Origin of the sequence: Bacillus sp. BP-3, from assembly GCF_028401955.1 — a bacterium.
Lineage (GTDB): Bacteria > Bacillota > Bacilli > Bacillales > Bacillaceae_G > Bacillus_A.
Window position 1 is genome coordinate 1 of sequence record NZ_JAQOTJ010000014.1, and the last position, 57,671, is coordinate 57,671.

Sequence of the window (57,671 nt, forward strand, 5' to 3'; positions counted from 1 at the left end):
ATATGCTTTGCCGTCTGCATCGTACGCTTGGAGATTATCAAACGTGTACCTCCAATTGGTTGCTTCTGTTACGTCCTGTGTTTGAATCACTGTACCATTTTGTAGTAAATCTACTTTAATTGTATTCGGACGAGCTGCCGCGTTGTCGTCTTTCCATGTTTTTGTTCCTTCTACTTTTATTTGACCCACTTTTGTATTTGTAATGTTATAACCATTGACTTCTGATTTATATCCTACTACTTCTTGTTCTTTTACTTCGTACTTATATGCTTTGCCGTCTGCATCGTACGCCTGTAAATTATCAAACGTGTACTTCCAATTGGTTGCTTCTGTTACGTCCTTCGTGTCAACTACTTGACCGTTTTGTAGTAAGTCGACTTTGATTTTGCTTGGACGTTCTTTCGCATTATCGTCTTTCCACGTCTTCGTTCCTTCTACTTTTGTTTGACCAACTTTTGTATTCGTAATGTCATAACCATTCACTTCTGATTTATATCCATCTACTGCTTGTTCTTTTACTTCGTACTTATATGCTTTGCCGTCTGCATCGTACGCCTGTAAATTATCAAACGTGTACTTCCAATTGGTTGCTTCTGTTACGTCCTTCGTGTCAACTACTTGACCGTTTTGTAGTAAGTCGACTTTGATTGTACTTGGACGTTCTGATGCGTTGTTATCGTTCCAAGTCTTTGTTCCTGTAACAGATGTAGTCTTCACTTTATTTGAAATTGATAGTTTAATTCCATCTTTAGTATCTGCTTTCACTTCAAACTCTATTTTTTTCTGAGAATCGAAATCAATATATTTTGGAGCCGAAACCTCTTGCACATAATATTTACCTGGTGGTAAATCCTTAATTTCGATTATGCCTTTTTCATCTGTTTTATATCCATCTCCAAGTTGTTCACCTGACTCTTTATACAATTTAAATGAGACATTCGGTATTACTTTTTCTTCATCTCCTTCAAGATGCTTAACAATCCTTAACGTTCCTTTAGGAGGTAAATCACCTTGAGCACCACCGCCAGATGTTATATTATTGACTTCGGCACTACCCGACTCAGAAACCGGTTGTTTGTATAGAACTTGATAATTAATCTTATAATCATTCTTAAAAAACTCTTGGCTCTTTCCGCTTTCCGTTATAGCAGTTGTATAATAAATCTCAAATAAGGTAGCATGTGCTTTATCCCTATAAATCCCAACTTTAAATGAGGTAGGACTAGTAACCTCAATCCTTCCATAACCTTTAGCTTCAAATTCTTGCAGTGATAAGGCTGTACGGCCGATGCTACTATTCTCAATAGTTATCCTGAAACTATCTTTATTAAGTGTTTGACCTTCTTGTAAACTATCAGACACAAGAATATCACTACCTAAATATTCTTTGTTTAGGTTTATATTCAAGAACCAACGCACTTCATCAGTGTTATTTGTTTGAATATCACCAGTTTTGTAGAAAAACGGATCAGAGCCTGTACCACTACTGGTTGGACCAGCAATCGTTACAGTTTGCTTATTTAAAGTTGTACCTAAATTTGTTTCAACATCTTTCTTTTGGTCCGTCCCTACATTAGTAGCTTGAACCGTAAAATTAAAATACCCTTTAATATTGTGAAATTTCTCCACCATATCATTAAATGTACATACCACATTACTTGCACTTACTTGACAAGTACCAAAATTATTACCTTGTCCATCATTTAATGAAATCGTTGCGTTATACCCTTGTAATTCCGGAGGCAGTGTTAATGTTAGTGTGTCTCCAGCCTTCATCTTATTTCCAGATTTATCACTAAAAGTTACATTTAGTTTAGTCTGTTCTCCATATTTTAGATTTGTTTTATCAATCGTAAAACTATCTACAAATCCTGTTGTACTTAACTCTTGTGCATTAGCTATTATAGGCAGTAAACTCTGACCTATAGTAAACATAAAAATCATTATAATTGAAAAAATCGAAGTTGCTCTTTTTAAATGCATGTGTTCCCTCCTGTAAATTCTAAATATAGATACAGTCCGATACAAACAAACTATAACAATGGTTCTATTATTCAATGTCATTGGGATGCTTTACTTAATTCTCAATAAATATTATCCCTCTTTTTCAGTCCTTCTATCGCTTAGATAAAGTAACACTTCCATCCACGGGGGTCTGATCCACCTAGTTTTCTCGATGTATGTAGGCCTCAAATATTCTGTTCTATATTGTTTAACAAGAATAGATAAGGATACCGATGAATATATGGGAATGATTTCATATCACAAATACAAAGGTAGTAGATAAACAACCATGATAAAACACGTGACAGTTAGTCGTCTTATTATGCTGTTAGGAGTGCGAAGCTACTTCAACCGACTCTGATACGGATCTCCTAAAAAAGCAAGAAGTAATGTTTATAATTGAATGCAGCATAACCGCTAAAGGACGTTATAGCTGTAAAACGTGCTGGAATATTTGTATTCTAAAGGATAATTTTGAGGATACGCTTTTTGTTACCGTGAATCAGGATAGAATTAATCCTTCATTACAAATCACCCTACACACCAAAACAAACAAGGAAAAACTAACGAGGATTTTCCTACTTTTACGTTATTACTATGACACATTATTGACAAATATCTTTAGAATAAAAAACCCTTTAGGTTTCATTCTTTTCTTCACCTATCCATGAAGTTTCTTGAATGATTCCCTAAAGGGGCCATCTATAATACTCCAAAGCTTTTTATTGTTTCATTCGTTGACGAGCGAATAACATTCCCCCTAAAACGAACAATATCATACCTCCAACAATTGAAATCATCTCCGCTGGTGTTCCTCCCGTTTTAGGAAGTAATACTGTCGTTTTATCGTTTTCTTTATTGGATGGAACTTTTATATCGCTATTTGTGTTCGGATCTTTCGGATCTATGTTTGGACCCTTGGATGGATCTTTGGGATCTTCATCTGTCCATTCCGGAATCTTTGTATTTGTAATGTCATAACCTTTTACTTCTGTTTTGTAGCCATCTACTGGCTGCTCTTTTACTTCATACTTATATGCTTTGCCGTCTACATCATATACTGCTAAATCTTTGAATTCATACTTCCAGCCTTTTTCAGCTGTTACTTCTTGTGTTGCGATTACTGTGCCGTTTTGTAGTAAGTCTACTTTGATCATTTTCGGACGATCTTTTGCATTATCGTCTTTCCATGTCTTCGTTCCTTCTACTTTTGTTTCGCCTACTTTTGTATTCGTAATGTCATAACCTCTTACTTCTGTTTTGTAGCCATCTACTGGCTGCTCTTTCACTATATACTTGTACGCTACTCCATTTGCATCGTAGGCTTGTAGTTTTTCAAATGTGTACTTCCAATCTGTTGCCGCTGTTACTTCTTTTGTATCTACTACTTTATTGTTTTGTAGTAAGTCTACTTTGATCATTTTCGGACGATCTTTCGCATTATCGTCTTTCCATGTCTTCATTCCTTCTACTTTTGTTTCGCCTACTTTTGTATTCGTGATGTCATAACCATTCACTTTTGATTCATATCCTGCCACCGGTTGTTCTTTCACTTCATACTTATAGGCTTTTCCATTTGCATCATAAGCTGCTAAATCTGCAAATGTATACTTCCAATCATTTGCTGCTGTCACATATTGCGTAAGTAGGAACGTATCATTTTGGTATAAGTCTACCTTAACTGAGCTTGGACGATCTGTCGCGTTACCGTCATTCCACGTTTTCGTTCCTTCTACGTTTACTTCTCCTACTTTTGTATTCGTGATGTTAAAACCATCTACTTTGGATTCATATCCTGGTACTGGTTTTTCTTTCACTTCATACTTATATGCTACTCCATTCACATCATAAGCTTGCAGATTATCAAACTTGTACATCCAATTTGTTGCTTCACTTACTTCTTTCGTGTCAATCACTTGACCGTTTTGTAGCAAGTCGACTTTGATGGCTTTATGCTCTTCCTCTGTGCCACCTTTCCACGTCTTCGTTCCTGCAACGGATGTCTTTCCTACTTTTGTATTCGTAATGTCATAACCATTCACTTTTGATTCATATCCTGCCACCGGTTGTTCTTTCACTTCATACTTATATTCTTTACCGTCTGTATCGTAGGCTGTTAAATTTTCAAATTCATATTTCCAACCCGTTGCTTCACTTACCTCTTTCGTGTCAACCACTTTTTCATTTTGATATAAGTCGACTTTGATTGTTTTCGGGCGATTTTGATTGTCGTCTTTCCACGTCTTCATCCCTGTAATGGATGTAGTTTTCACTCTATTCGAAATCGGTAATTTAATGCCATTTACAGCATCTGATTTTACTTCAAACTCTACTTTTGCCTGCGGATCAAAATCAATATAATTTGGAGCTGAAACTTCTTGCACATAATATTTTCCTGGTGTTAAATCCTTGATTTCGATAATACCTTTTTCATCTGTTGTATATTGACCTCCAACTTTTTCGCCTGAATCTTTATACAAATTAAATGAAACATTCGGTATTACCTTTTCTTCACTTCCTTCAAGGTGCTTAACAATTTTTAGTGTTCCTTTTGAAGGTACATCTCCGCTAGCTCCACCACCAGCTGACATATTTTCGACTGGATAAGTACCCGAGTCAGAAACTGGCTGTTTGTCTGCTACTTGGTAATCAATTTGATAATCATTCTTAAAGAAATCTTGTTTCTTTCCAGCTTCTGTTATAGTAGATGTATAACCAATCGAAAATGAGTTACCATTCGCTTTATCTTTCGGAATTACAACCTTAAATGAGGTATCACCAGTAAACGTAATCGTCCCATAATTAGCTTGAAAATCTTGGAATGATATACTTTTCCGATCAATTCCATCATCAACGATTATATAGAAACTATCTTTATTAAGCGTTTGGCCTTCTTGTAAATTATCAGTCACAGTAATATCAGTCTTTAATTTTTCTCTGTTTAAGTTTATATTCAAAAACCAACGCACTTCATTATCATTACCTGAGTTCATATCACCAGTTTTATAAAAAAACGGTCTCTCTCCAGGATCTGTACCACCACTAGTTGGACCGGTAATTGTTATAGCTTGCTTAGCTACAGTTGTACCAAAATTTGTTTCAATCTCTTTCTTTTGGTCCGTTCCTACATTATCAGCTTGCACTCTAAAGTTTAAATACCCTTTAATATTTTGATATTCACTCACTTTATCATTAAATGTACATACCACAGTACCATTAGTGACTGTACAAGTACCATAATCATTTAAATTAAAAGTTGTATTTAATCCTGTTAATTCTGGAGGCAGCGTTAATGTTAGTGTGTCTCCGGACTTCAGCCTAAATCCATTTTTTTCACTGAAGTTTATAGTTACTTTCGTCTGTTCCCCGCTCTGTAGATTTTGCTTAATCGTAAAACTATCCACAAATCCTACTGTATTTAACTCTTGTGCATTTACTATTATGGGCATTAAACTCTGACCTATAGTAAACATAAAAATCATTATAATTGAAAAAATTGAAGTGATTCTTTTTAAATACACGCTTTATGTTACCCCCCTCTTAATTGCAATATAGGTAATTTTCGGGGTGAAGAGGCTATAACAAAAATTCTATTACTCAATGTCATTGAGCTATTTTATTTACATATGTTGAATAGCCATTATAATCTTCGTCTCTTTCCTCACCCCTTCTATTAATTCGAAACTCAAAATGTTACTTCTATATAAACTCATCTAATTTTTCCTAATATATCTAAACAGTTAAATTATTGATTTGTACTATTTAACAAGAACAAATTTTAAAAGGATCTATGGCAACCATTCGCCTTGTTATGTAAGAGTATTATGTGGTAGAGATTGCAAAACTTCTTCATATCCATCGCAAAATGCTAAGTACGTAAAAACTCTAATGTGGGCAATATGGACGAGCCATTTCGCAATAAATATGCATCTAGCCACCTTACTTAATGATTCTCCAAATGAAGAACAAGAAGTACGGCGTATGACACAAGTCGAAAAAAACAGCTTTGAAGCGTGCTAGTATACTCGTATTCTAAAGAATGTCATTGAAGATAAGTTTTCTGTGACCATGAATCGAAGTGAAATCAGTCATATGCTAAATTTAGAGATACAAAACTGACCTACACGCCGAAACAAACTGGTAAGAAAAACAAGAAGTATTTTAACCTCAGCGCTATATGATTAAAAACGCTCCGGACGAAGTTTTTATTATTCATCTATACGGATAAATAATCATATTCTCCAAATCTGAATACAGTACAAACTTGAGGTAGTAAAAAAGCGTAATTGCCAACCAAATTTATATGCATTATGCAGAAATACATCAGTCAGTATTTTCATTTTTGGAGTATATAAATGTGTATTACAAAAAAGGTCTTCGCCTACTGGTTTTTATGTCGAAGAATGAAAGTAAAATTATATACAATAATTTTTCTAAAGAGGAATTAAATCTAAGAATCGAGATATTGACATATCTTAATGATTAATGGTAATATCGAAATTGAAAGATTTATATCCTTTCATTACCCTTATCAAATTATGAAAAATTAAATTGTACCGCACGTACTATATAAATTCATTTTGATTTATCAACATATAATTCGTTATTATGCAGAATAAAACATGAGTTGCATTCGCGCTTTCTACCTTTATTCTCACCCTTACATGTAGCAAGAAAAAGTATTGACCACCATTTATGCATGATTAACTACCCTCGCTTACCTAAACAGAAAGAGGGTTCTTATGTCATTTTTAAAATTTTATATTTGAGACACATAATTCCCTAGTTAATTGATTAGGTTAAACGTGTTCAAAGTTACTTGCTAATCGTTTAGACACTTGGTTAGATGAAGTATTATTTTAAATATGTGAAACATAATTTATAACAATCAGGTCATTCCTCCCCCTAAACAGAAATTATTTCTCAAGCCTATTATTCTAAAGTAATTACAAAAAAGCAATATTTTCTATTTTTTACGTCAATAATATTACACATTTTTGACACATATATATTTAGAACAAAAAACCGAAAACGATTTCTTAGGGATAATTTTCCAACATCAAACTGTATATGCGATATTTCTTCATGACCTTCCAAATTTCTTATTTTTAATATCTGATCAGTCTATAGACTGATCAGATATTTTTATATCACTTCTAAATAAAATAGATATATTCTTCATTACATCTTTTCTGGTGCAGATACTCCAACTAATGCTAATGCATTTTGAAGTGTAATGCGTACTGCACGCATTAAATCGTAACGAGCTTTGCTTAATTCTAAGTTATCCTGGTTTAATACTTTTTCTGCATTGTAGAAGCTATGAAGTGCTGCTGCTAAATCAAATGCATAGCTTGTAATACGGTGTGGTAGGCGCTTTTGTGCTGCTTCTGCAACTGCTGCTGGGAATTCACCCAATTTCTTTAATAAGTCTACTTCTTTCTCTGAAGCAACTAATTTGTAGTTCACATCGCCGCCTGCAGCTAATCCAAGTTCTTCACCTTGGCGAAGAATACTGCATACGCGTGCATGTGCGTATTGAGCATAGTATACAGGGTTTTCATTTGATTTTGATACCGCTAAGTCCATATCAAAGTCTAAATGAGAGTCACCGCTGCGCATTGCAAAGAAGTAACGCATTGCATCCACGCCCACTTCTTCCATAAGCTCACGAAGTGTAACAGCTTTACCTGTACGTTTACTCATTTTTACTTTTTCACCGTTTTGGTACAGTTGTACCATTTGAATGATTTCTACTTCTAATGTATCTTTATCGTATCCAAGCGCTTGAATTGCTGCTTTCATACGAGGAATGTAACCGTGGTGGTCAGCGCCCCAAATGTTAATTAATTTATCAAAACCGCGCTCTAATTTATCACGGTGATATGCAATATCTGGCGTTAAGTATGTGTAAGACCCATCGTTTTTAATTAATACGCGGTTTTTATCATCACCGTAAGTTGTAGAACGGAACCATGTTGCGCCCTCTTCTTCAAACACTTCACCGCGCTCTTTTAATACTGCAAGAGCTTCATCAATTTTACCGTTTTTATATAATGATGTTTCAGAATACCAAACATCAAAATTTACACGGAAGCTTCCTAAGTCCTTTTGAAGCTTTTCTAGTTCATATTTTAAACCGTACTGACGATAGAACTCATAGCTTTCTTCTGCGTCTGCTTGCACGTAACGATCGCCGAATTCTTCTGCAAGACGCTTACCAATTCCGATAATATCAGCACCATGGTACCCGTCTTCTGGCATTTCTTTTTCTAAACCTAACGCTTGCATGTAACGAGCTTCAACAGAAAGCGCTAAGTTATGAATTTGATTACCTGCATCGTTAATATAATATTCACGAGATACATCGTAACCTGCTTTTGCTAATACGTTACATAGCGTATCACCAACTGCCGCGCCGCGTGCATGACCTAAGTGAAGGTCACCTGTTGGATTTGCAGAAACGAACTCAACTTGTACTTTTTCACTTTTACCTGTGTTTGTTTCACCATAAGCTTCGCCGGCTGTAATAATTGCAGGGATTAAATCTGTTAAATAACTGTTATCCATGTAGAAGTTAATGAAACCAGGACCAGCAATTTCGATTTTTTCAATAGAAGCTTTTGCTTTATCAAAGTTTGCAATTAATTCTTCTGCAATCATACGAGGTGCTTTTTTCGCTACACGTGCAAGTTGCATCGCCGTGTTTGTAGAGAAATCACCGTGTGTTTTATCTTTTGGCGTTTCTAATATAACGTTTGTAATTTGTTCTTCTGTCGCTAATTCTGCTTTTACTACAGCCTCCTTAATTTCCTCTTTAATGAGTTCTTTTACTTGTTCTAAAGAGTTCATTATTGTGCCTCCTTAAGATTAATGGTAATTGTATATCGGCCTGCTTCTTGTTCACTTAGAAGCAATGCATACGTTAGAAAGAGTTGTCCCTTTTTCTTTTCTTCCGACCATTTAAAAAGGACGTTATCTGTTTTCGTTTGCAATGCAAACGTTCCAAGCTCACTTGTATACGTTCCTGTTGTCCACTCACCTTTTTTATGAGTTTGGCGCATCGAAACAGCACCGGAACGCATAATGAGAACTTGATCATCTTGGATTTTAATAATTGTCTTCACTTCGCCTTGTTCGTTCGGCTCTTGAAACGTTACATATGTACTTTGACCTTTTACATAGTATAGACCATTTATATCAAAAGCAATAGTTTCCTTTCGCACTCCCTCACGAATTTCTGTTACAAAGTGAACTTGTACTGGTAAGCCTGCAAGTTGTTGCTTCTCCACGTCTTGCACACCTTTCAAAATGTTATAGATATAGCATTTGTCTAGCTCCAGTGTCTAGAATATTCGGCATTCTTCTTCACCTATTCCAGACAAGCTACTGAAGTTTTCCTAAAAATAAAACACTCTTTCTATCATATCAAAAAACAGTGGTGTCTGTCTGCTGAAAGCTGTATTTCCAAAAACAATTTATACAATTTGCTTTCTAAATTGGCAGAAAAAAGAAAATCCCCACTCATAATCACGATATTACGATTATCCATGTGAAAAATAGAAAACCAAGTTCTTTGCAAACTCAGTTTTCCACTATTTCTTCAATTTTTCTAGCACATTTGTTGGCACTTCATTCTCCCGCAATTCAGCCCATCCTTGACCTTGGCTTCCTTTTGCATAGATTTTCAAATATTCTCCATGGCGCAATTCACGATTTATCATTTTTTTCACAACTTGCTTATTTCCTTCTCTATCATAAGCAGTAAAAGCATACAAATACGAATCTCCTTTTTTTTCACCTTGATTTGAGACAGCATAACATGCCTTTACTTCCTTGTTTGAAAAAAAGTTATCTACAAAGGCTTGCAAACCTTCTGTTTTTGATTGTAAATAAAAGGCTCCTGCCCCGCATAAAATAGCAACTACCACTACAACTTTCAATATTGTACGCATAAAGCTTTTCACCTCTTACGTAATAATTCCTTATTATTATCTTCAGTATAAAATTTATATAAGATAGTCACTATCGATTTTCCTTACACTTTCCTTACATCATTGTAAGAAAAGGTACTGAATATATGTTCCGATGAAAAAGCGACATAAAAAAGGCTATTTCGAATTCATTCGAAATAGCCTTCGCTTTTATTTTATCTAGCTACGCCTCCTAGGCCCTCGCGTCTAAGAACCTTCCCCGCCAAAAAGTAAAAAGCACTTTTTGCGAGAAAGAACCTTAGCCACCAGGCCTAAACAGTCGGCTTCGCTTTTATTTCTGCACCCATCCAAGTAACATTTCGCGCACAAATTTACTTGCTGCGATTGGTGTTTGATCACTGTGATCATATATAGGAGCTACTTCTACTAAGTCTGCTCCAACTACGTTTATATTTGAATTTGCAATTGCAACAATGGAATCTAATAGTTCTTTTGATGTAATACCACCAGCTTCTAACGTTCCTGTACCAGGAGCATGAGCTGGGTCTAATACGTCAATGTCAATTGTGACATAGACTGGGCGTCCTGCAAGTGTTGGCAATACTTTCTTTAATGGTTCTAATACATCAAATTTGTATAAGTTCATACCAACTTCTTTTACCCACTCGAATTCTTCTTTCATACCAGAACGAATCCCGAAAGAATATACGTTTTCTGGGCCAATTAAATCGCACACTTTACGAATTGGTGTAGAGTGAGATAAAGGCTCACCTTCATAAGATTCACGTAAATCTGTATGAGCATCCATATGGATGATCGCTAAATCTGGATATTTTTTGGCCATTGCCTTAAAAATTGGCCAAGACACTAAGTGCTCACCACCAAGACCTAGCGGAAACTTACCCGCATCTAATAGTTTTGTTACATATTCTTCGATCATGTCTAAGCTACGCTGTGCATTACCGAAAGGAAGCGGAATATCACCCGCATCAAAATATTTAACTTCCTCTAGTTCACGATCTAAATATGGACTATATTCTTCTAATCCAATTGATACTTCACGAATACGTGCTGGGCCAAAACGAGAGCCAGGACGATAACTTACTGTCCAATCCATTGGCATCCCGTAAATAACTACTTCAGCATCTTCAAAACTTGGATGACTTTTAATAAATACTTTACCTGAATAAGCTTCATCAAAACGCATATTCTTTTCCTCCTATCTGGAACTTAAGGTATCCCAACCTTTCATTTTGTCTCAAATTTGGAGCTATTGGCTCCTCTTTATCGATTTACCACGTCCTTCCCTGCGCGAAGGACGAAACTCCTTCTGCGGGAAAGACCCTTAGCCAGCAGGCCTAAACAGTCGGCTCCGCTTTTCTTACTGTCTAGCTCCAGCGGCTAGAATGCTTGGTGGCTTCGCGCCTTCCTCCGAGGCAAAAAAACGCCTCTCTGTCAGGAGCTCCATCCCCCTTCCATTCTGAGCAAGCCGCTTCCGCTTTTCTTACTTAATCAAATCCCCAACGAATTTCGGTAATGCAAATGCTGCTTTATGAAGTTCTTTTGTGTAATACTTCGTCTCGATTTCGTGGAAACGCTCTTCACTTACTTCTAACGGATCATACTTCTTAGATCCGATTGTGAATGTCCAAAGTCCACTTGGGTATGTTGGAATGTTAGCTGTGTATAGACGCGTAATCGGGAAGATTTCTTTTACGTCTTTAAACACGTTTGAGATTAATTCCGGTGTAAACCAAGGGTTGTCCGTTTGCGCTACGAAAATACCGTCTTCTTTTAACGCTTTAGAGATTCCAGCATAGAATCCTTTTGTAAATAAGTTTACAGCTGGACCTACTGGCTCTGTAGAATCAACCATAATTACATCATACTCATTTTCACTTTCAGCGATATGCATAAAGCCATCGCCTACTTTTACATCTACGCGTGGGTTTTCTAATTCACCAGCAATTTCTGGTAAGTACTTTTTAGAGTATTCGATTACTTTTCCATCAATCTCAACAAGTGTCGCTTTTTTCACGCTTGGGTGTTTTAATACTTCACGAATAACACCGCCATCACCGCCACCAACAACTAAAACGTTTTCAGGGTTTGGATGTGTAAATAATGGTACGTGCGCTACCATTTCGTGATATACGAACTCATCCTTTTGCGTTGTCATAACCATGCCATCTAAAATAAGCATGTTACCGAATTCTTCTGTTTCAACCATATCAAGCTTTTGAAATTCTGTTTGCTCCGTATGTAAAGTGCGGTTAATACGCGCTGTAATTCCAAAATGCTTTGTTTGTTTTTCCGTGAACCATAGTTCCATTGTGCGATCACGCCTTTCATTGCAATTTATAATGTGGATACACCATTAATGTCCCCTAACAAAAATAAAACAAAACATATAAAATGTATAGTTAAAAATATAAAAATACCGTAAATATATTTGAAACAAATTGTTTTTGTTCGTATATTTAGTCAATTATGTATAAAACAGTCAGAAAACCCTTTCCTAGGAAAGGGTTTTGCTATCATTTTTTACATTTTCACGAACTGGTATACAAATCATTACACAGCCAACTAGCGCCACAATTCCTCCTACTAAAAACGGACTTTGTGGTGAAATCACGTGACCAAGAATTCCAGATAGAATTGGTGCAATCGCTCCGCCTAACCAACGAACAAAGTTATATACACCAGACGTGATAGATCTTTCATAAGGTGAAATATCCATTACATAACTTGTAAATAATGCATTATTAAGACCAGACGCTAATCCTGATAAAACGATAAGTACAATTTGTAACCACATTACATGTACGAAGAATAATAAAATTAAAAAGCCAGCAAATACGAGTAAACTATAACGCAATAACATTTTCGGCTCATATTTCTCTTCTAATCGATGCGCAAGTTTAGCAGAACCATACGCTAACGCAAGACCCCATCCGCAAAAGACGAATCCAAGCTGAATAGCAGATAAATGTAAAATAAGCGGTGAATACGCCAAAACAACAAAGAAAGCATAGTAATATAACATCCCAGAAATGGCACCTTGTATGAAAGGTTTATATTTCACTAAGTTAATTAATTCTTTCAATCCAGCTGATTGACGCTTCACTTTGCGCTCTGGTTCTTTTACAAAAAAGAAAACGAGAATAAATGCTAAAGCAATTAAAACACTTGTCGCAAAAAACGGATAACGCCAAGAATACCCACCTAATAAACCACCTAACAACGGACCTCCCGCCATACCTAAACCAATCGCGGCCTCATACAACCCAACCGCTTCATGCACCTCTTTGCTCAGCGCAATTAATAATGTCATCGCCGTTGCAAAAAACATCGCATTTCCTAAACCCCAGCCAGCACGAAAAATAGATAACTGTGCAATGGTTTGTGATAACCCGCAAATACATGCAAATACTGTTACAATCGCAAGACCGATTGTCATCATACGCTTATCACCAAACCGTGCCGCAAGAAGACCAGCTGGCAGCATCATAATGGCCATCGTTAAAATATAAGCTGTAAATAACATTTCTACTTGCCAATGTGTTGCCCCAATCTTCTCTGCAATGATTGGCAAAATCGGATCGACTACTCCAATGCCTGAAAAGGCAAGAAACGTAGCGACAACTGTAATAAGCCTTCCAAATCGTTGTTTACTCTCCATATGAATCATTCTCCTCTTTCTAAAAACTTCGTTGCTCTTTCCAGGCTATGTTCTAATTCTTCTTTTACACGCTTCATTTGTAACATTTTCTTGTCTAGTGTCTCGATTTGATTCGCCAGCATATTTGCTATTTCTTGAATGACTTCTCGATCACGCGGATTTTCACTATTTTTTCTTTGCTCCATCCGTTCTTTAAGTGATAAGAAATACTGCATTTCTTGAAGCGTAATCCCTAATACTTCTTTCGCTTCTACAATTTTTTTAATTCTCTCCACGTCTTCGTCTGTATATAAGCGAATATTTCCTTCGCTGCGCTCTGGTGGATGAATTAAACCAATTTCCTCATAATAACGAAGAGTCCGCTTTGTTAAACCAGTTTGTTTAGTTACTTCCTCAATTTTATACACGTCTATCCCTCCTAATATTATTACATTTTACGTTAACGTTAACTTTTATGCAACTATTACACCTTTGTAAATTTTTCCTACAAAGGTTGTCTTTTAAATTACTCAGTTTCATAATTGAGTTAAAACAAATAAGAAGGAGAGCCTATTACATATGAAACAACCACTTATTTTTGCGCATCGCGGTGTGAGAAGTACACACCCCGAAAATACAATGATTGCTTTTCAAGAAGCAGAGCGTGTTGGTGCGCACGGCATTGAGCTTGATGTACACGTATCAAAAGATGGCGAACTTGTTGTTATTCACGACGAAACTGTGGACCGAACAACTAATGGAACAGGGCTTGTCTGTGAACAAACCGCCGAACAATTACAAACACTCGATGCTGGTAGTTACAAGGATTCTTCTTTTCATGAGGCAAAAATCCCAACGCTCCGCGAAGTGCTTATTTGGCTTTCTACAACAACACTACAATTAAATATTGAATTAAAAACAGATGTCATTCGTTATCCTGGTATAGAAGCGAAAGTTGTAGATCTTGTTCGCGAATTTCATCTTGCTAATCAAATTGTATTTTCTTCGTTTAACCATGAATCTGTTGCTCTACTTGCAGCTTTAGCACCAGAGATTCCCCGTGCGATTTTATACGATAAACCACTCGTAGATCCAATTGCTGAAGCAACAAAAAGACAGGCTAATGGCCTCCATCCAAACTTCGAATTACTCACAAAAGAGTTTGTACAAACGGCCCAGCAACAAGGATATATATTCCGCCCGTATACAATTAATGAATACGACGATTTACAAAAGATGATAGATTACAGCGTTGATGTCATCATTACCGACTGGCCTACACGTGCCTTTGAGCTTCTTTCTTAATAAGAAGCTCTTTTTTATATAAATACGAATTGAAAAAACGACCTGAAAATAACTTTCTTTTTAGGTGGACGAGATCATCTGGCCGTGCATAGCAGCGACTTATATTTCGAAAAATCAAAATGGATTTATATGGTTTAAAAACAACCCAAAACCTCAATACTAGTAAAGTGAAACTTCCTTTCATGGATGATTTTACTATGAAAGGTTTGCCCGCCCAATCGGGATTTTACGGGTAGTTCCCCCCTACCTATTTTCTTTAGAAATGCGGAAGCGGGGGGTTACCGCCCACAGATAGCGGGATAAAAGTATGCTATGAGGGGTGACAAAAGAAATGGAACTTACAACAAATGAAAAACAAGCGAAATATAAGCGCTTTTTCCTTACTGCACTGCTATCATGTGTCCTTTTCTTTGTTCTTACTATTTTCATTGTGTTACTTGTTGCAAAAATTCTAGGACCACCACCTGTTGCAGTTCCACAAACAACTATCTTTTATGCAAATGACGACTCGGTTATGGGGCAAAGTCATGGGGCGCAGGAACGCTATAACGTGTCACTCGATCATATTTCACCTTACGTAAGAGAAGCGGCACTTTCTATTGAAGACCAGCACTTTTATAACCATCATGGCTTTGATTTAAAACGCATAGGCGGGGCGATAATTGCCGACATCAAAGCGATGGGAAAGGTACAAGGTGCGAGTACAATTACGCAGCAATACGCACGTAATTTATATTTGGATCACGATAAAACATGGAAAAGAAAGCTATTAGAGGCAATGTACACCGTTCGTCTAGAAGTGAATTACGATAAAAACAATATTTTACAAGGATATTTAAACACGATTTACTACGGGCACGGTGCCTATGGAATTGAGGCAGCGGCGCGTCTTTATTTTCATAAAAATGCGAAAGATTTAAACTTAGCGGAGGCAAGTATGCTTGCAGGTATTCCAAAAGGACCAAGTTTGTATTCTCCCTATTTGCATAAAAACAGGGCAAAAGAAAGACAAGCTCTCATTTTAAATGAAATGGTGGAACAGGGATACATCACAAAAAAAGAAGCAGTAGCAGCAAAACAAGAACAACTCAGCTTCGCTCCGCTTGAAAAAGAAGAAGTGGCAGAAGTTGCACCTTACTTTCAAGATGCAGTACAAGCTTCTCTCATCAATGATGCTGGTCTCGATGAGCAAACGGTAACACGCGGCGGCCTGCGTGTATACACAACACTAGATCCAAAGCTACAAAAGATTGCCGAACATGCAGTAAACGAAACCATTCCAAGTACAACGGAGATTGAAACTGCTATTGTATCCATGAATCCAAAAACAGGCGAAGTTATGTCCCTTGTCGGCGGACGCGATTATAAAAAAAGCCAATTCAACCGGGTAACTCAAGCGTACCGACAACCAGGTTCTACGTTTAAACCTTTTTTATATTACGCCGCTCTTGAGCAAGGCTTTACACCAGCAACCCGCCTAAAAAGCGAACATACTGTGTTCACATTAGGCGACGGTGTTTCAAAATATAATCCGACCAATTATAAAAACTATTACGCCGATGACTTCATTACAATGATGCAAGCACTAGCTGTTTCCGACAACGTATACGCTGTAAAAACGCATCTTTTCTTAGGAGAAAAATCACTCGTAAAAACAGCGAAGCAATTTGGAATTACAAGTTCATTAAAAGATGTCCCATCGCTTGCGCTTGGAACATCTCCTGTAAAACCTCTTGAAATGGTAAACGCTTATGGCATGCTTGCTAACGGCGGCAAACAAGTAAACCCAACATTTATTCGGCGCGTGGTCGATCATGATGGCAACATTTTATATGATGCTCATTTAGAAAACAAACAAATTCTTGATGAAAACAATGCCTTTGTAATGGAAGAAATGATGACTGGCATGTTTAATAAAAGGCTAAGTAGCTACGCCTCCGTCACTGGACAAAACCTTATTCCAAAGTTATCTCGCACGTATGCCGGAAAGTCCGGTTCAACCGAGACAGATAGCTGGATGATTGGCTTTACACCAGATCTCGTAACAGGTGTTTGGGTCGGCTATGATAAACAAAAAACAATCTCTAATCCAGCTGAGCAAGTCTATGCAAAAAATATGTGGGCAACGATTATGGAGCAAGGGTTAGAAGAAGCTCCAAAACAAGGCTTTAAAAAACCCGCCAATGTAGTCGCGTTAAACATTAACCCTGAAAATGGGAAAATCGCCACGAAAGGGTGCCCTGTTTCTGTCAAAATGTATTTTGTAAAAGGGACCGAACCAACAGAGTACTGCATGGATCATATTGATGAGAAAGATGAGTTTGAGGCAGTGCTAAAAGAGAAGGACAAAAATAAACAAAGCTGGTGGAAGAAGTATTTTCCGTGGTAAAGAAAATTGACTGAAAAAGGGAGCGTATTCTATCGCTCCTTTTCTTTCTATTCATCCTTATTATTTACAATTGCTAATACTTGATGGTCTTCCCATTTTCCATTTATCTTTACATTTTTCCTTGCAATTCCCTCTTTATGAAAGCCTGATTTCTCTAAAACTTTTATTGATCCGATATTATGCGGCATAACGCCCGCCTCAATCCGATGAAGCTTTAACCCATCGAATGCGTAAGACACGACGAGCTTAACAGCCTCCGTCATATATCCCTTCCCATTACGGTGTTTGTCTAAGGTATATCCAATAAAACAGCTTTGCAAAGGACCGCGTAGTACTTCAAACAATGTAACAGACCCGATTAATTCTCCTGTTTCGTTTAGATAAATGCCAAATGAATACTGCTCATCAAGCTCCTGCTTTTCATTCCCTTTTCTAATACGTTCCTTTTGACCCTCTAACGTATAAAAATTATCCTCTCGTAACGCTGTATACAGTTGAAAAAAATCTTGGTTTTTCGATTCCAAATGCATCATAGCTTCCGCATCACATTCTTCTAAACTTTTTACAAAAATAGACTCTCCGCTCATTCTCACATTCCCACCTACATCCCTTTATTTTCTATTTATATATTTTTTTGACATATACCATAATTTTCCTGCGCGATCCAATTAAAAACATGTTTTCAAACAAATAAAAAGCCCCTTTCAACAAGAAAGGGGCTACCTATTACTCTCCTAACAATTCACTACGTAATTTTTCACTAGAAAAATTCCATAGCTCCTCATTATGCTCTTTCAAGAATGTTCCGAGCACTTTTTTAGAAGGCTCATCCATATGATCAACCATGATGTGACGCTTTAATGATTTATCCATTTTATTTACATGCTCAGGAAGAGATTTGTAACCGCGGCGAATTTCACGGTCTACTGTCATTTCACATGCAGTTACACCTGCATAATACGCACCATTTGCCGTACGCTCAATTGTTACCCACACGAGCCAGTAGGGTTTTGCATTTGGTACTTCTTCTTTATTGATTAAAAATTTAATTCCTTTTTCAACAGCACTGCGGGCATGCATTGCTCCGATATCCACAACTGCCGTTCCTTCAGTTACATCAATAATAACAGGAGAAATATTTTCAAGACTTAATGCGCCGACTCCAAAGCCACCATGTCCATCTGTAGAGTCATTTTTAATAATATTAAAACCGATTTGTTTCTTTTTCTCTGCCATAGAAAAGCCTCCCCTTCTAATACAATCCAAATAATGGCCCAATTATAGTATGCAACATACCTAAAACTCGCGGAATGATAACTTGAAATATTGGTTGAATCGTATAGCGATCTAACGGTGTAATGACAAGAATTAATAAAATGATTGCACCGTATTTTTCATATTGCGTCATTTTCGCGCGTATACTGGTTGGCGCTAAATCTTCCAAAACACGATAACCATCTAGTGGCGGAATTGGTATCAAGTTAAAAACAAACAGAACAATATTAATCCCAATAAAGATTTGAAAGAACTGAAATAGCGTCTCTCCTACCGCTACTGGGACCGCGTCAACAACTCCAAATTTCAGCAAACTATACCAAGCAGCAAGTCCAAAAGCCCCTAATAATAAATTACTAATTGGCCCCGCAATCGAAACACAAACTCCCGCAAGGCGCGGACGCTTAAAGTTATATGGGTTTACCGGTACAGGGCGAGCCCATCCAAAACCAATAAATAAGAATGCGAGTGCACCGATTGGATCAATATGAGAAAGGGGCGATATTGTTAAACGCCCTTGATTCTTCGCCGTTAAATCTCCAAATTTATAAGCAACATATGCATGTGCAAACTCATGTACAGAGAGTGCCATTGCAACTGCAAGAGCTAACAATGGTAACTCATGCAATGGGTATCTAAAGAAATTATCCATACTTCATCTCCTTCTTAATTATCTAAGCAAAAAATCCTTCATTTTCTGATTGTTCTTTTCAAGAATCCGTTATAATAGTACTGTAATCTACATAAAAGGAGCGATACATATGCCATACGTAACAGTAAAAATGTTAGAAGGCCGCACAGAAGAGCAAAAGAAAGCCCTTGCTGAAAAAGTAACAGCTGCAGTAAGTGAAACTACTGGTGCTCCAGAAGAAAAAATCGTTGTATTCATTGAAGAAATGTCTAAAAATCATTACGCAATTGGCGGAAAACGCTTAAGCGATCAAGAGTAATCATTGATATAAGAGAAGCAGCTGTGCTGCTTCTCTTACTCTTTTCCTTCTAATAAACGAATAATTTTTTCTTTTATTTTTCCTTTTCTCCCATCTTCATACAGTAAATCATGCGGATAGAATAGCTTTTGATCTGTTCGCTTCTTACCTGTAATTGCTTCTACAATGTCCGATTCACGAGACAATTCGCGCAACTCTCCATTTGGCATAAGCAGTAAAATTGGCAAGCGTTCTTCCTCTTCACCTGCACGGTAAAAGTCATACGGCAAATCCGACGTAGAATCTACTACTAAGTAATATTCCGGATCAAGCCCAATCTTCTTAAATAAACTATTTAATTCCACCCAATTGTTTAATCCGTGCTTTTCCGTAAAATCAACGCACTTGAACAAGTTACGGTTCATAAAACGACGGCATAAATCACTTAAAATAGCATCCTCTTCTTCTTGCCATACTTGGAAGTAATAATACATGACATTCTCGTCTAACTTTAAATAATCCTCTACTGTTACTTCTCCTTCAAATAAAGAATAGAAATGAACGGGGTGATATTTAAATGTATAGTACTGTTCATGCAACGCTTTCGCGCGGTGCAAAATTTTCGTTAAAATCACTTCAGCACTGCGCGTGACTGGATGAAAATACACTTGCCAGTACATTTGATAACGGCTCATAATATAATGCTCAACAGCATGCATACCGCTATATTTAATCACAACTTGATTATTAAATGGACGCATTACCCGTAATATCCGTTCCATATCAAAGTTTCCATATTTCACACCTGTGAAATACGCATCTCGTAATAAATAGTCCATGCGATCTGCGTCAATTTGGCTAGAAATCATACTAATCGCTAATTTATTAGTAGACGTTTTTGCAATGACATCCGCTACTTTTTGCGGAAACTCACGATCAACGCGGCTTAACACCTCATGAATTTCTGTATCACCGACTATAATTGCTTGTGTAAATTTTTCATGGTTTAGTTCAAAGACTTTTTCAAATGAATGCGAAAAAGGACCGTGTCCTACATCGTGAAGAAGTGCTGCACATAAGCACAACAAACGATCTTCGGCATTCCAATCTGGTCTTCCATCAAACACATCATCAATCATGCGGCGAATAATTTCATAGACACCTAGTGAATGAGTAAAGCGACTATGCTCCGCACCGTGAAAGGTAAAAAATGTCGTCCCTAGCTGCTTAATGCGACGCAGACGTTGAAACTCTTTCGTTCCGATTAAATCCCAAATTACGCGATCGCGTACATGCACATATTTATGCACTGGGTCTTTAAACACTTTCGTTTCATTTAATTTATCACTTACATATGCCATTAAAATTCACCGCCCTCCATTATACGTTCTTATTCCTATTATAAACGAAAGGCGAAACAGAAAGAAATGAAAGACTGTATATTCCTGCATAAAAAGAAAATCACCATCCAAAAAACGAAGGTGATTTTCTCTATCATTATTATTTTCCTAAAATAAACGTAGATAGTTCGTCTAATAACATCTCTTTACCAAGTGGGAAGTATCCTTTATTTAAATCTTCGTTTTTAATCGTATACACGCGGTTATTTTTTACAGCGTTCATATTCTTCCAGATGGTTTCTTCTTGAAATTCTTTTAGACGCTGCGCACCATCACCTGTTGTGAATACAAATAAGAAGTCTGGATTGTAATTAATTAATGCCTCTTTTTGTAACTGTACTAACGGCTTATCTACTGGTGTACCATTAACTGCTGGCAATTTTAAATCTTTAAATAGCATACTGCCGTATCCATAGTCACCATACACACGGAATGCATTCGGATATACAGCCATTACCATGAATTTTGCATTATCAGTTTTCGCAGTGATTTTATCATGTAAATTACTTGCTTTTTCATCGTATTTCTTTAACCATGCAGCTGTTTCTTGTTCTTTATCGAAGATTTTCCCTACTTCTTCAAACTTCGGACGCCATTGATCTAATGGAGTACTTAACATGACTGTTGGTGCAATCTTAGATAACTGATCATAAATTTTTTCTTGACGGTTGTTTACTAAAATTAAATCTGGTTTTGCAGCAGCTACTGCTTCAATATTAATTTTATCTCCCCAAGCAGAACCAACTGGTTTCACACCTTTTAATTTATCTTCAATATGTGCATCAATTTTTTCTTGCGTCGTATTTGCCGTAATAACCGGCTTCATACCTAAAATTAATAACTCTTCTGTTGACCCACTTAAGTCAGCAATTTTCTTTGGATTTGCTGGAATTTTAATTTCTCCTTTTGCATGTTTTACAACACGCTCTTCACTTTTTGCGTCTGCTTTCTTTTCTTCTTTCTTATCAGAAGAACACGACGCAAATAATATAGAAGTAATCGCTAATACGAAAACTAGTAGAGTAGCTTTAAATTTCTTCATGTTTCCCTCTCCTTATTCATTGTAGTAAAAGTGCTACAAGGGCTCTTTCAGTAAAGACAACTATCTATACAAATTTATAGAAATTAAACTTTTCCCCGCTAGAACAAACTTAAACCTGCTTACGCACTTGTCATCAAGTCATAAGTCAGACAAATTGGGTTGCCATTAACAGGACACGGAACCATTTGTGCTTCAATTTCAAACACTTCGCGGAGCGTTTCAGATGTCATGACTTCATCTGGCGTTCCTTGTTTCATTAATTTCCCATCTTTTAATGCAAGCATATGATCAGAAAAACGAGAAGCGTGATTTAGATCGTGAATAACCATCACTATTGTTCTTCCTTCTTCTTCATTTAACTTTTTTAATAAGTTCAGCACTTCAAGTTGATGTGCCATATCAAGGTATGTTGTTGGCTCATCTAGTACAAGTAAATCCGTTCCTTGTGCTAATGCCATTGCGATCCAAACGCGTTGACGTTGTCCGCCTGACAGCGCCTCTGCTGGACGATTAACAAATTCCTGCATACCAGTCACATCAAGCGCCCAGCGAATGTAACGATAATCTTCTTCTGATAACGTACCGAACCCTTTTTGATGTGGGAAACGCCCATATGAAACAAGTTCAAGTACGGTAAGACCTGTTGGCACTTCTGCTGTTTGTGGCAAAATTGCCATCTTTTTTGCAATTTCCTTCGTCGGCTGTTTCTCAATTGCTTTTCCGTCCAAATAAACAGTACCCCGTTTCGCTTTTAAAATACGCGATGCTGTTTTCAGGAGCGTAGATTTCCCGCATCCATTTGGACCAATGATGGTCGTAATTTTCCCTTCAGGTATTTCAACAGACAACCCATCAATAATTAAATTTTCACTATATCCAACAGATATCAACTCAACTGATAAAGATGGCATACAGATCGTCTCCTTATCTTGTTTTTATAAGTAAATAAATGAAATACGGCGCGCCAATTACCGAAATGACAAGACCTACCGGTATTTCTGATGTTGTAAGTAAGCTGCGCGAAAGAAGATCGGAAAACAATAGCAATAATGTTCCAATTAACGCAGCAGTTGGCAGCATAATTTGATATTTTCCACCTACTAAACGGCGGGCAAGATGCGGTGCTATTAATCCAATAAAACTGATTCCCCCCGCAACTGCAACAGATGCACCAGCTAAGCAAACAGCGATAAATAATAGCTTACGGCGTTCTTTCTCTACGTTCAGACCGAGACCCGTTGCCACCGCATCTCCTAAATTCATTACATTTAAAACGTGCGCTTTCATAAAAGCAATCGGTAAGAAAATAAGCATCCATGGCAGCACACTTAATACGAACTTCCAATCTGTCCCCCATAAGCTTCCCGATAACCAAATCGTAGCAAAACGGAAATCATTCGCTGTCATTTTCATCGAGAATACTAAACTCACCGCACCGAACCCAGCTGCTACTGCAATCCCAACGAGAATTAAACGAACCGGCGAAACACCATCTTTCCAAGCAAGTGCATAGATGATGCCTGCCGCTACTATTGCACCAACTAAAGCAAAAAACGGCAGAATGAATACAGATAAAAACGAGGTCATCGTCACTTTCCCAAAGAAGAAATAAACGAAGATTACAACCGACAATCCCGATCCAGCATTAATACCAATAATTCCTGGATCGGCAAGTGGATTTCGTGATAACCCCTGCATAATTGCACCGGATACTGCTAAAGCTGATCCGACTAAAAGAGCGACAATCATTCGTGGCATCCGAAAATCAAATAAAATCGTTGTTTGATCTTCTGCTCCAAGACCAACGAGCGTTTTCAACACCCCAACTGGTGAAATTTTGAACGTACCCGTATTTAAGCTAATTAAAAATACGACGCAAATTAACAAACCAATACTAGATAAAATTGAGATGTTTTTTCTCGTTAATATTCCTTGTCTCACATTTTCCCTCTCCCTTCTTTACGTGCTAAGTAGAGGAAGAATGGTACACCAACCATCGCTGTTACAGCTCCAATCGGCGTTTCAAACGGCGGATTAATAATACGTGAAATCATATCTGCACACTCAATAAGTAATCCACCTAAAACGGCAGAACACGGGATTATCCAGCGATAATCTGATCCTACAAGAAAACGTGTTAAATGCGGAATAACAAGACCAACAAATCCAACAGACCCAGCTATAGAAACCGCACTACCTGTTAGCACAAGTACAAGAATTGTTCCAATAAACTTAATGAGCTTCGTATTTTGTCCAAGACCAATGGCAATTTCTTCGCCAAAACTTAAAATCGTAATGTATCTCGCTAGCATAATCGCAATAATAAGGCAAACAAGACCAACTGGAAGTAACATGTTTAAACTCGTCCCTTTCACGCCAGCAACGCCGCCTGCATGCCACATACTAACTTCTTGCGCTAGATTAAAATATAAGGCAATCCCAGATGAAATTGCACCTAGTAAGGCACTAATTGCTGCTCCAGATAACGCTAGTTTAATTGGTGTTAATCCGCCCGGAGACGCTGCTCCAATTCCATATACAATACTTGCACCAAATGCTGCACCGATAAAAGAAGCAATTACAAACATTAAATATGGCGAGTTTGGGAAGAATGCAAACATGATGGCGATGCCGAATACCGCTCCATCTGTAATCCCCATAAGTGATGGAGATGCAAGTGGATTTCTCGTCATCCCTTGCATAATTGCACCAGATACTGCTAAAAATGCCCCTACAGCTGCTCCTCCAATTGCCCTTGGAAGACGCAATTCTTGAATGACACTATGATATGTAGTAGATGCGTCAAACTGAAATACCACTTGCCATACTGTTTTCAAGCTAATATTAGCGGCACCAAATGAAATAGAAACTGCCATACTTAAAGCTAATAAAACAGTTCCAACGATTAAAATCGTCAAGGCGATAAGCGGACGGCTTTTTATCTCTTTTATGTCTACCGATTCTTCTTCATAAACCTTTCTCATACTCACTTCCATCTACAACATCCTAACTTTCAATATGTATAACAAGAAAATGAAACTCATTCTCATTAAGGGACAAAAAAAGAAAACCAAGAATGAACTTGATTTTTGATAATGATTCTCAATATCGTCCTTTTTATTCTACAAACGCAAACTAAAATTTGTCAACCGCTAATTTTGTTATATAAAACTTTTTTCCGTTTCATAAAACAAAAAAAGATACGACATCGTATCTTTTTACTTGTTTAACTTTGCTTCAATTTTTTCAATTAACTCATCTTCATTTGGCGCTGCAACTGGACGGTTATTTACAAATGCAAATGATTTTTTACGACCAGGACCACAATATGATTGACAGCCAATTTGAATATCTGCACATTCATCTATTTTCTTTAAACGCGGTACTAACGTCTTGATATTCGTTGCCTGACAATCATCACACACACGAAATTCGTTTCCCATTTTATATAACACTTCCTCTATTTGAAACTTTTCTCAAGTACATATAACAATAAACACTAAATGGTATTTTACCTTTCTTTTCGATGCGATGCAAGTTTTCTTCCTGCAAGAAACAAATGGCATACAAACATATTTCCACTCAAAATCTACCATAATTTTGACAGCTTTGTATAAAAGCGATTCATTTTGTCCATTCTAAAAATAAGATATTGATAAAAAGAAAGGGAGATGAATCTATGAAAGTAAGACAAGATGCTTGGACTGAAGAAGATGATTTACTTCTTGCTGAAACAGTTTTACGTCACGTACGCGAAGGAAGTACACAATTAAATGCCTTTGAAGAAGTTGGTGATAAATTAAATCGCACTTCAGCAGCTTGCGGTTTCCGCTGGAATGCTGTCGTACGCTATAGTTACGATCAAGCATTACAACTTGCGAAAAAACATCGCAAAGACAAAATGCGTGCAAATGGGGGCGAGCAAGCGAAAAAACGTCTTTTATATACACCGCCGACTCCATCTACGGTAACATTGGATGACAATATTAATATTGAGATTGATATTGAACAACCTGTTCAACCCGTTCAGCCTATGCAAACTATGCAAACTACGCAAGCAATGCCAACAGATTCTTCCATTGCGATGCATGACGTTATCCGTTTTCTACAAACTCTCGGAACTTCTAATGTAAAAGTATCCGCACTCGAAAGAGAGAATGAGAGATTGAAACAAGACATTGCTGAGTATATGAGAAAAAATGCTGAGTTGGAACAGAAAGTTGAAAAATTAGAACAACAATCAACAACCGTTCAAGAAGATTACGAGACGCTCATGAAAATTATGAACCGTGCAAGGAAATTGGCATTAATGGACGATGAAGAGCGTACACAAACATCATTTCGCATGGATCGAAACGGGAATTTAGAGAAGATTGCAGAATAAGAAGGATGCTATAATAGCATCCTTTTAATTTTGGCTTCACTCTAACCTATAAAGTGAAACTTTCACTCGTTTTCTCTCTTTGTTCTAATCCTGGCATGTGGTAGAAAAGGGCCCTGACTGATCAGTTCCTCTCGCCCTCCTAAAGCAGAGGGGCTTTATGTCCGTTTTCAGCTTATATTTATAATCACTCTTTTTTGCTATAATAAATATTGTCATTTTATAGATAAGGGGTTATTTACATGAGCGATTCTCGTTCGATTTTATCTCAGCCAGAGTGGCGCATTGTTGATCAGTCAAGCTTAGGTCCACAATTTCATGCGCTGCAATCTTTCGCAATGGATGATACGTTATGTACAACAGTTGGGAATGGTACATCTGTCGCAACAATGCGCTCTTGGGTTCATCACAATACAATTGTTCTTGGCATTCAAGATACACGATTACCTTACTTAAAGCAGGGAATTGAATTTTTGAAAAAGAAAGACTTCCATGTTATCGTCCGCAATTCAGGTGGACTTGCTGTTGTATTAGATGAGGGTGTTCTAAACATCTCTCTTCTGTTCCAGGAAACAGATAAAGGTATCGATATCGACCTTGGCTATGATACAATGTGGCATTTAATTAAAGAAATGTTAAAAGATTACAACGTTACTATTGAAGCAAAAGAAATCGTTGGCTCTTACTGTCCTGGCAGCTATGACTTAAGTATTAACGATAAAAAATTTGCTGGTATTTCGCAGCGCCGTATTCGCGGCGGTGTCGCAGTACAAATTTATTTATGCGCTACCGAAAGTGGCTCTGCACGTGCGGCACTTGTTCGTGATTTTTACAACTTAGCAATTCAAGGTGCAGAAACTAGATTTACGTATCCTGAAATTGTCCCAAGTACAATGGCTTCACTATCTGAACTACTTGGTGAAACAATTACTGTACAAGATTTAATGATGCGCCTTTTACAAACATTACAGCGTTTTACGCCGCAATTAACGTCATCACAGCTGACAGTAGATGAAGTACCGCTATACGAGCATCACTTACAGCGCATGATTGATCGCAATAACAAATCACTTAGGTTAGAAAGCTAAAAATCCCCGCATATGCGGGGATTTTTTTTATAATTATAGCGCTTGTGCTGCTGTAATTAAAGCAAGCTTGTACACTTCTTCTTCGTTACAACCGCGAGATAAATCATTTACTGGCATGTTTAAGCCTTGTAAGATTGGTCCCACTGCTTCGAAGTTACCTAAGCGTTGTGCAATTTTGTAGCCGATATTGCCAGCTTCTAAGCTTGGGAATACGAATACGTTAGCGTCACCTTTAATAACAGAACCTGGTGCTTTCTTTTCTGCTACAGATGGTACAAATGCAGCGTCAAATTGGAATTCACCGTCTAATGTTAATTCAGGAGCCATTTCTTTCGCGATGCGAGTTGCTTCTACAACTTTTTCTGTTTCTGGAGATTTCGCAGAACCTTTTGTAGAGAAGCTTAACATTGCAACGCGTGGATCAATACCAAATAATTCAGCAGTTTTTGCACTTTCAATACCAATTTCAGCTAAATCTTGGCTGTTTGGTGCAATGTTGATTGCGCAATCAGCAAATACATATTTCTCATCACCGCGTACCATGATAAATACGCCAGAAGTTTTTGTAACGCCTGGTTTTGTTTTAATGATTTGAAGTGCTGGACGAACTGTATCAGCTGTAGAATGAGCTGCACCGCTTACTAAACCATGTGCTTTGCCCATGTGTACAAGCATAGTACCGAAATAGTTTTCGTCTTTTAAGATTTCACGAGCCGATTCCTCTGTTGCTTTCCCTTTACGGCGTTCAACGAAAGATGCTACCATTGCATCCATTTCTTCGTATGTAACTGGGTCATAAATATCAACACCCGCTAATGTTAAGTTCATGCTAGCAGCTTTCGCGCTAATTTCTTCTTTATTACCAACTAAGATTGGTTTTACTAATTCTTCTTTTGCTAAACGCTCTGCAGCGCCTAAAATTCTTTCATCAGTACCTTCAGGAAGTACGATAGAAATGCCTTTACCTTGAACTTTTTCTTTTACTGTTGTAAATAAATCGCTCACTAATAACCCTCCTACGAATTGAAATCCATATTTAAGAATACCGCTTTTTATCTCTATTTTAAACGTATTGCTTCTAAAAAATTGATAAAATAAAAATGATTATATTTTCCCAAAATTCTGCTATAAAATGTGACAATTTTGTGCGCCTGAGACTAAGATACATGCTTTTCCATCTATATATGATATAGTTAACGTGTAAAACTTGACTATTCGAGGTGAATCTAATGAGTGAAGCAGCAAAAACGTTAGATGGTTGGTATTGTCTACATGATTTCCGTTCTATGGACTGGGCAGCATGGAAAACATTGTCTAGTGATGAACGTCAGCAAGCAATGTTCGAATTTTTAAACATCGTTGAAAAATGGAATAAAACAGAAGCTGCAAAACAAGGTAGCCATGCCCTCTATACAATCGTTGGACAAAAGGCTGATATTATGTTTATGATTTTACGTCCAACAATGGAAGAATTAAATGAAATTGAAGCCGAATTCAATAAAACAACATTAGCAGAGTATATGCTTCCTACATACTCTTACGTATCTGTTGTGGAACTAAGTAACTATCTTCCTGCTGAAGAAGATCCATATCAAAATCCACAAATTCTTGCGCGTTTATACCCAATGCTTCCTAAAGCAAACCATGTTTGTTTCTATCCAATGGACAAGCGTCGTCAAGGCGAAGACAACTGGTACATGTTACCGATGGAAGAGCGCAAAAAATTAATGTATAGCCACGGGAAAATTGGCCGTCAATATGCAGGAAAAGTACGTCAAATCATTACTGGTTCTGTTGGCTTTGATGATTATGAATGGGGCGTAACATTATTTGCCGACGATGTTCTTCAATTTAAGAAACTTATATATGAAATGCGCTTTGATGAAGTAAGTGCACGCTACGGTGAGTTCGGGACATTCTTTGTCGGAAACATTTTACCAAGCGAAAAAGTTGCAAAATTTTTACACGTATAACAACAAAAAAGGACGAAAATTGTCCTTTTTTTATTGTTTTATATAATAGAAACCTCTAATTAAATAGAAAAATTATCCAAATCACTTACAAAATTGTAATCTTTCCATATTCAAACTCATGTTAGAATAGTACAAGCTACATGCTAATAACGATGCGAAGGTGATAATTTATTATGAGGAAAATGTTATCTATTTTATTAGGGCTCACACTCATGTTTTCTTTCATAGGAGCAACTCCCTCTTATGCGAAAGAAGACATACATATTGAAGCCGCTGCTGCTATTCTGTTTGATGCAGATACAGGAAAAATACTACACGAGCAAAACCCCGATGAATTACTTGCAATTGCTAGTATGTCAAAACTCATGGTTATATACTCCGTTTTAGAAGCCATTAAAGAAGGGAAAATCACCTGGGATACAAAAGTGAATATCTCTGATTATGCTTACGAAATTTCCCGTAACAATGAATTTTCCAACGTTCCATTTGAAAAAGGACGACAATATACAGTTAAAGAATTATATCATTCTATTCTTGTCTTCTCAGCAAATGGATCAAGTGTTGCACTTGCTGAACTTCTTGCAGGAAGTGAAAAGAACTTCTTAAATCTTGCAAATGAACATGCAAAAAAACTAGGGTTAAAGAAATATAAATTTGTAAATGCTACAGGATTAAATAACGCTGATTTAAAAGGCAAGCACCCGGAAGGAACAGATCCAAACGGTGAAAACTCTTTATCAGCTAGAGACATGGCAATCTTATCTAGAACAATTATGACAAAATATCCAGAAATATTGGAAGATACAAAACAAAGATTTAGAAATTTCCCTGATAATCATCCACGCCCAATTCGTATGGAAAACTGGAACTGGATGTTACCAGACGCTGCATTTGCATATGAGGGGACAGATGGCTTAAAAACAGGAAGTTCTGATTCAGCTGGATATTGCTTTACCATTACAGCCAAACGCGGTGATTTACGCCTAATCTCCGTTATTATTAAAACAAAATCAATGGATGAGCGTTTCATAGAATCCCGTGCATTAATGGATTACGGCTTCAAAAACTTTGAAAAACAGAAATTGAAAATAGATAAAAATAATACAATTCCTGTCGTAAAAGGAAAAGAAGATACTGTAGCTGTGACACCTGAAAAAGAAATAACGGTAGTCACCAAAAAAGGAAGTAAACCGCCTTACAAAATTTCTTATGAAGCAAACAAATCAATCTCCGAAGATGGAAGCTTAGTTGCACCTGTGAAAAAAGATGCCAAAGTCGGCTCACTTGTTTTAGAATCCACTGATCAATATGGTTTCCTTGATGGAAATAAACAAACGAAATTCGATGTAAAAACAACGCAGGAAGTAGAAAAAGCAAATTGGTTCGTATTGACAATGCGATCCATTGGAGACTTCTTTTCTAATATGTGGTTAAAATTATTTGGATAATAAAAAGCTAGCAAATTTGCTAGCTTTTTATTATCCAAATCTTCCTCAGCGTATTCCTTATTTCTTCTGAATAGTAATAACTTCACTTTAATTTCCTAATATATAAGTCGCTGCTATGCAGCAAGAAAATGTCCGCTACTTGCTTTCTCCCTTTGTTTTAAATGTTGCATGTGGCAGGAAAAATCCCCTAACCACCTTTATGCATGGCCAGATGCTCTCGCCCCTAAAAAGAAAGGGGTTTCTATTTCAGTTTTTCAACTAATATCTATAGAGATACATATTAAAACATGGTTTGGTTGTCATATCTGCCCCCTTTTTTTCATACCTATGAATTAGTAATTATTCTACACTTTCTTTTCTCTAGCGGAGTAATAAGAGAGGTGAAACAGATGGGTGTTATTGCATATACAGAAGAACATGTAAAACTACTTGCCAGATTAATGCGGGCAGAAGCAGAAGGAGAAGGACCTCAAGGAATGCTTATGGTTGGAAATGTCGGCGTCAATCGCGTAAAAGGAAATTGCTTAGACTTTAAAAAGATTCGAAACCTTCGTCAAATGGTATTTCAAAGTCCTGGTGGATTTGAGGCTACGCAAAAAGGTTACTTCTATCAGCGTGCTCGTGAAAGCGATATTGCTCTAGCAAGACGTACGATTCAAGGAGAGCGATTCTGGCCCGCTAATTTTTCGTTATGGTTTTTTAGGCCAGGAGGCGCCTGTCCACCAACTTGGTTTAATCAAGAAAACTCTGGTCGCTTTAAAAATCATTGCTTTTTCCAACCAAGTGCTGAGGATTGTCCAAGTGTGTATTAGTGAACTGAAAAGAGGAGGGATTTCGTATGGCACAGCAACAAAACCCATACTATGGGGGAGGATTTTATCAACCATCTGGCGGATATATGCAACCACAGCCCGGACAACAAGGACAACAAATGCCAACAACGCCGCAAGCTGCACAAGCACAACTTGCCGTTTCTCAAGGGATGCTTCCACTTGAGCAATCATATATTGAAAATATCCTTCGCTTAAACAAAGGAAAACCAGCAACTATATTCATGACATATGAGCGCGGCAGCACACTTGGTACACAATCCTATACAGGCATCATTGAGGCTGCGGGACGCGATCACATCATTTTAAGCGACCCTAAGTCTGGAAAACGTTACTTACTGCTTATGATCTATCTTGATTATGTAGAATTCCCAGGAGAAATCATTTACTTCCCAACACAGCAACCCGCAACTTATCCTCCAAGATAATAAGAAAAAGCTGGCATATGCCAGCTTTTGTTTTATTTCTATCCTGTACAAACCATTTGTAAGGGCCCAACTAGTTCAACTAGCCTCCTGGGAAGAAAAGCGTTTCCCAAGAGGAAGTTTCACCTTATAGCCCTTTTACAATCGCAGTCCCCAGTAAAATCCATCCTACAATAAATGCTACACCGCCAAGCGGAGTAATTGGACCAAAAAATTTTATACCAGTTGTACTTAATGCGTATAAACTTCCGGAAAACAGCACAATACCTGCTACCATACACCAGCCTGCCGCGCCTACAAGAGAAGATTGAATCTTATCCATTAATAAAGCAACAACAAATAATCCCCCTGCATGAAACATTTGATATGTAACACCTGTTTTCCAAACCTCTAACATTTTCGCTGAGATTTTCCCTTCAAGTCCGTGCGCTCCAAATGCTCCAAGCGCAACAGATAATGCTGCTGCAATACAACCTAATAAGAAGAAAATTTTCATTGGAATTCCCCTTTTTCTTTTTACTTTTATAATAAAAAATTTCCTCGAACACTCCAACTATTTAGCGTCTAAAAATCCAAAAGGGAGTTTCCATTTGCATCATCCTCTTTCACATATACAGGCTCTCCTGAAAATGAACCCATTGGCTGAACAGGCATTTGCGGTGCCACAACATTTGTTCTTAATGTTGGTTCAACATATGCAGAAGCTTCTGGCTGTTCTTCAAGTAATAGATCACATAATGCACGAACAACTAAAAGATGTTCTTTTGCTTTATGTGAGTCACTCCCTTTCGCTTTTGCAATTTCACTTGCCATTTTATTTAAAATCTTATCGCTAGATATTTGCATGCTTTCTCACCTCACGTATTGTAATTCTTTTTCAAATCGTCCCAATTTCTCTACTGGACCAAATACTATTATCATATCACGTTCTGCAAATTTTTCCGCTCCTGTTTGTTCCGATGTTTCATGCACTCAAACAATACTTTCATCTCTTTTCTCTATTTTCAAACTTTGCCATAACGAATCAAATACATATATACTAGAAATGGAAATACGAAAAAGAGGTCGATATATAATGAAAACATTTCTTTCTGCCCTGCAATGGGCATTATTTATTTTAGCCGGCAGCTTAATTGTTCCCATTAGTGTTGCCGCTAACTATGGACTAGAAGGCGCAGAAGCAATTGCATTCGTCCAACGAACATTATTTGTTCTTGGATTTGCAGGTATTTTACAAGCTTCCTTTGGTCATCGCTTACCAATTCAAGAAGGGCCTGCTGGACTTTGGTGGGGCATCTTTTCCTTATACGCAAGCTTAGGTGTTGTATTATTTGGATCAACTGGTGAAACGCTACGCGTACTGCAATATTCCTTCTTATTAAGCGGTCTCATTTGCATTCTTCTTAGTATATTTGGACTTATCGATAAACTTGTCCGCTATTTTACACCAACTGTTATTGGAACCTACCTATTTTTACTCGTTGCACAGCTAAGCGGATCATTCTTAAAAGGCATGTTTGGACTTAACGGACAGCATACAGCTGTTCAAGGGAAAGTCTTTATTCTTTCTCTTATCATTATTTTTCTATCTTTCTTTGTTACGAAACTACCTGTTATTGGTCAATATTCTGTACTGTGCAGTATTGTGATTGGGTGGATTTTATTTGCATGTTTCGGTCTATCAAATCCAATCACACCTGTATCAGACATTATCCGTATGCCATCTATCTTCGTATTTGGTACGCCTCGCTTAGAATGGAATATGGTTATTACCATTCTCTTTGTTACGTTGTTACTACTAACTAACATGTTAGCAAGTATTCGCGTTGTTCAACAAGTAGTTTCGAAATACGAAGCAACTGCCGTGCAAAATCGATTCAAACAGGCAGGAATTATAACCGGTATTAATCAGCTTCTTGGCGGTCTGTTTTCAGCAATTGGACCTGTCGCTATTTCTGGATCAGCTGGTTTTATTGCGACAACAAATATTTACAAACGACTACCGTTTATTCTTGGATCAACCTTTATTATTCTTATGAGTCTATTTCCAAAGGTTACTTCATTCATTGCAGCAATTCCGGTAGCTGTTGGCTATGCAGCCATTTATCCGGTATTTGCTAGTATGATTGGACTAGCATTTCGAGAATATGAAACTGTGAAAGATAAAGAACGCTTATTCAAAGTTGCAGGTCTCGCTCTCTTTACCGGAATTGGCGTTATGTTCATTCCATCAGATGCCTTTTCTTCACTGCCGCCATTCCTAGCATCCTTCTTAAGCAACGGTCTTGTACTCGGCTCTGTAATGGCAATTATACTAGAAATACTATTCTCTCGTTCAACAGATAAATAAGCGGGGTAAAGTGAAACTTTCCTTAACGAGTGGGTTTCTCGTTGAGGATTAGTTGAACCAATCGGGTCCTTACAGATGGTTTGTACTTTGCTTCCTTGTCCTAACCTCTTACCAGCTGTTTGGGCGGGGTAAGGTGAAACTTTCCTCAACGAGTGGGTTTCTCGTTGAGAATTAGTTAAACCAATCGACACAAAACGTAAACAAAATTGGCACGCTTCAAGCATTGCAGTCTATTTTAAGAATTGTTACGATAATAGAAACATATATGAGCAAGCAAAATATGCTTGCTCATATATACATTCATATAAAATCGATTCCATCTTCAAAAAGGTTCGATGTCTTACAATTCATTTCACATTATAAATTCATATTAGGAAGGATTGTTCAAATGTCTTATAAAATGATTGTACTAGATTTAGATGATACATTACTTCGCGATGACCATACGATTTCACCGCGTACGAAAGAAGCCCTAATGACCGCCCAAGAGCGCGGTGTAAAAGTTGTACTAGCTTCCGGCCGTCCAACATTTGCGATGTGGCCTATTGCAAAAGAACTAAAATTAGAGGAATACGGCAGCTTCATTTTATCGTTTAATGGCGCAAAAATTATTAACTGTAAAACAAACGAAGAATTATTTAGCAGTACTTTATCACCTGAAATTGTCCATAATTTATATAAAACAAGCCAAAACGAAGATGTGTGGATTCATACGTACATTGGTGATGGCATTGTGACAGAGGAAAATAATGAATATACAGAAGTCGAAGCTTATATTACAGGTATGCCAGTTATAGAGGTTAATAATTTTGTAAGTGCAGTGAAAGAACCTGTTGTGAAAGTATTAATGATGAAAGCACCAGAACGTCTTGCAGAAGTTGAAAAGAAATTACAACAAGAATTCGAAGGACAATTAAGTGTTATGCGTTCTAAGCCGTTCTTCTTAGAATTCACAGAATATGGTGTAACAAAAGGAACAAGCTTGCACCAACTTATCCAAAAACTTGGTATTACACGTGAAGAAGTGATTGCGATGGGTGATAGCTATAATGACCAGGCTATGATTGAATTTGCTGGCCTTGGCGTTGCAATGGGCAATGCACCGGACGACATTAAAGCCATTGCAAATCATGTAACAGACACAAACATGAATGATGGCGTTGCAAAAGTTGTAGAACAATTTGTTTTGAATAGCGAAGTGCTAGTTTAGAACTGTTTTCACGTTGAAGAGAACTAATCATCCATAAAATCGCGCCTGAGTCAAATACTTAGGCGCGATTTACTTTTTATATGTATTAGCTTGTGAAGATATTTTGAACTTTACACCATTATCATAGTGTAAAGTTTATTTTTGATTATAATGAAATAAACTAGGCTATTTTATTTACCAAAAGAATACAAATATATCATATACAAGCATACATAACTTAGGAGGCCATTTTATGTTATCAACACCGATTGGACGTTTAAGAGTCATTGGGGTACTGGAAGGGATTTCTTTTCTAATCCTTCTATTCATTGCAATGCCGCTGAAGTATTTTGCAGATTTTCCGAAAGCTGTTACTGTAACGGGTATGGCACACGGTGTCCTGTTTATACTATTCATCTTCGCTGTTATTCAAGTAACGACAATTCATAATAAATCAAAATTATGGGCGTTTGGTGCGCTTGTTGCATCTGTTATTCCATTTGGTACGTTCGTACTAGATGCAAAATTAAAACAAGAAGATAATAAATAAAAACAGACCGCTGCATCCGTAGTGGCCTGTTTTTTTACGTATAAATTCCTAAACGAAAGAATCCTTACTTATAGATTCGGAATTTGCCAATCAATCTCCCGTTCTCCGTTACTTACCAAGAAATGGTTTGTTTTTGAAAATGGTTTGCTGCCAAAGAATCCTCGTCGTGCTGATAATGGACTTGGATGAACAGATTCAATAATATGATGATTAGAATTTGTAATGAGCTTCTTCTTCGCCTGCGCAGGGCGTCCCCATAATACAAAGATAACTGGTTTTTCCCTCTCATTTAACAACTCGATAATGCGATCTGTGAAAACTTCCCACCCTTTTCCTTTATGAGAGTTGGCCTCTCCTTGACGCACCGTTAATACAGTGTTTAGTAAAAGCACACCTTGCTCTGCCCATTTTACTAAATAACCGTTATTCGGAATTGGGTACCCTAGATCATCCTGCAGCTCTTTGTACATATTTTGCAGTGATGGCGGCGTTCGTACGCCAGGTTGCACCGAAAAACTTAAACCATGCGCTTGATTTGGCCCATGATATGGATCCTGTCCTAAAATAAGGACCTTCGTATCTTGATAGCTCGTATAACGCAAAGCATTAAAAATATCCTCCTGCTTTGGATATACAACATGTGTACGGTACTCTTCTATTAAAAATGATTGCACTTGTTGATAATATGATTTTTCGAATTCAGGTGCTAATAGCTGTGCCCAATCATTATTTAATATTTGTTTCATTCTGTCACTTCCTATCGAATTAATTTACCATGTCTTGTTTTGTAAATACTACAAAAGCGATCATGAGCGATACAACTGCCCATACCGTGAGATTGAGTAATGAAAAACTCATCGATAATCCTTGCAACGCTGGTAACTGTCCTGACAAATAATCCGTTAGCGATAAGTTAACACTAAAAATATATTTTGCCCCTTCCCAGGACGTTGCAAAATTATTTAAGATACCTCCAGCAATTAACGCTGCCAGCATAATTCCCATACCGGCTGGTGTATTGCGAATCAGTACAGACACCATAAATGAGATTGTGCCAACAACAATTGCTACAAACCAAGCAAGTCCGTAAGCCATAACAATGTATTGCCACTGCGGAATGAGATGAACAAAACTTGTATTTAACGTATCCTTCTCAGTTGCAAAACCCGTCAGCACCGGCAAATCCCATCCAGCATAACCAAATACAATGCCTGATAACAAATAGGAAAGAACCCCTACAAGCAACAAAATGAGTGAAATAAACAACACCATCGTCACATATTTACTTAAAAGAATTTTCCAGCGCCGAATCGGCCGCGTAAGGAGCATTTTCATTGTTCCGTCGCTTCGTTCTCCCGATACGATATCAATTGCTACAATCATGATAAGAAGCGGGATAAATAGTGTAATTCCTTGTTCAATAAACATACGTACAAAAGTCGGTGCGCCCGGTGCACTTGGATTAATATTATGGTCTAAATAATATTGTTGCTGCTGCACTCTTACCTTTAACCACGATTTCCATTCTTCGGGAAGACGCGAATTATTTAAACGGTTTTGTGAATCAACGATTTGCTGCTGTAATGATACTTTCCAATCGCTCGTACCAAGGCGCTTTACAGTCGTCTGCACTTCTCTGTACTGTGCATAAACAAAAATCGGAATTAAAATTGCTAAAATAAGCATGACTACTACAATACGTTTCTTTCGATATATTTTCTCCGCCTCATTATAGACGAGGTTCGCAAATTCACGCATGTTGCTCCCCCTTTGTCAGTTCCATAAATAGATCTTCCAATGTAAATACAACTTGTTTTACACTATGAACGTCTACAGCGTGCTCAATTAACTGCTTATTATAAAAGCTTACACGCTCTTGATTCATGCGGCATAGTAGTCGCCCTTCTTCTATGACAAGTTCTGTCACTTCCCCCGAATCTTCAAGCAACGATTTCGCTTTATCTAGCGGCGTCACAACCCACTCCACACGGTCGCTTGCTTGTTTCACTAACTCTTCAACACTTGCGACCGTAATTACTTTCCCCTTATGAATAATTGCAACGCGGTCACATATCATTTGTACTTCGCTTAATAAATGACTAGAAATGAATACGCTCATGTTTTCTTCTTTCACAAGCGTATGCACAAACTCCCGAAGTTCCCGAATACCAGCTGGGTCGAGACCATTTGTCGGTTCATCTAATATAAGGAGTTTCGGACTGCCAAGAAGAGCTTGTGCAATCCCAAGACGTTGCTTCATCCCAAGTGAATATGTTTTCACTTTATCATGAATGCGTTCATCAAGATGTACCATTTTGGCAATTTCCATAATCCGCTCATCGGAAATCCCACCTAACATACGGGCAAATTGCTTTAAATTTTCAAATCCCGTTAAATATGTATACAATTCAGGGGTTTCAACGATACTTCCAATTTGCTTCATCGCACCGCAAAAATTTTCTTTTATGTCATAACCACCAATCGAAATACTTCCTTCTGTTGCCGTAATGAGACCGACAAGCATTCGAATCGTCGTTGTCTTCCCTGCCCCATTTGGGCCTAAAAATCCAAATACTTCCCCTTGCTGTATATCAAATGATACATTTTCAACGAGCGTTTTCTTCTTAATAATCTTCTTTAAGTTTCGTACAGATAGAATCGCCGTCATTTTTTCTCACCTCCAGCTAGTTTTAACTGGCTAACAACGTTTTGTAATAAACGATCTGCTATTAATGTATAACCGGCTTCATTCGGGTGAAAATGATCCGAATATAATAAATCCTTACCACGATTTTGGAACATATCAAACGTTGGGACAACATATACGTTTGAATAACTAAGCGCAAGCTTTTCTAATGATCCATTCCAATCGACAACAATTGGAGACGAGCCTTTTAACTCTTCTACATCTTCAAAAGGATTATACAAACCAATCCAAAAAATTGAGCTGTTTGGGTTTAAACTCCTTAATTGTTCCAAAATTTTCCTTGCGTTAGCTTGAAATGTTACGGTATCAGGACGATATGTCGTTAAATCAATGTTTCCAAGTGATTCCCATCCGGGAAATAAATCATTTCCACCAATTGTCAAAACAAGTACATCCGCTTGCTTAATTGCATACCTGGTACCGCTGCTTTCCATTTGTTTTAGTAAATCTGGCATTTTTGCACCGCTCACCGCTAAATTTGTGAGCGCTACCTTTTGTTTGTATTTTGTTTGCAGTTCATTCTTCATCCGTCCAATATATCCAATACCTTCTTTATCTCCAACACCGCGAGTTAACGAATCACCTAGGCTAACAATTTGTAATGTTTCCTTTTGTTGTTTCCCTTTCGCTTCTTTTTGCACGGTAGGAGTTAGCTTAGATGTTTTCGGATTTAGAACATCACTCACACTAGTAATAAATCCGTATGCAAATAAACAAAAAGACGCTAGTGCAACGAATAAAATAACTTTCACAAATTTCGATCTCATGCTACCCCCCCCTTATAGATTGACCATATTATACCAAACGGAATTTTGAAAAGCGATTTTCATTCTCTTATGAAAAAAGCACAATCATTTTGATTAAGATTGTGCTTTTCGTTCATGTTGTCAGTCTTTCCGTTAACTTCGCAAATAACTCAATTCTTTTTACTTCTGCTTCCTTATTCATAATTTGTTCATGTAAAATTGTAAATGCACCTGCACCAACTTCCACACTCGAATGAGCAATGGTTGTAATATCTAATATCTCTGCAACCTGTTGATCATCGCATCCAATAATTCTAATATCCTCTGGAATCGAAAGACCATTTTTTTGAGCAGCTGTTACAATACCAGCTGCAATATGATTACAAGATACGAGAAGAGCCGTTGGACGCTCTTTCATATAAAGTAACGATTGAACAATACGAGCCCCATCTTCTACTGTGAAACAATCTATAAATTGCCACTCTTGTCGTGGCGTAACATGAATAGATGATAAAGCATCTGCGTAAGCCCTTTTTCGATTTTGACTATTAAAACTATCGCTTCGTCCAATGCAGTAACCGATTCGAGTATGTCCCTTTTCTATTAAGTACTCCATTCCTAATGCAAACGTTTTGTAGTGATCAATATGAATACTAGAAATTGTATTAGATATCGTGTCTTCACACGTCACAATCGGGCCAAATGTTGCGTATTTTTCAATCTCCTCACAAGCATTTATTTTCGAACATATAATGACCCCGTCTAACTTTTTCATCTTTAACATATTCAAAATTTCTATTTCTTTATCAGCACTATAACCCGTTTGGCAAAGCATCATATTGTAATTATGTTTTGCAGCCTCTCTTGAAATACCCTCTATAATTGCACTGTAATATTGATTATTTACAAATGGAAGAAGCACACCAATCACATTTGTTTTTCCTCGTACTAAATGAATCGCATTCGAATTTTGCGTGTAATTTAACTCTTCAATAATGGCTAATATCTCTTTTCTTTTCTGTTCATTTACATATGGATGATTATTTAAAACGCGAGAAACAGTAGAAATCGAAACCCCTGCCATTTCTGCGATTTTTTTAATATTTGACATCAAACAAGCTCCCTTCTTCCTACATATTACCGCATCCAAAACAATTTTAGAATTTAGAAATATCCCCCTTGACCTGGTAAGCTTTCCACATTATATCCTGTGCTAGCAGAAGAAATAAGGAAGGATTGGTGTTTTATTATGCCATTAAAATTAGAACATATCTTTTTCATAGGTGGATTACTGTTACTTTCTCTCGGAATCAATATGATGACAACCATCACTTCATTTGGCCTTAGCCCGTATGATTCCCTTTTCATTGCTTTATATCAAAACTTTGGTTTAAGCATCGGCTCTTGGATGTTTATTATTAATTTGATTTTTACTCTTATCGTACTGTGTATGAATCGAAAGCGTATTACAATTGGGACAATTGTGACGATGGTGCTAATCTCTGTCTTTGTTGATATGATTGGCTCAGTTACAGTTATAATGGATGGCATTCGATCTCTTCCAAAGTATATAACACTCATATGCGGAAATGTATCTGTCGGCGCAGGTATTGGTATCTATGTTTCATCACAGCTTGGGACTGCACCGCAAGAAGCATTTGTATTAACAATCTCGGAAAAAACAAAATGGTCCTTTCAAAAAACTGAAATTTCTCTAGCTTGTTTATTTCTAACTGCTAGTTTCATGCTAAATGGTCCTATCTATTTCGGCACCATTATTCTCTCTTTTACAACTGGCTGGCTCATTCAAACATTTATTCAAGTTGGTACAAAAGCATTACAAAGTTGTCGTACGCAAGAAGCCCATTGAAAGTTATATACTTTCAATGGGCTTTTGTTGTTCATATATAATATGAACTCCTTCATTTACAACTTGAAGCGTTTCTACTACGCAATAGCTGAAAATTGATTGCAGCCATACCCTTATTTCTTCAGCACTTCCTTTTTTCACATAACAAAGTACAGTTGGCCCGGCGCCGCTTAAAGAAACACCATATAAATGTTCATGTTCTAATTCTTGAAGCTTTTGTAATTCAGTTACGAGCTCTTTCCGGTATGGTTCATGAAACATATCCTGTTTCATCATTTCCCCAGCAAGCACCCAGTCCTCCTTACATAGGGCCGCGACAAGTACATTAGCAACGCCGCTGCCACGAATACCGTCCATATACGGTAACGTACTCGGAAGCACATCTCTCGAATGAACTGTTTTTAGTTCATATGAAGGAATGACCGCGACAAGTTCTATATCATAAATAGGTTGAGACAAAAATGAAATATCTTTTCCATCATATGTTCCTATCATAAGGCCGCCATATAAGGCCGCTCCAACATTATCAATATGCCCCTCCATTTCCGTTGCAATCAATAACTTTTCTCTTCTAGATATATGTAATTCGCAAAGCTGATCAGCAAGTTCAATGCCCGCAATAATTGCCGAAGCGCTGCTTCCAAGTCCGCGCGCTAATGGAATATCACTGTCTAGATGAAGATGACAATAGGGAAGCTCCTTACTATAACGGGCAGCTACCATGCGCGCCGTCTGAATGAGTAAATTATTCTCACCTTTTGGAATCCCTTGAAGAATTGTTGTTTTCGCTGTGCATTCCCAGCTAGAGTGTGAAAATACATCTACCGTTAAATATTTGCTTACTGCAAGACCAATTGAATCAAAGCCTGGCCCAAGATTTGCTGTACTAGCCGGCACACGAATTGTAAACATAGGAGCCGCCTTCATCGAAGGACAACTCCTTGAATATGCTCAAACACAACCTTTTCATCATTTGGCAGCACAAGCGGTTGAATTTTTTTTGTATCAATCGCAATATTTGGGTCCTTTAAACCGTTTCCTGTTAAAACAGCGACAATGCCGCTTCCTTTTGCTATTTCTCCTGTTTGTACTTGTTTGTAAATTCCGGCAAGCGATGCACAAGAAGCAGGCTCCGCAAAAATCCCTTCATACTTAGCAAGCCATTCATATGCCCTAAGAATTTCTGCATCTGTTACCTCATCAATTTTCCCATTTGAATCATGAGCAGCAGCAACGGCCTTATCCCAACTTGCGGGGTTCCCGATACGTATTGCAGTCGCAACTGTCTCCGGTTCCTCAATTTTATATCCACGCACAATCGCTGCCGATCCTTCTGCTTCAAAGCCGCGCATCTCAGGTAAACCCGTGCCGCGCTTTTCGTTATACTCCTTAAAACCTTTCCAATACGCTGTAATATTCCCTGCATTTCCAACTGGAATGGCTAAAATATCAGGTGCTTTCCTAAGTGCATCACAAATTTCAAATGCTGCTGTTTTTTGTCCTTCAATGCGATATGGGTTCACTGAATTCACAAGTGTAATCGGTGATGAATCGCTAAGCTTTCGTACCATTTGCAAGGCATGATCAAAGTTTCCATCAATACTAATAATTTCAGCTCCGTACATGACTGCCTGCGCTAGCTTGCCATAGGCGATTTTTCCATTTGGAATCATAACAATACAAGATAAACCTGCGCGCGCTGCATAAGCAGCTGCCGATGCAGATGTGTTTCCTGTTGAAGCGCAAATAACCGTTTTGCTGCCAACTTCCTTTGCCTTTGCTACAGCCATAACCATCCCGCGGTCTTTAAAAGAACCCGTCGGATTTGCCCCTTCTACTTTCGCATAAACAGAAACACCCCATTTTTCTGAAAGATTTTCTAATAAAATAAGCGGTGTATTTCCTTCTGATAGCGAAAGCGACGGTGTTTGCTCATTAATCGGTAAATATTCTTTATAAGCAGCAAGTAATCCGTTCCACATTAGCGAGCATCTCCTTCAATACGGTAGTTTGCTTTCACACAATCTACTTCTTCATACGTCTCTAGTGTTTCGAGAATGTATGTATAATCTGCAAGGGATGCACGATGTGTAACAATAACGATTTCTGCTGCTCCTTTCTTTTGTAATGGCATTTGAATAATCTTTTCAAAGCTTACGCCTCGTTCAGAGAATAGTGATGTAATTTTCGCAAACACACCTACTTCATCCTTCACATGAAGGCGGAGAAACTTCTTCACATAAATTTCGTCTTCTGCTTTTAATACTTTTTTATATTGCGGCGTTACTGCACTATTTCCTGTTACACCAAGACGTACATTTTTCATAACCGCTACTAAATCAGATACAACTGCTGTTGCTGTTGGCAAACTTCCCGCACCTGGTCCGTAAAACATTGTTTCTCCTACCGCTTCGCCATATACATATACTGCATTATATTCGTTTTGAACGGCGGCAAGCGGGTGTGTATTTTGTAACAATGTTGGTTCTACTGTTACCTCTAATTTTTCACCATCGCGCTTCGCTACACCGATTAACTTAATTGTATAGCCTAGACTCTTACTATACGAAATGTCCTCCTCCGTAATAGATGTAATTCCTTTTACATTCACATCATGAAGTTCTACATTTGTAGAAAATCCAAGTGTTGCTAAGATCGTCATCTTTCGTGCCGCATCTAAACCTTCAACATCTGATGTTGGATCTGTTTCTGCAAATCCAAGCCGCTGCGCTTCATTTAACACGTCGTCATACGCTCTCCCTTCGTCAGACATTTTTGTCAAAATAAAATTCGTTGTTCCGTTCACAATACCCATCATTTTCGTAATCCGATCAGAAGAAAGACCTTCTACAATGCTTCGTAGAATCGGAATACCACCTGCTACACTCGCTTCATAAAACAAATCCGCTTGATTTTCCTTTGCTACAGTAAGAAGTTCTGCACCGTGAAGTGCCATTAAATCTTTATTCGCTGTGACAACATGCTTACCGTTTTGGAGCGATTGTAAAATATATGCTTTTGCCTCTTCTATACCGCCCATCACTTCAATCACAACATCAACATCTGGATTATTTATAATTTCATCTGGATTCCTCGTTAATAATGTAGGGGTTACTTGGACCTCTCGTTCTTTTTCTAAGTTTTGTACTAATACTTTTGCTACTTTGATAGGACAACCGATTTGGTGTGCTAAACGATCTTGATGATCTTCAATAATGCGCACGACACCGCTTCCTACAGTTCCAAGACCTAATAGGCCAACTTGAATTTCGTTCATAGTACTGTCCACCCCTTTAAAAATTGTATTTAGGTGCCATTATATAAGGTCAGATCACAAAAAACAATATATTTAGAACATTCTGAATAATAAAGATCGTTCTTTACAAAGAAAACGTTACCACGTGTTATGCTCAACTTCCTTTACAAAATATAAGGAGTTTCCTGATACACATAGTAATTCAACCAATTTGAGAATAGTAAATTTCCATGACTACGCCACCTTACTACTGGATTTTCCAAAGGATTGTCATGCTTAAAATAATTTTTGGGAATAGCAATATCCAATCCTCTTTGCTGATCGCGCTCATATTCTTGCTTTAATGTCTCACAGCTGTATTCACTATGACCAAGAACAAAAATATGCTTTCCATCTTTATTCATAACGAGATGAACACCGGCTTCTCCAGAAGTCGCTAACAGATCGAGCTCCTGTATGCTTTGAATATCAGATGCCCGTACTTCTGTATGGCGAGAATGCGGTGCAAAAAAGCTTTCATCAAAACCGCGTAATAGTTTCACATGCTCCTGCTGCACTTCATGTTCAAATACCCCAAACATCTTTTGTTCTAGCGGATATTTCGGAACGTCGTAGTGATAATACAATCCTGCTTGCGCCCCCCAGCAAATATGAAGCGTTGATGTGACATGTGCATTCGAATACTCCATAATTTGCTTCAATTCATCCCAATAATCTACTTCTTCGAAAGGAAGTGTTTCAACCGGGGCACCAGTAATGATAAGTCCGTCAAATTTTTCTCCTTCAATATCACGAAATGTTTTATAAAAGCTTGTTAAATGCTCCTGCGTTACATTTTTTGCTGTATGGGACTCCATATGAAGTAAATGGATATCGAGTTGAAGCGGTGTATTTCCAATTAAACGAAGCAACTGCGTTTCTGTTTCTTGTTTTGTTGGCATTAAGTTTAAAATAGCAAGCTTCAAAGCACGAATATCTTGCCTTTCTGCTCGTTCTTTCGTCATCACAAAAATATTTTCATTTTGTAATACTTTACGAGCTGGTAAATCTTTAGCAATGATGATCGGCATACTGTTTTCCTCCAGAAAGTGCTACCCCTAAATCAGCAATAATATCCGCCGCATCTTCAATACCAACCGATAACCGAATTAAATCAGGCGTTACACCTGCCAAACATTGCTGCTCTTCTGTAAGCTGACGATGCGTTGTGCTTGCAGGGTGAATGACACAAGTTCTTGCATCTGCAACATGCGTCACCAATGTGGCAAGCTTCACATTTCCAATAAACTGTTTAGCAGGTTCAAGGCCGCCCTTTATTCCAAATGTTAAAACACCGCTCGCACCTTTCGGTAAATATTTTTGCGCCAATGCATAATTTTCATTACTTTGAAGTCCAGGATAATTAACCCACTCAACGCATTCATGCTGCGATAACCACTGTGCAACGGCTAGTGCATTTTGGCTATGACGCTCCATGCGAAGATGCAATGTCTCTAAGCCAATATTGCTCATGTACGCATTGAATGGGCTCATACAATTTCCATAGTCTCTTAATAACTGTACACGAGCTTTCACAATATATGCCGCTTGCCCGAACTTTTTCACATAACTCACACCATGATAGCTTGGGTCTGGTTCAACAAATTCAGGAAACTTACTCCAATCGAAATTCCCTCCATCAATAACAATGCCGCCTAGTGAGCTTGCATGACCATCGATATATTTCGTTGTAGAATGAACAACAATGTTTGCACCATGTTCAAATGCATGACATAAATACGGTGTCGCTAATGTATTATCCACAATAAACGGTACTCCAAGCTCTTTTGCCGCATCAGAAAACTCTTTAAAATTCAGTACATTCATCGCTGGATTCCCAAGCGATTCCGCATATACAAGCTTTGTTTTCTCATTTGCGAGGGCAACAATTTCATCAGCAGATAAGTTTGGATTAAAGAACGTGACCTCAATCCCAAGCTTTTTAAGACTAACTGCAAATAAATTAAATGTACCGCCGTATACTGTTGATGAGCAGAGCAAGTGATCACCACTGCCACAAATATTTAATATCGCTAGCATAATTGCAGCTTGCCCTGATGCCGTTGCAACCGCACCAACGCCGCCTTCTAACTCTGTGAGCTTTTGCTCAAAGGCCGCAAGCGTCGGGTTTCCAATACGCGTATAAATATATCCTTCCGCTTCCAAATTAAAGAGGGCCGCTAAATCATCAGAAGTATCATATTTATACGTCGTGCTTTGATAAAGCGGCAAAACACGCGGCTCACCATTTTTTGGCGTATAGCCACCTTGCACACAAATCGTTCCTTTTCCCCATGATTCTTCCATTTCTCAATCTCCTTTCTTTTATAAAAAATAAAAAACTGCTCCTTTCCTGAATAAGAAAGAAGCAGTTTAGATAAACGCTCGCCATGTAGCCTTTCTTATCTTTCAGGAAATACCTGCAGGATTTAGCACAATTCCGATTTACGGCTGTTGCCAAGGTTTCATAGGGCCCGTTCCCTCCACCTATTCTTGATAAGACATATGCAATTACCGATGATTTTATAGAAATTATTTCCTCATGTCAACTTTTTTCTGAATGTTCTTAAAATATTTCATTAATTACCCCATCATTTCCACCACCAGACTTTACCGAGTAAAGAATATTCTGTAAAATTCAAGGTATGAATGACAAATCATTCACAAACCAATAGGAGGCGATACATACATGAAAGTCGGGGAAATGTTAACTTTTGAAAAATCATTTACGAGAGAAGATGTAGAGCTATTTAGTAAAATTTCTGGTGATGCCGGTGAACACCATGTCGTTCCAGATGAACATGGACGCGTAATGGTACAAGGATTACTAGTTGCAACATTACCTACGAAAATTGGCGGCGATTTAAATTTTATCGCAAGAGATGCGGAATTTACTTTCTTACGTCCAGTCTTTACCGGAGATACCGTTCGATGTGAAGTCACACTTACTCATCACGAAGAACAAGCAGATCGAGTAATTGCCGTTTCAAAGGCAGAATGCTTTAATCAAAACGGTAAAAAAGTGTTGGAAGGATCTTTTCAAGGGATTATTCGTCAATAATTAAAGTAAAACTTCCATCAGTGGGGGATGCTTCATCCCTCACTGATAGAAAACCTGCCCCGCTTATTTTTTTACTTCTCTCTAAACCGTGAAATGAGATTTTACCACCTACCACTTTCCAGAGACACAAATAACATATATACATGAATTTATTATATGAATAGAATGAAATAGGGCTTTAAATTTGAAAAAATACAGGAAATGTTCTATTTTAAGATAAAAAATACATTTTAAAAACCTTACTTACTATGTAAAATGAAAGAGTTATATTTTATTCATTATGGTAACCCTGAAAATACTATTTGCAACAATGTTATACCTTATATAAATGTTTCTACATCACTTATTATAAAGTGATCTTTTTTCTTTATAGGGATACTTTCAAAACTTAAGTTGATTGGTATATCACTGTGCCCCCTACACATTTTTCATATGAATTTCAAATAAAATTCATATAAACCCTTTAATATTAAACACTATAGGTAATTCTCTATCTTTTGTATCAATTCTCTTCAATAAGTTCTTTATAAAAATGGAAAAAGAACTGTTATAACATTTATAAGTATAATTATTTTCGTATCAAAATCCCGAATTTTTTCATAACAGACTATAACATAAAGGAGGCATAAAAAATGGAAATTAGGAGAGGCATGCATTCTTTACTTATCATGTACGGTATGTTTCTAGGTGCTATAGTTGGTGCTACAGTCTGGTTATTTTTAGTTACCACAAATGCTGGAATTCATTTTATTTGGGGATATTTACCTAAAGAATTTTCATTACCACCTTATTACACAATTTGTGTAACAGTGCTTGGCGGTGTTCTTGTCGGACTGTCACAAAAGTACTTCGGTACATGCCCGCGTTTAATGCCAGAGGTAATGGGTGAATATAAGAAAACAGGTAGGATTGAGTACCGTTTTGTGCTTCAATCTACGTTAACAGCTATTATTGTTTTAATATTTGGTGCAAGTTTAGGACCGGAAGCAGCACTTGTTGGAATTATCGGTGGACTTTGTACGTGGGTTGGCGATCGTTTTCATTTTACTTTAAAAGGAATGAAGGGACTAACTGAAATTGGAATTGGCGCTACTTTAAGTGTTATTTTTAATGCACCATTATTCGGTTATTTAGCTCCAAGTGAAAATGAGAATAAACCAATTGACGAAATTTCCAAAGGAAAAAAGACTATTGTATATCTCGCTACTACTTTTGCTGGTTTTTCTGTTTATTTATTACTTAGTAAGTTTGATAATCGAGGATCTTTTATTGTTGATTTTGGGAAAGGGTCTTTTTCATTACATGAATGGCTTGCCTTTTTACCTCTGATTTGTATAGGAGCTGGTGTCGGCTATTTTTATTTCAAGGTAGAATATATATTGGAAAAAATAGTCCATCCTTTTCAAGAATATAAAGTTACATTAGGAGTTATAGGTGGCATTCTTTTAGGGATTGCAGGAACTTTACTACCCTATACAATGTTTTCAGGAGAACATCAATTAAAAGACTTAGTCCATGAGTGGACAGCATTATCATTTGGGATGCTGCTTCTTTCAGGGGTTTTAAAATTATGTGTAACGGCAGTTTGTTTAAGTACAGGTTGGCGCGGCGGACATATTTTTCCAATTGTATTTGCTGGTGCAAGTATTGGATATGCTGTCGCTACTGTCATACCACTAGATCCAATTGCTTGTGTAGCCATTGTCACTACAGCCATTTCAAGCTATGCAGTACGAAAACCAATCGCTATTACATTATTATTACTCATGTTCTTCCCAATTAATTTATTGATACCAATGATTGGAGCTGCAATGATTGGTAATCTATTTCCACTCCCTAACCATAATGAACAGGAAGGAATAGTACAAAGCTAAAGTAAAAATATATAAGCAATACTACCGCTATGAAAGTGTTAGTACTGCTTGTTTTGATTGAACTACTTTCTTTTTTCACTTTGTACTTCCTCATATCATTGATATAATAATTAAAAATATGGTTTTCATTCTATCACCCAAGGGGGCTTTCAAAATGTCATTAAATAAAGCACTGACAATTGCTGGATCGGATACAAGCGGCGGCGCTGGTATGCAAGCAGACTTAAAAACATTCCAAGAGCTTGGTGTATACGGTATGACAGCTCTGACAACAATCGTAACAATGGACCCGCATAACGGTTGGGCACATAACGTGTTCCCAATTCCAGCGTCTACATTAAAACCACAACTAGAAACAACAATTGAAGGTGTTGGCGTTGATGCATTAAAAACAGGTATGCTTGGCTCTGTTGAAATCATTGAGCTGGTTGCTAAAACAATTGAGAAGCATAATCTACAAAACGTAGTAATAGACCCAGTTATGGTATGTAAGGGTGCAGATGAAGCACTTCATCCAGAAACAAATGACTGCTTACGTGACAAACTCGTTCCAAAAGCTTTAATTGTAACACCAAACTTATTTGAAGCGTATCAACTAAGCGGTGTCAAAATTAACTCACTTGAAGATATGAAGCAAGCTGCTGAAAAAATCCATGCTTTAGGAACAAAGTATGTACTTATTAAAGGCGGCAGCAAGCTAGGAACAGACAAAGCAATTGATTTATTATACGATGGAGAAACATTTGATATTTTAGAATCTGAAAAAATTGAAACAACGTATACACATGGCGCAGGTTGTACATACGCTGCTGCAATTACAGCAGAACTAGCAAAAGGAAAACCTGTAAAAGAAGCAGTTCAAGTGGCAAAGGAATTTATTACAGCTGCCATTCTTCATTCTTTCAAATTAAATGAATATGTAGGACCAACACATCACGGTGCATATCGTAGATTTGGCGCTGGAAAAGAACTTGTATAAAAAATAAAGTCGTCATTTGTGACGACTTTATTTTTTATGAAACACGATTTCTACCATTTCGTTTAGAAGAATACAATGCATCATCTGCAAGTTGAATAAACTCTTGTGGTGAATCTTTATAAATTGAAGTACCTACTGAAATCGTGATATTTAAACAACTATTATTTTGCAATCGAAACACATGATTCTCTACATCTGTTCTAATTTTTTCCCCTATATCTACAGCGAACTGTAATGTTGAATTTGGTAACAATAACGCAAATTCTTCTCCACCTTTTCGGAACACTAAATGCGGAAATGGAGAACTATTCTTCAAAATTTCTCCTACTTGCTGTAAAACTTCATCACCTGCTGGATGCCCATACTTGTCATTCACACGCTTGAAATAATCGATATCTACCAACAATAAACAGAGCGAACTTTCATCGCTTTTCTTATCTTCAATATGTCTATTCAATTCTGTATCAAACTTACGAACATTCCCAAGTCCTGTTAATGCATCTATCGTTGCTTGCTGTTTCATCACATGAAATAACTCGTTTGATTGCAAAACATAATGTGCACTTAAAAAAGTAATATATCCTGTCGTGATGCTAATAAGTAAGTATAGGCTTAATACAAAAACATCTTGGAAAACAAAATAAATCGCAAGCGATGAAATTGTTAAGCAATAAACATGTAACCATATCCATTTTTTCAGCATTGAAATATGAAATGTTGAAATAAGAGCACATCCAATACCCGTTAGTACAAGAACACATACAGATGGACACATTGAATAACCTGTAAACAACAAACGTGCAATTAAGAGAATGCTAGCCGATAGTAAACTTGCAATGGGCCCACCAATAATAGCAGCTAATATAACCGCAAGATATCGTAAATCTAACATTACACTCTCAACTTGAACACCAAACTTTATAAGCAGGGCACCTAAAGCACCCGTTACAATACCAACAAAACATTTCACTTCAAATGATAATGGCTCTTTTAATGAAGTATTTTTTAAAAGTTGCCCCCCAACAAAAATAAAGGAAAGAATAATAGTTGTATTAATAAATAGATCGTCTAGCATAAACATATACCTGGCCTTTCTACAACTTAACACTTTACAAAAAACTTGTCCCTTTCCTACTTATTATTGTATATTATATCCCTATAACTCCCAAACATTTTTTCTAGATGTTTCACGTGAAACTTTCAAACAAAAAAAGAGCGAAATCTCGCCCTTTTTTCACTATAACCTCGTTAGCAACATCTCGAAATTTTCCCACCCTTTGCATTAAATCTTGCCTCTTGCGCTTCAGCAAAAAATTGTTTTCGAGATAATACTTGCTCGTTTGGATGATATTGTTTCATATGCACAACGTACTTTTCATAACTCGGCACACCAACAAGTAAGCTAATAAATTGTTTTCGATATCTCCACATGTTAATTACTGTTTTAAGCATAATGCTGTGCCTCGCTTTCATCACGTGGAACATACGCTGCTTCTTTTAAAGGCATCGCTTTATTATTTAATACTTGTATCCATATTCTAATAGACGATATTAGTACTGCAATTACAACAAGCATAAAAATTCCACAAAGCGCTGCATCAATATAATCATTAAGAATAATTTGTTTCATCTGCGCTACGTCTTTCGCTGGTGCTAATAGTTTACCTTTATCTAGTGCACCTTGGAACACTTTTGCATGAGAGAGGAATCCAATTTTCGGATTTTCATGAAATAACTTTTGATAACCCGCTGTCATTGTCACAATTAGTAACCATGTTGTCGGAATGAGCGTCACCCAGACGTATGCCTTTTTCCCCATTTTAAACAAAACAGTCGTTCCAAGTAATAATGCAATCCCAGCTAACATTTGATTTGCAATTCCAAAGAGCGGCCATAATGTATTAATACCGCCAAGCGGATCAACTACCCCTTGATATAAGAAATAACCCCACCCCAGTACACATATTGTCGTTGCTACAATATTTGAAAGCGTAGAATCTGTTTTTGCAAACGGTTTATAAACTTGCCCTAAAATATCTTGAATCATAAATCGACCAACTCGTGTTCCTGCATCAATTGTTGTTAAGATAAAGAGCGCTTCAAATAAAATGGCAAAATGATACCAAAATGCCATTAACGCTTTTCCACCAATAACTTGAGAGAAAATATGAGCCATCCCAATTGCAAGCGTTGGTGCCCCGCCTGTACGAGATAATATCGTTTGTTCTCCAACGTTTGCAGCTAGCTCTTTCAATTCATTTGGTGTTACAGTAAATCCCCAAGAACCAATTACTTGTGCTGCCTGTGTTACATCCGTTCCAATAAGTGCTGGCGGGCTATTAATCGCAAAATATGTACCTGGTGTTAGTACACAAGCTGCAATCATTGCCATCGCTGCAACGAATGACTCCATCAACATAGCACCGTAACCAATTGATTGGGCGTGCCCTTCTCTTTCTATCATTTTCGGAGTTGTACCAGAAGAAACAAGTGCATGGAAACCAGAGACAGCTCCGCAAGCAATTGTAATAAATAGAAATGGGAATAAATTCCCCGAAAATACCGGACCTGTTCCATCAATAAATTTTGAAACTGCTGGCATTTGTAAATCTGGTGCAACAATGATAATACCGAGCGCTAAACCAACAATTGTTCCAATCTTTAAAAACGTACTTAAATAATCACGCGGTGCAAGTAATAGCCAAACAGGTAATGCAGAAGCAATAAATCCATAAATAATTAGCATAATGGCAATTGTTTCACCTTTAAATGTAAACATAGTCGCAAGCATTGGATTTTCTGCTACATATTGACCCGCTACAATCGATAAAAGAAGTAAAATAATACCAATAAATGACCCTTCTCCAACACGACCTGGGCGAATATACCGCATATATACACCCATTAAAATAGCAATTGGAATAGTTGCTGCAATTGTAAACATTCCCCACGGACTTCCTACAAGCGCTTTTACCACAACAAGAGCTAATACCGCTAATAAAATAATCATAATACCTAAAATACCAATCATTGCAATAAAACCTGTTACAGGACCGATTTCTGCTTTAATCATTTCACCAAGTGATTTTCCGTTACGGCGCATAGATGCGAACAAAATCACAAAATCTTGAACAGCTCCAGCTAATACAACTCCAACAATAATCCAAAGTGTTCCTGGTAAATATCCCATCTGTGCAGCAAGAATTGGCCCAACTAACGGACCAGCTCCAGCGATTGCAGCAAAATGGTGTCCAAATAAGACCCATTTATTGGTCGGAACATAATCTTTCCCATCATTTAGAAGCTCTGCTGGCGTTTTTCGGTTGTCATCCAACTCAAAAACTTTTTTTGCAATAAATTTACTATAAAATCGATACGCAACCGCATAGACAGAAACGGCAGCAACCAATAACCAAACTGCATTAATTGTTTCACCGCGAGATAATGCTAACACCGCAAATCCCGCTGCTCCTAAAGCCGCAATCACACCCCAAAGTAAAATAGATTTCCATGCTTTCAAATATAATCCCCTCCTATGTTATGTCTTAGAGGGAATTGTACTAAATTTTCAAAATATTTAGAAATAATATTCCTTATGATGAGTATTTCCTATTGTAACATGTCCAAATTCGGCCACGACCTGCTACAACTCAATTTTATTTCGAAGTCGTTTTACATAATTTCTGCTAACAGGAATTGGCTGATTATCATACTTTTCTAAATATAAATTATATGTCCCGTTATAATAAGGCTTTAATTCTTTCACATAAATAACATTAATAAGATAACTTTTATGCACACGTAAAAAATCATATGCCGCTAGCCTATTTTCTAATTCTTGTAATGTATATGTGGAAATATATCGATTATTATTTGTATAAATAGAAACGGTTTTATTTTCTTTATTCTTGCTTATGTATACAATATCATCTGGAAGAATATATGTAATTCCTTCATGGCTCTCAATCGGAAGCTTTTGCAGTCGATTCTTCTCTTGCTTTATTTTTTCTTGCTCAATACTATGCAATAAAAATTGCAAATCTTCCTGCCCAAATGGTTGCAATAAATAATAGAAAGCGTGGAAACGAAATGATTTAATTGCATCTTTTATATCATTTCCCGTGAATATAAATTTTGTGCTTAACGTTAATTGGCGCAGCAATCCTGCAACTTCAAATCCTGTTCCATCTGGTAAATCTGTATCTAGAAAAATAAAATCTGGCGTATGCTTTTTCGCTAATTGTAGTGATTCCATTCCCGTCTTTGCTTCAAAGCATTCCAAATTATTTACGTGTTCTGTGAAAAAATCTATTAATTGACCCCTGTCTTCTTCTCTTTCATTTACAATTAAAATTTTCATGTCTACCCAACCACCTAATCCTTTTGTCCATACGCCTCGTTGTATACATTCGCTTTTCTAGAAATAAACCCTTTTTACAAGCCAGTTTTCTATCAAATATATTATATTTTTGTCAGAAAACAATGAAAAGGAAGCTATATACAGCTCCCTTTTCATTATACTAATTCTCGTTGTTTTGTTTCCTGACCAAGCACAAGGACAGCAAGGGTACCAATTACAATGGCCGTACAAAAGATTGTAAAAATATAAGAGAGTGAAGCATGTGTAGCTACAAGATAACCAACTAATAATGGTCCTAAAATACCACCGATGCGTCCAAATGCTGCCGCCATACCAGCTCCTGTACCACGAATAGCGGTTGGATACTGCTCTGGCGTATACGCATATAATGCTCCCCAAGCTCCTAAATTAAAGAATGAAAGCAACATTCCTGCAATCATTAGCGTGATTACTGAATCTGCGGCTCCAAAGAAATATGCACTACATGCCGTTCCAAGTAAATATGTGACTAACACAAACTTCCGGCCAAGACGTTCAATAAACCAAGCTGCTGTAAAATAACCTGGAAGCTGTGCAAGTGTCATAATTAACACATATTGAAAACTTTTAATTAAACTAAATCCTTTTAGCACTAATACACTCGGAAGCCAAAGAAACATTCCATAATATGAAAATACAACACAAAACCATAAAATCCAAAGCATAATTGTCGCTCGTCTGTACTCCCCTGACCAAACGGCCTTTATGTTTGCAAATACGGATTGCTTTTGTTTTGCTTTTTGAAATTGCGGTGAATCAGGTAAACCCCATCGTAAATATAGTGCATAAAAAGCTGGAAGTGCACTTAAAACCATCGCTGTTTGCCAACCGTATGTTGGAATAATAAAATATGAGATAAGAGCAGCAATTAACCAACCACCAGCCCAAAAGCTTTCTAACAAAACAACAATTTTACCACGTTCATGAGCTGCAACACTTTCAGATACAAGTGTTGATGCAACAGGCAACTCTCCTCCAAGACCCATTCCAATACAAAAACGAAATATAAGAAATACGGTTAATGTTGTTGATAAAGCAGTTAACCCGCTTCCAACAGAGAATAATAATAATGTAATAATAAAAACAGATTTTCGACCGATTTTATCTGCTAATATCCCAAATACGAGCGCTCCAACTGCCATTCCAATGGAGTTAATACTACCAATCCACCCCATCTGCTGTGCACTAAGCTGCCATTCTTTTTGCAAAGCAGCAATAATAAATGAAAGAATCCCAACATCCATTGCATCAAATAGCCAACCAAGCCCAGCAATTCCGAGAAGCTTTCGATTTGAGATTTCCTTAATTTTCCCCACTACAGGCCCTCCTCAATACAGGTGTCTTTACATCATATTTTACATATGTATATCATAGAAGTAAAACAATTTATATGTAAAGATAATCATTGTTCATATGATTCTTATCATTTCCACAAAAAAACACCTCATACATAGGCATTTTTCAATGAGCAGCCGGATCCATACCCTTATGCCTGAAAATAAATATTTAAAAAAAGAAAAAAAGCAGCGATATTTCGCTACTTTTTCGACCGAACAACCTCTTTTAAAAATTCAACTAATACAAGTTGACGACGCCAGCGCGTTGGATTACTGCACAAACGGTAAAACCACTCTAAATGAATAGCTTGAATCCATTTCGGGGCACGCTTTACTTCTCCAGCCCAAACATCAAAGCTACCACCAACACCAACAGCTACTTTTGTATGTAAACGATGTTTATTATTTTGAATAAAGTTTTCCTGTCTCGGAAATCCAAGTGCAACCAGTAAGATGTCTGGCTTCACTTCTTGAATACGTTCGATAATTTCTTCTTCTTTCTCTTTTTTAAAATATCCATCTTGTGTTCCAACAATAGATACAGCTGAATATCTTTCTGTTAAAGTTTGAGCAGCTCTTTCGATAACGTGCGGCTTTGCTCCAAGTAAAAAGACAGATACAGCCTTCTTTTCTTGTGATAATCTTTCAAACAAATTACACATTAAATCAAAGCCTGCCACACGTTCTTTTAACGGTGTTCCTAGCATACCGCTTGCCTTTACAACACCAATCCCGTCTGGTGTAATAAGATCTACCTGAAGAAGCGTCTGATGAAACGCAGCATCCTTTTTAGCACACATCACGATTTCAGGATTGGCTGTTACAACTTGAAACGTATTCTCTTGTTTCTTTTCCAGTTGCTGCATTACATAACGAACTGTTTCTTCCATTGTCATCGTTGAGAAGGGCACGCCTAAAATATCAACTGTTTGCACTGCCATATTTACATATCCTCTCTATTTCAAATATCTTTTTCCACTACTAATTATTCTAACCTCTTACTTTTGCATACTCATTACTGCCAGACAAAACCTTCTCATACGCTTCATACGTATTTTCATATAAATTCCGTAACGAAAAATGGGAAGACGCATGGGTATACAAACGCTCACCCATCTCTACTAATTCACCATTTTTCCACTTTTCATATGCCTCTTCTAACGCACGAGTAAGCGCCGCAGCATCACCAATTGGAATAATCCAGCCATATGTATCATCAACAATAAGTTG

General features: G+C 37.4%; 54 protein-coding genes, 1 pseudogene and 1 riboswitch (1 of these 56 running past the window's edge). Of the genes and pseudogenes, 16 read left to right on the forward strand and 39 right to left on the reverse strand.

Annotated features, from left to right (window positions below; translation table 11 throughout):
• From PLX19_RS19240 to PLX19_RS19280, 9 genes are all read right to left on the reverse strand, one after another.
• The coding region (locus PLX19_RS19240; RefSeq protein WP_272190392.1) for a Cna B-type domain-containing protein at positions 1-1,983 on the reverse strand (1,983 nt) is incomplete at its 3' end.
• Between the two features lie 743 nt (positions 1,984-2,726).
• A complete protein-coding gene (locus PLX19_RS19245) occupies positions 2,727-5,453 on the reverse strand; it encodes a Cna B-type domain-containing protein (RefSeq protein WP_272190393.1) in 2,727 nt (908 codons plus the stop codon).
• Positions 5,454-7,185: 1,732 nt separating this feature from the next.
• Complete coding sequence (argS, locus tag PLX19_RS19250) at positions 7,186-8,856, reverse strand: arginine--tRNA ligase (protein ID WP_272190394.1); 1,671 nt, start codon at positions 8,854-8,856, stop codon at positions 7,186-7,188.
• Positions 8,856-9,314 carry a DUF1934 domain-containing protein gene (locus PLX19_RS19255; RefSeq protein ID WP_272190395.1) on the reverse strand — a complete coding sequence of 153 codons (459 nt, stop codon included), beginning with the start codon at positions 9,312-9,314 and terminating at the stop codon, positions 8,856-8,858. The genes argS and PLX19_RS19255 overlap by 1 nt, the downstream gene beginning before the upstream one ends.
• A 285-nt stretch (positions 9,315-9,599) precedes the next feature.
• Entirely contained in the window at positions 9,600-9,959 is a 360-nt protein-coding gene (locus PLX19_RS19260) for a YxeA family protein (RefSeq protein WP_272190396.1), read from the reverse strand.
• A gap of 310 nt (positions 9,960-10,269) precedes the next feature.
• Positions 10,270-11,145: an agmatinase gene (speB, locus tag PLX19_RS19265; RefSeq protein ID WP_272190399.1), complete on the reverse strand. Its 876-nt coding sequence runs from the start codon at positions 11,143-11,145 to the stop codon at positions 10,270-10,272.
• Between the two features lie 297 nt (positions 11,146-11,442).
• Positions 11,443-12,270 carry a polyamine aminopropyltransferase gene (gene speE, locus PLX19_RS19270; RefSeq protein WP_272190400.1) on the reverse strand — a complete coding sequence of 276 codons (828 nt, stop codon included), beginning with the start codon at positions 12,268-12,270 and terminating at the stop codon, positions 11,443-11,445.
• A gap of 186 nt (positions 12,271-12,456) precedes the next feature.
• The gene (locus tag PLX19_RS19275; RefSeq protein ID WP_272190401.1) at positions 12,457-13,620 is read right to left on the reverse strand and encodes an MFS transporter; all 1,164 of its coding nucleotides are present in this window, start codon (positions 13,618-13,620) and stop codon (positions 12,457-12,459) included.
• 5 nt (positions 13,621-13,625) lie between these two features.
• On the reverse strand, positions 13,626-14,027 hold the full coding sequence (locus PLX19_RS19280) for a MerR family transcriptional regulator (protein WP_272190402.1): 402 nt from the start codon (positions 14,025-14,027) through the stop codon (positions 13,626-13,628).
• 151 nt (positions 14,028-14,178) lie between these two features.
• Between PLX19_RS19280 and PLX19_RS19285 the strand changes: the two genes are divergently transcribed.
• Complete coding sequence (locus PLX19_RS19285; RefSeq protein ID WP_272190403.1) at positions 14,179-14,904, forward strand: glycerophosphodiester phosphodiesterase; 726 nt, start codon at positions 14,179-14,181, stop codon at positions 14,902-14,904.
• Positions 14,905-15,235: 331 nt separating this feature from the next.
• Positions 15,236-17,293: a transglycosylase domain-containing protein gene (locus PLX19_RS19290; RefSeq protein WP_272190404.1), complete on the forward strand. Its 2,058-nt coding sequence runs from the start codon at positions 15,236-15,238 to the stop codon at positions 17,291-17,293.
• A 47-nt stretch (positions 17,294-17,340) separates the two neighbouring features.
• Here the strand turns inward: PLX19_RS19290 and PLX19_RS19295 are convergent, their stop codons facing one another.
• The 3 genes from PLX19_RS19295 to PLX19_RS19305 all read right to left on the reverse strand — a co-directional run bounded on the left by PLX19_RS19295 (position 17,341) and on the right by PLX19_RS19305 (position 19,220).
• Positions 17,341-17,880: a GNAT family N-acetyltransferase gene (locus PLX19_RS19295; protein ID WP_272190405.1), complete on the reverse strand. Its 540-nt coding sequence runs from the start codon at positions 17,878-17,880 to the stop codon at positions 17,341-17,343.
• A 139-nt stretch (positions 17,881-18,019) separates the two neighbouring features.
• A complete protein-coding gene (locus PLX19_RS19300) occupies positions 18,020-18,529 on the reverse strand; it encodes a YwhD family protein (protein ID WP_272190406.1) in 510 nt (169 codons plus the stop codon).
• Positions 18,530-18,545: 16 nt separating this feature from the next.
• Positions 18,546-19,220, reverse strand: a complete 675-nt coding sequence (locus PLX19_RS19305) for a site-2 protease family protein (protein ID WP_272190407.1) — start codon at positions 19,218-19,220, stop codon at positions 18,546-18,548.
• 109 nt (positions 19,221-19,329) lie between these two features.
• Between PLX19_RS19305 and PLX19_RS19310 the strand changes: the two genes are divergently transcribed.
• On the forward strand, positions 19,330-19,518 hold the full coding sequence (locus PLX19_RS19310; protein WP_035434058.1) for a 2-hydroxymuconate tautomerase: 189 nt from the start codon (positions 19,330-19,332) through the stop codon (positions 19,516-19,518).
• Positions 19,519-19,553: 35 nt separating this feature from the next.
• Here PLX19_RS19310 and PLX19_RS19315 read toward each other — a convergent pair whose 3' ends face one another.
• The 6 genes from PLX19_RS19315 to PLX19_RS19340 all read right to left on the reverse strand — a co-directional run bounded on the left by PLX19_RS19315 (position 19,554) and on the right by PLX19_RS19340 (position 25,382).
• Complete coding sequence (locus PLX19_RS19315; protein WP_272190408.1) at positions 19,554-20,858, reverse strand: HD domain-containing protein; 1,305 nt, start codon at positions 20,856-20,858, stop codon at positions 19,554-19,556.
• A 139-nt stretch (positions 20,859-20,997) separates the two neighbouring features.
• The gene (locus tag PLX19_RS19320) at positions 20,998-21,939 is read right to left on the reverse strand and encodes an ABC transporter substrate-binding protein (protein ID WP_272190409.1); all 942 of its coding nucleotides are present in this window, start codon (positions 21,937-21,939) and stop codon (positions 20,998-21,000) included.
• A 119-nt stretch (positions 21,940-22,058) separates the two neighbouring features.
• The gene (locus PLX19_RS19325) at positions 22,059-22,850 is read right to left on the reverse strand and encodes an ABC transporter ATP-binding protein (RefSeq protein ID WP_272190410.1); all 792 of its coding nucleotides are present in this window, start codon (positions 22,848-22,850) and stop codon (positions 22,059-22,061) included.
• A gap of 13 nt (positions 22,851-22,863) precedes the next feature.
• The gene (locus PLX19_RS19330; RefSeq protein WP_272190411.1) at positions 22,864-23,880 is read right to left on the reverse strand and encodes a FecCD family ABC transporter permease; all 1,017 of its coding nucleotides are present in this window, start codon (positions 23,878-23,880) and stop codon (positions 22,864-22,866) included.
• Positions 23,877-24,935: a FecCD family ABC transporter permease gene (locus tag PLX19_RS19335; protein ID WP_272190412.1), complete on the reverse strand. Its 1,059-nt coding sequence runs from the start codon at positions 24,933-24,935 to the stop codon at positions 23,877-23,879. The genes PLX19_RS19330 and PLX19_RS19335 overlap by 4 nt, the downstream gene beginning before the upstream one ends.
• 222 nt (positions 24,936-25,157) lie before the next feature.
• A complete protein-coding gene (locus PLX19_RS19340; RefSeq protein ID WP_272190413.1) occupies positions 25,158-25,382 on the reverse strand; it encodes a DUF1450 domain-containing protein in 225 nt (74 codons plus the stop codon).
• A gap of 236 nt (positions 25,383-25,618) precedes the next feature.
• On the opposite strand from PLX19_RS19340, the gene PLX19_RS19345 reads away from it, so the two are divergent.
• Together PLX19_RS19345 and PLX19_RS19350 are read left to right on the forward strand one after the other, a co-directional pair.
• Positions 25,619-26,323: an RsfA family transcriptional regulator gene (locus PLX19_RS19345; protein WP_272190414.1), complete on the forward strand. Its 705-nt coding sequence runs from the start codon at positions 25,619-25,621 to the stop codon at positions 26,321-26,323.
• Between the two features lie 239 nt (positions 26,324-26,562).
• Entirely contained in the window at positions 26,563-27,408 is an 846-nt protein-coding gene (locus PLX19_RS19350; RefSeq protein WP_272190415.1) for a lipoate--protein ligase family protein, read from the forward strand.
• Positions 27,409-27,441: 33 nt separating this feature from the next.
• Here the strand turns inward: PLX19_RS19350 and pta are convergent, their stop codons facing one another.
• Positions 27,442-28,413, reverse strand: a complete 972-nt coding sequence (pta, locus tag PLX19_RS19355) for a phosphate acetyltransferase (RefSeq protein WP_272190417.1) — start codon at positions 28,411-28,413, stop codon at positions 27,442-27,444.
• A gap of 224 nt (positions 28,414-28,637) precedes the next feature.
• On the opposite strand from pta, the gene hemQ reads away from it, so the two are divergent.
• The 4 genes from hemQ (at position 28,638) to gerQ (ending at position 32,087) form a co-directional block, all read left to right on the forward strand.
• The gene (hemQ, locus tag PLX19_RS19360; protein WP_272190418.1) at positions 28,638-29,381 is read left to right on the forward strand and encodes a hydrogen peroxide-dependent heme synthase; all 744 of its coding nucleotides are present in this window, start codon (positions 28,638-28,640) and stop codon (positions 29,379-29,381) included.
• A 173-nt stretch (positions 29,382-29,554) separates the two neighbouring features.
• Positions 29,555-30,829 (forward strand): serine hydrolase, encoded by a 1,275-nt coding sequence (locus tag PLX19_RS19365; protein ID WP_272190419.1) that lies wholly within the window; start codon positions 29,555-29,557, stop codon positions 30,827-30,829.
• A gap of 389 nt (positions 30,830-31,218) precedes the next feature.
• Complete coding sequence (locus PLX19_RS19370; protein ID WP_272190420.1) at positions 31,219-31,641, forward strand: cell wall hydrolase; 423 nt, start codon at positions 31,219-31,221, stop codon at positions 31,639-31,641.
• 26 nt (positions 31,642-31,667) lie between these two features.
• On the forward strand, positions 31,668-32,087 hold the full coding sequence (gene gerQ, locus PLX19_RS19375) for a spore coat protein GerQ (protein WP_035434393.1): 420 nt from the start codon (positions 31,668-31,670) through the stop codon (positions 32,085-32,087).
• A gap of 124 nt (positions 32,088-32,211) precedes the next feature.
• Here gerQ and PLX19_RS19380 read toward each other — a convergent pair whose 3' ends face one another.
• From PLX19_RS19380 to PLX19_RS19390, 3 genes and pseudogenes are all read right to left on the reverse strand, one after another.
• On the reverse strand, positions 32,212-32,580 hold the full coding sequence (locus tag PLX19_RS19380; protein ID WP_035434394.1) for a DUF423 domain-containing protein: 369 nt from the start codon (positions 32,578-32,580) through the stop codon (positions 32,212-32,214).
• Positions 32,581-32,648: 68 nt separating this feature from the next.
• Positions 32,649-32,930 carry a YwdI family protein gene (locus PLX19_RS19385; RefSeq protein WP_272190421.1) on the reverse strand — a complete coding sequence of 94 codons (282 nt, stop codon included), beginning with the start codon at positions 32,928-32,930 and terminating at the stop codon, positions 32,649-32,651.
• 6 nt (positions 32,931-32,936) lie between these two features.
• A pseudogene (locus tag PLX19_RS19390) lies at positions 32,937-33,035 on the reverse strand (TrkA family potassium uptake protein); the annotation flags it as partial.
• Between the two features lie 124 nt (positions 33,036-33,159).
• Between PLX19_RS19390 and PLX19_RS19395 the strand changes: the two are divergent.
• The 3 genes from PLX19_RS19395 to PLX19_RS19405 all read left to right on the forward strand — a co-directional run bounded on the left by PLX19_RS19395 (position 33,160) and on the right by PLX19_RS19405 (position 36,173).
• A complete protein-coding gene (locus PLX19_RS19395; RefSeq protein WP_272190422.1) occupies positions 33,160-34,434 on the forward strand; it encodes a purine/pyrimidine permease in 1,275 nt (424 codons plus the stop codon).
• Between the two features lie 388 nt (positions 34,435-34,822).
• Positions 34,823-35,644, forward strand: a complete 822-nt coding sequence (locus PLX19_RS19400; RefSeq protein ID WP_272190423.1) for a Cof-type HAD-IIB family hydrolase — start codon at positions 34,823-34,825, stop codon at positions 35,642-35,644.
• Between the two features lie 232 nt (positions 35,645-35,876).
• Positions 35,877-36,173 carry a DUF3817 domain-containing protein gene (locus tag PLX19_RS19405; RefSeq protein WP_272190424.1) on the forward strand — a complete coding sequence of 99 codons (297 nt, stop codon included), beginning with the start codon at positions 35,877-35,879 and terminating at the stop codon, positions 36,171-36,173.
• 68 nt (positions 36,174-36,241) lie between these two features.
• Here PLX19_RS19405 and PLX19_RS19410 read toward each other — a convergent pair whose 3' ends face one another.
• The 5 genes from PLX19_RS19410 to PLX19_RS19430 form a co-directional block, all read right to left on the reverse strand.
• Entirely contained in the window at positions 36,242-36,919 is a 678-nt protein-coding gene (locus PLX19_RS19410; protein WP_272190425.1) for a uracil-DNA glycosylase, read from the reverse strand.
• Positions 36,920-36,938: 19 nt separating this feature from the next.
• A complete protein-coding gene (locus tag PLX19_RS19415) occupies positions 36,939-37,931 on the reverse strand; it encodes an ABC transporter permease (protein WP_272190428.1) in 993 nt (330 codons plus the stop codon).
• Positions 37,924-38,841 carry an ABC transporter ATP-binding protein gene (locus PLX19_RS19420; RefSeq protein WP_272190429.1) on the reverse strand — a complete coding sequence of 306 codons (918 nt, stop codon included), beginning with the start codon at positions 38,839-38,841 and terminating at the stop codon, positions 37,924-37,926. Before PLX19_RS19420 ends, PLX19_RS19415 begins: the two co-directional genes overlap by 8 nt.
• Positions 38,838-39,647: an SGNH/GDSL hydrolase family protein gene (locus PLX19_RS19425; RefSeq protein WP_272190430.1), complete on the reverse strand. Its 810-nt coding sequence runs from the start codon at positions 39,645-39,647 to the stop codon at positions 38,838-38,840. Before PLX19_RS19425 ends, PLX19_RS19420 begins: the two co-directional genes overlap by 4 nt.
• A 112-nt stretch (positions 39,648-39,759) precedes the next feature.
• Complete coding sequence (locus tag PLX19_RS19430; protein WP_272190432.1) at positions 39,760-40,737, reverse strand: LacI family DNA-binding transcriptional regulator; 978 nt, start codon at positions 40,735-40,737, stop codon at positions 39,760-39,762.
• Between the two features lie 135 nt (positions 40,738-40,872).
• On the opposite strand from PLX19_RS19430, the gene PLX19_RS19435 reads away from it, so the two are divergent.
• A complete protein-coding gene (locus PLX19_RS19435) occupies positions 40,873-41,496 on the forward strand; it encodes a YczE/YyaS/YitT family protein (protein WP_272190494.1) in 624 nt (207 codons plus the stop codon).
• 3 nt (positions 41,497-41,499) lie between these two features.
• On the opposite strand, the gene thrB is transcribed toward PLX19_RS19435, so the two are convergent.
• The 5 genes from thrB to PLX19_RS19460 form a co-directional block, all read right to left on the reverse strand.
• A complete protein-coding gene (gene thrB, locus PLX19_RS19440) occupies positions 41,500-42,423 on the reverse strand; it encodes a homoserine kinase (RefSeq protein ID WP_272190433.1) in 924 nt (307 codons plus the stop codon).
• A complete protein-coding gene (thrC, locus tag PLX19_RS19445; RefSeq protein ID WP_272190434.1) occupies positions 42,420-43,478 on the reverse strand; it encodes a threonine synthase in 1,059 nt (352 codons plus the stop codon). The genes thrB and thrC overlap by 4 nt, the downstream gene beginning before the upstream one ends.
• The gene (locus tag PLX19_RS19450; protein WP_272190435.1) at positions 43,478-44,773 is read right to left on the reverse strand and encodes a homoserine dehydrogenase; all 1,296 of its coding nucleotides are present in this window, start codon (positions 44,771-44,773) and stop codon (positions 43,478-43,480) included. The genes thrC and PLX19_RS19450 overlap by 1 nt, the downstream gene beginning before the upstream one ends.
• Before the next feature lie 143 nt (positions 44,774-44,916).
• Positions 44,917-45,822, reverse strand: coding sequence for a homoserine O-acetyltransferase MetA (gene metA, locus PLX19_RS19455; RefSeq protein WP_272190436.1), 906 nt, complete (start codon positions 45,820-45,822; stop codon positions 44,917-44,919).
• Positions 45,803-47,098, reverse strand: a complete 1,296-nt coding sequence (locus tag PLX19_RS19460) for a bifunctional O-acetylhomoserine aminocarboxypropyltransferase/cysteine synthase (protein ID WP_272190437.1) — start codon at positions 47,096-47,098, stop codon at positions 45,803-45,805. The genes metA and PLX19_RS19460 overlap by 20 nt, the downstream gene beginning before the upstream one ends.
• 92 nt (positions 47,099-47,190) lie before the next feature.
• Positions 47,191-47,294, reverse strand: a riboswitch (SAM riboswitch).
• Positions 47,295-47,480: 186 nt separating this feature from the next.
• On the opposite strand from PLX19_RS19460, the gene PLX19_RS19465 reads away from it, so the two are divergent.
• The 3 genes from PLX19_RS19465 (at position 47,481) to pdxK (ending at position 50,705) form a co-directional block, all read left to right on the forward strand.
• Positions 47,481-47,852, forward strand: coding sequence for an enoyl-CoA hydratase (locus tag PLX19_RS19465; protein WP_272190438.1), 372 nt, complete (start codon positions 47,481-47,483; stop codon positions 47,850-47,852).
• Between the two features lie 632 nt (positions 47,853-48,484).
• Positions 48,485-49,726: a chloride channel protein gene (locus tag PLX19_RS19470; RefSeq protein WP_272190439.1), complete on the forward strand. Its 1,242-nt coding sequence runs from the start codon at positions 48,485-48,487 to the stop codon at positions 49,724-49,726.
• A gap of 154 nt (positions 49,727-49,880) precedes the next feature.
• The gene (gene pdxK, locus PLX19_RS19475) at positions 49,881-50,705 is read left to right on the forward strand and encodes a pyridoxine/pyridoxal/pyridoxamine kinase (RefSeq protein ID WP_272190440.1); all 825 of its coding nucleotides are present in this window, start codon (positions 49,881-49,883) and stop codon (positions 50,703-50,705) included.
• A 34-nt stretch (positions 50,706-50,739) separates the two neighbouring features.
• Here pdxK and PLX19_RS19480 read toward each other — a convergent pair whose 3' ends face one another.
• From PLX19_RS19480 to PLX19_RS19510, 7 genes are all read right to left on the reverse strand, one after another.
• Entirely contained in the window at positions 50,740-51,780 is a 1,041-nt protein-coding gene (locus tag PLX19_RS19480; protein ID WP_272190496.1) for a GGDEF domain-containing protein, read from the reverse strand.
• A 173-nt stretch (positions 51,781-51,953) separates the two neighbouring features.
• Positions 51,954-52,157 (reverse strand): YbdD/YjiX family protein, encoded by a 204-nt coding sequence (locus tag PLX19_RS19485; RefSeq protein WP_272190441.1) that lies wholly within the window; start codon positions 52,155-52,157, stop codon positions 51,954-51,956.
• Positions 52,150-54,225, reverse strand: a complete 2,076-nt coding sequence (locus PLX19_RS19490; protein WP_272190442.1) for a carbon starvation CstA family protein — start codon at positions 54,223-54,225, stop codon at positions 52,150-52,152. The genes PLX19_RS19485 and PLX19_RS19490 overlap by 8 nt, the downstream gene beginning before the upstream one ends.
• A 123-nt stretch (positions 54,226-54,348) precedes the next feature.
• A complete protein-coding gene (locus PLX19_RS19495) occupies positions 54,349-55,065 on the reverse strand; it encodes a LytR/AlgR family response regulator transcription factor (RefSeq protein WP_272190443.1) in 717 nt (238 codons plus the stop codon).
• A 155-nt stretch (positions 55,066-55,220) separates the two neighbouring features.
• On the reverse strand, positions 55,221-56,420 hold the full coding sequence (locus PLX19_RS19500) for an MFS transporter (RefSeq protein WP_272190444.1): 1,200 nt from the start codon (positions 56,418-56,420) through the stop codon (positions 55,221-55,223).
• A gap of 221 nt (positions 56,421-56,641) precedes the next feature.
• The gene (locus PLX19_RS19505) at positions 56,642-57,382 is read right to left on the reverse strand and encodes a WecB/TagA/CpsF family glycosyltransferase (protein WP_272190445.1); all 741 of its coding nucleotides are present in this window, start codon (positions 57,380-57,382) and stop codon (positions 56,642-56,644) included.
• A gap of 49 nt (positions 57,383-57,431) precedes the next feature.
• Positions 57,432-57,671, reverse strand: the final stretch of a protein-coding gene (locus PLX19_RS19510) for a glycosyltransferase family 4 protein (RefSeq protein ID WP_272190446.1). Its footprint extends 891 nt past the window's final position; 240 of the gene's 1,131 nt are visible here — the last part of the coding sequence; its start codon lies beyond the right edge, outside the window; it ends in the stop codon at positions 57,432-57,434.

Excerpts from the sequence above, each read along its gene's own strand:
- PLX19_RS19245 (WP_272190393.1), bottom strand. The coding sequence starts at position 5,453 with ATGCCCATAATAGTAAATGCACAAGAGTTAAATACAGTAGGATTTGTG.
- argS (WP_272190394.1), bottom strand. The coding sequence starts at position 8,856 with ATGAACTCTTTAGAACAAGTAAAAGAACTCATTAAAGAGGAAATTAAG.
- PLX19_RS19260 (WP_272190396.1), bottom strand. The coding sequence starts at position 9,959 with ATGCGTACAATATTGAAAGTTGTAGTGGTAGTTGCTATTTTATGCGGG.
- speB (WP_272190399.1), bottom strand. The coding sequence starts at position 11,145 with ATGCGTTTTGATGAAGCTTATTCAGGTAAAGTATTTATTAAAAGTCAT.
- speE (WP_272190400.1), bottom strand. The coding sequence starts at position 12,270 with ATGGAACTATGGTTCACGGAAAAACAAACAAAGCATTTTGGAATTACA.
- PLX19_RS19275 (WP_272190401.1), bottom strand. The coding sequence starts at position 13,620 with ATGGAGAGTAAACAACGATTTGGAAGGCTTATTACAGTTGTCGCTACG.
- PLX19_RS19285 (WP_272190403.1), top strand. The coding sequence starts at position 14,179 with ATGAAACAACCACTTATTTTTGCGCATCGCGGTGTGAGAAGTACACAC.
- PLX19_RS19290 (WP_272190404.1), top strand. The coding sequence starts at position 15,236 with ATGGAACTTACAACAAATGAAAAACAAGCGAAATATAAGCGCTTTTTC.
- PLX19_RS19295 (WP_272190405.1), bottom strand. The coding sequence starts at position 17,880 with ATGAGCGGAGAGTCTATTTTTGTAAAAAGTTTAGAAGAATGTGATGCG.
- PLX19_RS19300 (WP_272190406.1), bottom strand. The coding sequence starts at position 18,529 with ATGGCAGAGAAAAAGAAACAAATCGGTTTTAATATTATTAAAAATGAC.
- PLX19_RS19305 (WP_272190407.1), bottom strand. The coding sequence starts at position 19,220 with ATGGATAATTTCTTTAGATACCCATTGCATGAGTTACCATTGTTAGCT.
- PLX19_RS19310 (WP_035434058.1), top strand. The coding sequence starts at position 19,330 with ATGCCATACGTAACAGTAAAAATGTTAGAAGGCCGCACAGAAGAGCAA.
- PLX19_RS19315 (WP_272190408.1), bottom strand. The coding sequence starts at position 20,858 with ATGGCATATGTAAGTGATAAATTAAATGAAACGAAAGTGTTTAAAGAC.
- PLX19_RS19320 (WP_272190409.1), bottom strand. The coding sequence starts at position 21,939 with ATGAAGAAATTTAAAGCTACTCTACTAGTTTTCGTATTAGCGATTACT.
- PLX19_RS19325 (WP_272190410.1), bottom strand. The coding sequence starts at position 22,850 with ATGCCATCTTTATCAGTTGAGTTGATATCTGTTGGATATAGTGAAAAT.
- PLX19_RS19335 (WP_272190412.1), bottom strand. The coding sequence starts at position 24,935 with ATGGAAGTGAGTATGAGAAAGGTTTATGAAGAAGAATCGGTAGACATA.
- PLX19_RS19340 (WP_272190413.1), bottom strand. The coding sequence starts at position 25,382 with ATGGGAAACGAATTTCGTGTGTGTGATGATTGTCAGGCAACGAATATC.
- PLX19_RS19345 (WP_272190414.1), top strand. The coding sequence starts at position 25,619 with ATGAAAGTAAGACAAGATGCTTGGACTGAAGAAGATGATTTACTTCTT.
- PLX19_RS19350 (WP_272190415.1), top strand. The coding sequence starts at position 26,563 with ATGAGCGATTCTCGTTCGATTTTATCTCAGCCAGAGTGGCGCATTGTT.
- hemQ (WP_272190418.1), top strand. The coding sequence starts at position 28,638 with ATGAGTGAAGCAGCAAAAACGTTAGATGGTTGGTATTGTCTACATGAT.
- PLX19_RS19365 (WP_272190419.1), top strand. The coding sequence starts at position 29,555 with ATGAGGAAAATGTTATCTATTTTATTAGGGCTCACACTCATGTTTTCT.
- PLX19_RS19370 (WP_272190420.1), top strand. The coding sequence starts at position 31,219 with ATGGGTGTTATTGCATATACAGAAGAACATGTAAAACTACTTGCCAGA.
- gerQ (WP_035434393.1), top strand. The coding sequence starts at position 31,668 with ATGGCACAGCAACAAAACCCATACTATGGGGGAGGATTTTATCAACCA.
- PLX19_RS19380 (WP_035434394.1), bottom strand. The coding sequence starts at position 32,580 with ATGAAAATTTTCTTCTTATTAGGTTGTATTGCAGCAGCATTATCTGTT.
- PLX19_RS19385 (WP_272190421.1), bottom strand. The coding sequence starts at position 32,930 with ATGCAAATATCTAGCGATAAGATTTTAAATAAAATGGCAAGTGAAATT.
- PLX19_RS19395 (WP_272190422.1), top strand. The coding sequence starts at position 33,160 with ATGAAAACATTTCTTTCTGCCCTGCAATGGGCATTATTTATTTTAGCC.
- PLX19_RS19400 (WP_272190423.1), top strand. The coding sequence starts at position 34,823 with ATGTCTTATAAAATGATTGTACTAGATTTAGATGATACATTACTTCGC.
- PLX19_RS19405 (WP_272190424.1), top strand. The coding sequence starts at position 35,877 with ATGTTATCAACACCGATTGGACGTTTAAGAGTCATTGGGGTACTGGAA.
- PLX19_RS19410 (WP_272190425.1), bottom strand. The coding sequence starts at position 36,919 with ATGAAACAAATATTAAATAATGATTGGGCACAGCTATTAGCACCTGAA.
- PLX19_RS19415 (WP_272190428.1), bottom strand. The coding sequence starts at position 37,931 with ATGCGTGAATTTGCGAACCTCGTCTATAATGAGGCGGAGAAAATATAT.
- PLX19_RS19420 (WP_272190429.1), bottom strand. The coding sequence starts at position 38,841 with ATGACGGCGATTCTATCTGTACGAAACTTAAAGAAGATTATTAAGAAG.
- PLX19_RS19425 (WP_272190430.1), bottom strand. The coding sequence starts at position 39,647 with ATGAGATCGAAATTTGTGAAAGTTATTTTATTCGTTGCACTAGCGTCT.
- PLX19_RS19430 (WP_272190432.1), bottom strand. The coding sequence starts at position 40,737 with ATGTCAAATATTAAAAAAATCGCAGAAATGGCAGGGGTTTCGATTTCT.
- thrB (WP_272190433.1), bottom strand. The coding sequence starts at position 42,423 with ATGAAGGCGGCTCCTATGTTTACAATTCGTGTGCCGGCTAGTACAGCA.
- thrC (WP_272190434.1), bottom strand. The coding sequence starts at position 43,478 with ATGTGGAACGGATTACTTGCTGCTTATAAAGAATATTTACCGATTAAT.
- PLX19_RS19450 (WP_272190435.1), bottom strand. The coding sequence starts at position 44,773 with ATGAACGAAATTCAAGTTGGCCTATTAGGTCTTGGAACTGTAGGAAGC.
- metA (WP_272190436.1), bottom strand. The coding sequence starts at position 45,822 with ATGCCGATCATCATTGCTAAAGATTTACCAGCTCGTAAAGTATTACAA.
- PLX19_RS19460 (WP_272190437.1), bottom strand. The coding sequence starts at position 47,098 with ATGGAAGAATCATGGGGAAAAGGAACGATTTGTGTGCAAGGTGGCTAT.
- PLX19_RS19465 (WP_272190438.1), top strand. The coding sequence starts at position 47,481 with ATGAAAGTCGGGGAAATGTTAACTTTTGAAAAATCATTTACGAGAGAA.
- PLX19_RS19470 (WP_272190439.1), top strand. The coding sequence starts at position 48,485 with ATGGAAATTAGGAGAGGCATGCATTCTTTACTTATCATGTACGGTATG.
- pdxK (WP_272190440.1), top strand. The coding sequence starts at position 49,881 with ATGTCATTAAATAAAGCACTGACAATTGCTGGATCGGATACAAGCGGC.
- PLX19_RS19480 (WP_272190496.1), bottom strand. The coding sequence starts at position 51,780 with ATGCTAGACGATCTATTTATTAATACAACTATTATTCTTTCCTTTATT.
- PLX19_RS19485 (WP_272190441.1), bottom strand. The coding sequence starts at position 52,157 with ATGCTTAAAACAGTAATTAACATGTGGAGATATCGAAAACAATTTATT.
- PLX19_RS19495 (WP_272190443.1), bottom strand. The coding sequence starts at position 55,065 with ATGAAAATTTTAATTGTAAATGAAAGAGAAGAAGACAGGGGTCAATTA.
- PLX19_RS19505 (WP_272190445.1), bottom strand. The coding sequence starts at position 57,382 with ATGGCAGTGCAAACAGTTGATATTTTAGGCGTGCCCTTCTCAACGATG.